This window comes from Methylopila jiangsuensis (assembly GCF_027922305.1).
In the GTDB taxonomy this organism is placed as follows: Bacteria; Pseudomonadota; Alphaproteobacteria; order Rhizobiales; family Methylopilaceae; genus Methylopila; species Methylopila jiangsuensis.
The window spans coordinates 430565-483853 of record NZ_BSFK01000016.1 but is presented as its reverse complement, the minus strand read 5'-3'; the positions used below and the strand labels follow the sequence as shown (position 1 = coordinate 483853).

The window sequence follows — 53289 nt, the reverse complement described above, 5'->3', positions numbered from 1 at the left end:
GAGCCTGATCAACCTCGCCCGGGCGCTGCCGCAGCCCGAGGGCGAGGAGGCCAAGCCCATGACCAGCGTGCCGGGCTTCCTGCGCATGTGCGCGATCTTCGCGCCGGCGGTGGCGTTCGTCTTCGCCATCTCGTGGATCGGCATCTACGTGTCCTCGGCGATCTACATCGCCGCCTTCATGCTCGTGGTCGGCAAGTTCCCGCTGTGGAAGGCGCTCGCGGTGGCGCTCGGCGTGGCCGGGATCAGCTTCGCCATGTTCGAGATCTGGTTCCTGGTGCCGCTGCCCAAGGGGCCGCTGGAGGCCGCCTTCGGCTTCTGAGGGCGGCCCCCCCACGCGCCGTTCAGTACAGCGGCGGCAGGCGGTAGAGGCGGATCGGACCGAGCTCGACCCGCCCCCGGTCCAGCGTGAGGTCGTAGGACGTCGCCGGCTTGTCGTCGATCTTGGCAGGCTTGCCCAGCATCTGCGCGCCGGCGCCCAGCAGCGAGGACAGAAGATCGTTCTTCCGGCCGCCGGCGCCGCCTGCGAACGCGCCGATGATCTCGTCGAGGCCGCGGGCGGTCAGCGTCAGCCGTCCGTCGGGACGGCCGTCCACGTCGAGGCCGAGATCGCCGTCGATCCGCGCCTCCACGTCGCCGCGGATCAGGCGGGCCACGTCGATCCGCACCCGGCCGTCCGCGGCCTGGAAGGCGCGCAGCCGCTCCTCCAGCGGCGCCGGGCGCAGCTCGCCCGCCTGCGTCACGCTCGCCTGCAGCTCCAGCGTCGCGGGCCCCTCGCCCACCGGCAGCAGGCCGAGCCAGGGCGAGGTCGCCGCGTCGAGCGCCAGCGCCACGTCATAGGCGCCCTGCCCGGCGTCCGGCGTCCGGCGCAGATGCGCCTCGAACCGGGCGCCGGCCATCTGCTCGGTCCCGTCGAGGGTCAGGCGCGGATCGGCGATCACGGCGGAGGCCCGTTCCAGCCGGCCGTCCAGCGTGGCGGTCCCGCTCGCCTGGGCGGTCCGGAAGGCGGCCTCGCCCCGCCGGCCGCGGGCGTCCATGAAGGACACCGGCCCGGTCAGGTCCACGATCATGCGCCGCGGGTCGTAGACCTGCGCCACCGCCGCCAGCCGGGGCGCCTCCAGCGTCATGTGGTCCTCGCCGTCGCGGACGCTGACCGAGGGCCGCTCGCAGTTCAGCTCGATGCGGAACGGATAGCCGCGGGTGGTCCGCTCGCCGCAGGCGTAGACCCGGCCCTTGGCCGCTTCGCGCGCCATGAAGGCGTCGGCGGCCTGCTCCGCCCGTCCGGCCGCGTACCACCAGAAGGCGGACCAGCCCGCGGCCGCCAGCAGCAGAGCGAAGGTCGGAGCGTAGATCGGCCAGCGGCGGGGAGCGGTATCGGCGGTCATGGGGGCGTCTCCTGATGCGGCTGGACGGACAGGCGCCTGCGCGGGCGCGCCGCGCCCGTTCGGCCTTGTGGTGTCGCGGCCTCATCGACCACATTGGGCGCGTCCGGTCGAGCGGCTTGAGTCGCGCCGGGCAGGACCGCTGGGAGCCCGTCCGCCGCCGATGATACGCACCGACGTCGATCTCTGGGTGTTCGCCTACGGCTCGCTGATGTGGCGGCCCGGCTTCGAGATCGTCGAGCAGGCTCCGGCCGCGATCGACGGCTACCACCGCTCGCTCTGCATCGCCTCGCATCGCCATCGCGGCACGCCGGAGCGGCCGGGCCTCGTGCTGGGGCTGGACGAGGGCGGCTCCTGCCAGGGGCTCGTCTTCCGCGTGGAGGCCGTGCGGGCGGCGGAGACGCTCGCCTATCTGCGCGAGCGCGAGCTGGTGTCGCATGTCTACCGGGAGCTTCTTCTGCCCGCCCGCCTCGACGACGGCCGGGCGGTCGAGGCGCTGGCCTATGTGGCCGATCGGGATCATCCGCAATATGTGGGGGACCTGCCGCCGGAAGAGACGCTGGAGCGGGTGCGCCGCAGCGTGGGCGCCGCCGGGCCCAACCCGGATTACGTGCTCAACACGGCCCGGGAGCTGGAGCGGCTCGGCGTCACCGACCCGACGCTGGCGTGGCTCGCGGCCGCGCTCGCGGTCAGCACCGAAGAGTAGCTCTGGGTCGCGCTTTCGAGGTCGTCCACGGCCGCGCGACGCCGCGCCGAGCTTGCGGCCAGCAGATGGACATGGGCCTCGATCCGCTGGCCCGCCTCCAGGGCGAGCGCCGGCAGCCCATGTCCGGATTCGCCGGCCCAGATGATGCGGCGGCCGCCATCGGGATCCACCGCCACCACCAGCACCACGGCTTCCTCCACGCGCACCGCCTCGCCGAGCGGCATCACGGTCACGAGGTAGCGCCGTCCCGAGCGGCCGCGCCACACCCGATAGCGCTCGCCGACGCCGGTTTCGCGCGCCACGGCGGCGAGCCCCTGGTCGGCGGGCGCCGGCTCCGGCTCCGCAAGGCTGACGAGGCGGTCGATAAGGACCGCTGAAGGCGTGACCGAATCAGTCATCGCGCGTCCCATGGTGGAGGCTTCATCATACCTCCCAGCTCTTGGAAACTGTCAAGTCGAGCAACGACTTGAGAGCGTAACGCGACGATCGGCCGACAGTTCCGCCTTATTCTCCCGAAAGCGTCCGCGTCGCCGGGCCTGCGCCGATGGCCTCGGCGGCCAAAGCGTTGCTGCGCCCCTCGATGCGCTCCTGCAGCAGCCGCTCGAACTCGGCGCGAGGGAGACCCGGCGGAATCGGCTCCAGGAACTCGATCACGGACACGCCCTGCCGGCGCCGCAGCCCGCCGCGCGGCCAGAACACGCCGGTGTCGATGGCGACCGGCGTCACCGGCAGGCCGAGCTTCACGTAAAGATGCGTGACGCCGTGCTTGTAGGCCGGCTCCACCCCGACCGGGCGGCGGGTGCCTTCGGGGAAGATGATGATCTGACGGCCGTCTCCGGCCGCGACCCGCGCCTGTCTGAGCATCTGCGCCAGCGCGTCGCCGCCGGCGGAGCGGTCGATGGCGATCATCTTCAGCCGCATCAGGAACCAGCCGAAGAACGGAACCCAGGTCAGTTCGCGCTTCAGCACGAACAGCGGGTCGGGCACGAAGGGCACGATGGCGAAGGTCTCGAGCGCCGACTGGTGCTTGGCGGCGATCAGCGCCCCGTCCTGCGGGATGTGCTCCCGGCCGCGGATCTCCACCCCGATGCCGACCACGCGCTTAAGCAGCGCCAGATTGCAGCGGCACCAGAACTTGGCGACGCCCAGCACATGGCGGCGCGGGAAGAACAGCACGATCGGCAGCGACGCCAGCGCGAGGATCACGAGCTGGAGCGAGAACAGCGCATTGTAGACGACCGAGCGCCAGAACACGACGCCGCCGGCGCGGGGAGCGGTATGGGACATCACGCGTGAGGCCGTCCGGCGGGTCAGGAGCGCGGCGCGTCGGCGCCGCGGCCGGCGGTGGCGGTCTCGGCGGAGCTCATGCGGGGCGCAAGACGAACCCGCACCAGCGCCGCGACGTATTTCACATATTCGCCGCCCATCAGCTTCGCCGTCGCCCAGTCGCGCCACCACGGCTCGCCGCGCAGGCGGTCGGTCACGACGGGATGGGGGATCAGGGCGACGTCGGGCATTTCGCGGGCGAGCTCCATCATGGTGCGGGGCATGTGATAGCCCGAAGTGACCACGATGAGCGAGCGGAACTGATGCCGCTCCACCCAGCGCTTCGTCTCCACCGCGTTGCCGGCGGTGTTGAGCGCCCGGCGCCCGAGATCGACGCAGCAGCGCGCCCAGGGCGCATAGTCGGGCTGCGCCCGGGCCAGCTCGTTCTCGGTGGTGGCGGGGTGGACGCCCGAGATCAGCAGCCGCTTGCCGCTCCCCGCCGCCAGCAGGCGCAGCGCGTCCGACAGCCGCTCGGCCCCGCCGGTGAGCGCCACGATCCCGTCCGCCTTCTCGTTCAGATGATCGCCGCCCGAGGGGACCAGACGGAGGAAGCCCACGAAGCCCGCGAGCGCCAGACCGCCGCCGATCAGCGCCGCGAGCGCGAGCGCCCGCACCGCCCGCCAGACGGCGGCGCGTGGGGAGAGCGCGGCGTGACGCGCGTGGAGATCGGAGCCTGCGACCATGGTCAAACCGGTGACGCTTCGCCGGAAAAATGCGTCCTCGCCGACGGTTCGGCAAGTCGCGCGGGAACGGGGCTGCTCAATCGAGCGCCCGCAGGGTGCGGAACACCGTGAGACGCGAGGTGAGCGCCGTCAGTACGGCGATCACCGCGATCAGGATCAGCACGCCGGCGTAGGCGGTGGCGCCCACCTGGAACCGGCCGAACAGGGCGTCCATCTGGTCCACCGCCGCGCTGCCCACGCCCTGCTCGGCGGCGAACTCCGCCACAAGGAAGGTGGCCATGGCCGCGGCGCCGCCGGCGACGCCGCCTTTCAGGCCAAGCCAGAGGAAGCGGCGCTGGAACTGGCCCGCCACATAGCCGTCGCGGGCGCCGACGAAATGCAGCACCTGCACGATGTCCTGGTTGCCGGCCATGGCGCCGCGGGTGGCGAACACCACCGACAGCGCCGTCGCGGCCAGCACGAGAACCAGAACGCCGAGCCCGAGCGCCACCAGCGTCCGCGCCATGGCCACCAGCCGGTCGAGGAAGCGGCGGTGGTCGTCGAGCGTGGCGCCCTCCGCCTCCGCTTCCAGCTTCGCCTTCAGCCCGGCCTGGTCGAACGGCTCGTCCTCGGACAGGCGCACCACGATCAGCCGCGGGATGGGCAGCTCCGCGAGCGACAGGCCCGAGCCGAGCCAGGGCTCCAGCAGCCGGGCGGTCTCCGCGTCGCTGTAGGGCCGCACCTCCACCACGCCGCGGGTCTCGCGCGCGAGCTGGCTCGCCTTCTCGGCCACGGCGTCGAGGTTGCGGCCCTCCGCCGGGCGGATCTGGATCGTGGTCTCCCGCACCACGTCCCGCTCCCATTCGGCTGCGGTGGCGCGCACCAGATCGACCGCGCCGACGGTGAGGCCGGCGAGATAGGTCATGATGGCGATCACCATCACCAGCGTGTGCCCGGACACCGATGAGGCGGGCACGATCGGCCCCGGCCGGCGGGACCGGGCGGGCGCATCCGTGGAGATCTGAGGGCGAGCGGTCATTCGTACACGTGCAGCCGGCCGTCGTGCAGCACGAGGCGGCGGGCGTCATAGAGGTCCATCAGGGCGATGTCGTGGGTGGCGATCACCACCGAGGTGCCGGATTTGTGCAGCTCCACGAACAGCCGGAGGATGCGGCGCGCGAGCTGAGGATCGACGTTGCCGGTGGGCTCGTCGGCGAGCAGCAGCTCGGGCCGGGCCACCAGCGCGCGGGCGATGGCGGCGCGCTGCTTCTCGCCGCCGGACAGCACGGGGGGGAGCGCGTCCAGCCGGTCGCCGAGCCCGACCCAGCCGAGCAGCTCCACCACCTCGGCGCGGTAGGAGGCCTCGTCCCGGCCCGCGACCCTGAGCGGCAGCGCCACGTTGTCGTAGGTCGTCATATGGTCCAGCAGCCGGAAGTCCTGGAACACGACCCCGATGCGGCGGCGCAGCGACGGCAGGTCCCGCTTCGGCAGGGTCGCCATGTCGCGGTCGAACACGGTGATCAGGCCGCGGGTGGGCTTCAGCGCCAGAAACAGCAGGCGCAGCAGCGTGGTCTTGCCGGCGCCCGAGGGGCCGGTGAGAAACTGGAACGAGTTCGGCGCGATCTGGAACGTCAGGTCGCGCAGCACTTCGGGCCCAAGCCCGTAGCGCAGACCGACGTTCTCGAAGCGGAGCATGGCGGCGTGGTCGTCCGTTGGTTCGCGGGGGCGCTGTCTGCGGCTGAGGACCGTTGTCGGGCCGTATCTTTTAACGATCCATTAACGATAAAGTGGCGAGGTCGTGGACGGCGCGTCCGGTTCGCTCGCCTGTTCACGGGCGGCCCATGCGCCGCGAACGATTCGACCGGTCTCATACAGGCTTCGATGCTGATCGTCTGCCCAAACTGCGCCGCGACCTACAGACTGGCGCCCGCCGCGCTCGGCGCGGGGCGGCCGGTGCGGTGCGCCCGCTGCAAGACCGAATGGTACGCCCAAGGGTCGGGAGAGACCGTCGCGGAGGCGCCCGCCGAGGCGATACAGCCGATCGACGACGACGTGATCGACGCCCATGCCGAAGAGCGGAGCCAGGAACGCCGGGACCCGCAGGAGGCGGAGGCGCTCGTCCCCGCCCGCGCGTCGAAGCGCAGGCCGCGCGTGGATCGCGCAGGCTGGCGCCTCTCCCCGGGCACGGCGCTCGCCGCTCTCGGGCTGTGCGCGCTGACGCTGCTGATCGGCGGCCGGAACGACATCACGCGGGCGGCGCCGGGCATGGCCTCGCTCTACGCCCGCATCGGGCTGCCGGTGAACGTGCGCGGACTTGAAATCGCGCGCGTGACCTCGGTGGAGGAAATGGAGAGCGGCGTCCCCATGCTCATGGTCTCCGGCGAGATCGGAAACGTGGCGGGCCGCGCCGTCGAGGTGCCGCGTCTGCGGCTCGCGGTGCTGGCGGGCGACGGCCGGGAGCTTTACGCCTGGACCACGGTCGCCGGGCGCACCCAGCTCGCGAAGGGCGAGACCGCCGCCTTCCGCGCGCGCCTCGCCTCGCCTCCGGCGGAGGGTCGGCGGATCGCGGTGCGCTTTCTGAATTCCTCCGATCTGCCGCATGGCGAAGACGGAGCCTGAAGGAGACGAGATGGAACGCCGTCTGACCGTGCTCTACGACGCCGAGACGATCGCCCGCCGCAACGGCGGGCTCGCGTCCGAGATCGCCGCGAGCGCGCCGGAGCGCCTGCTGGCGATCGTGGTGCTCAAGGGCAGCTTCGTGTTCGCAGCCGACCTGATCCGGGCGCTGCACGAGGCCGGGCTCGCGCCCGAGATCGAGTTCCTGTCGCTGTCGAGCTATCTGGACGGCACGGTCTCCTCGGGGACGGTGCGGATCGTGCACGACATCGAGAGCGAGGTCGCCGGCCGCGACGTCCTCCTGATCGACGACATCCTCGAATCCGGCCGCACGCTCGCCTACGCCAAGGACCTCATGGCGGCGCGCGGCGCCCGGCGGGTGCTGACCTGCGTGCTGCTGGAGAAGCCCGGCAAGCGCGCCGTGTCGGTGACCGCCGATTTCGTCGGCTTCGTCTGTCCGGATCTGTTCGTGGTGGGCTATGGCATGGACGTGGCCCACGCCTACCGCCAGCTTCCCTTCGTGGGCGTCGTCGAGGTCGACGCTCCCGAGGACCGCCCGTGAGGAGGCCCGACGCCCATGGCTCGCATTCTGCTCACCGATGACGAGGAGGCCGTGCGCGGCTTCGTGCAGCGCGCGCTGGAGATGGACGGCCACGCCGTCACCCAGGCCTTCGACGGCGCCGACGCGCTGGACAAGCTCGGGCTGGCGATGGAGCCGTTCGACCTGCTGCTCACCGACATCCGCATGCCGATGATGGACGGCATCGCGCTGGCGCTCGCCGCCGCCCGCGACCATCCGGACACCACCATCCTGCTGATGACCGGCTACGCCGACCAGCGCGAACGCGCCGAAGGGCTGGAGGCGCTGATCCACGACGTGGTGACGAAGCCGTTCTCGCTGGCGCAGATCCGCACGGCGGTGACCGAGGCGCTCGACGCGCGCCAGCCGGCCCCGGCCGCCTGAGCCGCCGCAAGCGCGGCGCCATCGTGTCGCCGTCATCACGGCGTTGTGGTTAGCGCGCCGGCGTTCGGCGCCGCAGCAGAAGGTCGCCCATGAGCATCGCCAAATCCGCAGCCCTGCAGTTCCGCGCGGTCAAGTCGCTGATCATGCGCCGGTTCCGCACGCGGTACCGCGGGTCCCGGGTGGGCTACGCCTGGGCGATCATCGAGCCGCTGGCCTGGGTGTTCATTCTCAAGTTCGGGCTTGCGCACGGCTCGAACCAGCCGCCGATCGGCACCAGCTACGAGGTGTTCTTCACCACCGGCGTGGTTCTGGCCCGCACCTGGCGCTCCACCGCGAACTCGGTGATGACCGCGGTCATCAGGCCGTCCCGGAACGGTTTCCCGCTGTTTGGCCGGATGGATCAGGTGTTCGCGGTCTGGATCATGGATTCGATCACCGGCGCTGTCGTGGCCGTGATCATTCTGAGCATCCTTGGCGTTTTCGGCTTCGACGCCGCTCCCATGGACCTGCTGTCCTGCATCGTCACCTATGCGTGTCTGGCGGTGTTCTCGCTGTCGTTCGGACTGATGTTCGCGCTGGTGGCGACGGTGGCCCCGTTCATGCTGCATTTCCGCAGCATCATCTTCATGGCGATGTTCTTCACGTCCGGCTTCGCCACGGTGCTGGACCGGATGCCTCCCGCCTTCCGCGACTTCATCTCCTGGAACCCCCTCGTCCACTTTATCGAATGGTTCCGCGAAGGCTTCTACCATGGCTACGAATGCATGAACCGCGATCTGGAATACGTCTTCACGCTGACGGTGGCGTTTCTGCTGCTGGGCCTCGCCGGCGAGCGCGCCTTCCGCCGCCGCACGGCTCTGGCGCGCGCCTGACCCCGGTCGAGCGACGCCCATGATTGAGCTTCACGGCGTCTGGAAAAGCTACGGCAAGGGACGCAAGCGCCGCGACGTGCTCGCCGGCGCCACGCTCGACCTGCCGGCGGGCCGAAAGATTGCGCTGCTGGGGGCCGTGGGCGCCGGCAAGTCCACCGCCATCCGGCTGCTGAGCGCGCTGGAGCCGCCGGATCTGGGCGTGGTGCGGGCGGCGGGACAGCGGTGCTGGCCGATGAACTACCCGCAGTTCGTGGAGCGCGCCGCCACCGTGCTCCAGAACGCGCTGATGTTTGAACACCTGTTCGGGGTGTCCGGCCACGAGGTGGCCGAGATCACGGCAGAGCTGAGCGGCGTCAAGATCGGAAAGTTCAAGCCGTTCAAGGGCTATACGCCGCTTGAACGGCGTTATCTGATGCTGGGGTTAACGCTTTCCGTGCAATTCGACTGGTACTTCGTGGACGACCTTCTTCCTCCCGCGCCTCCGGACACCGGCGTGCTGGTGGACGAAACCATTCAGGCGCGGTTCAATCAGGCGTCCGTGATCTGGGCGACACGGGATCCGGCCTTCGTGGCGGGGTACTGTGACGCAGGCCTCGTTCTGCATCGCGGCGCCCTGACGTTTTATGATACCTTCGAGGCGGCGTCGGAGGCGTATTCCAGGCTGGTTCCCAACGGGGGCGCGAAGCGTAGATGACGGAAAATGCGATCAGCGGCGGCTCCGCCGCCCGGCTCGGCGCCCGCGCGCGGACGGTTCTGCAGGCGCTGTCGGACAAGGCCCCGCAGGCTTACCCCGCAGCGGCGGAGCCGAACGTGACGTCGCCTGCGCCGGCCGCCGCGGCGCCCGTCCCGGTCCGGGGCCGCCGCGCGGCCCAGGCTCCCGCTCCCTCCGCCCCGGCGGAGGAGCCGACGCCGAACAAGATCGTGCCGCTGCCGAGGCGCATGCGGCCGACCCCCAAGGGCGATCAGGCCGGCGCGCCAAAGCCCGAGCCGCGGCCCGCCGCCACCAGGGCCAAGAAAAGCCTGGTCAAGGTGTCGGCCATGCTCGCCATCGGCCTGCCGACCGCGCTCGCGTCGCTCTACTACGGCTTCATCGCCGCGCCGCAATATGTGGTCGAGGCCAAGTTCGCCATTCGCGGCGCGGAAGAAGCCTCGTCCAGCACGCTGGGCGGCGTATCCCAGCTCGCCGGCCTGAACTCGCCCATGGCGGTCGTGTCCGACAGCTACATCGTGCAGCAGTTCATCGAAAGCCGGCAGCTGGTGGAGAAGCTGCAGAACTCGGTGGACCTGCGCGCCGCCTACACCCGAGACGGCGCCGACTTCCTGGCGCGCTACCGGCCCTACGAACAGGACACCACCGAGCACCTGACCAAATTCTGGAACGCGGTGTCCTACGTCTATTACGAGCCGATCTCCGGCATCATCAGCTTCAACGTGCGCGCCTTCACCCCCGACGACGCGCTAAAGATCGCCCGCGAGACCGTGCGCGAGAGCGAGAACCTCGTGAACAAGCTGTCCGAGCGCGCGCGCGAGGACGCGATCTTCAACACCAAGCAGGAGCTGTCGCGCACGGAGCTCCGGCTGAAGTTCGCCCGCAAGGCGATTCAGGATTATCGGGATCGCGAGGGCTCTGTCGATCCTTCGAAGAGCGCGGAATCACAGCTCACCATCATCAGCGGCCTCGAGGGCGATCTCGCCAAGCAGGAGGCCGAATACGCATCGACCTCCGCGTTCATGACCAAGGACGCGCCGACGATGCGGCTGCTGAAGAACCGCATCGACGCCCTGCGCAAGCGTATCGACGCCGAAAAAGCGAAAGTCGGTTCGCTCGAGGCGCAGCAGGCCGCGGCGGGCAAGGGACGGCCGCTGCTGTCCTCGTCCTTCGCCGAATATGAGCAACTCGAGACCGAGCGCGACTTCGCCCAGAAGGCCTACGAGGCGGCGCTGACCGCGGTGGAGAACGCCCGCGTGCGCTCGGAACGGCAGGGGCGCTACCTCGCCACCTTCGTGGAGCCGACGGTCCCGCAGGGCTCGCTCTATCCGTCGCGCATCTCCAGCGTGCTGCTGGTGGCGCTCTGCTCGGCCATCGCCTGGGCGATCGGCGTGCTGATCTTCTACGGCATCCGCGACCACAGCGCCTGAGCCGCCGTCGCGGTCAGGCGGCCCCGATCGCCGGGTCGACGATCCCGAAATGCGCCGCCCAGTCCGGCGGCGCATATCGCGCCGCCCGATCGAGCGCGGCGGCGCGGCGGGGGGAGGCCGGCGCGATGCAGTCGAGGACCGCCCGCTCCCAGCCCGGCCCGTCCAGCGGGTCCAGATAGTCCGCGGCCTCGCCCGCCACTTCCCGGAACACGGCGAGGTCGGAGGCGATGGCGGGCGCGCCGACGCCGAGCGCCTCCGCGAGCGGCAGGCCGAAGCCTTCCGAGAAGCTCGGGAACAGCAGCGCGCGGGCGCCCCGCATCAGCGAACTCAGAGCGTCATCCGGCAGATCGTTGACCTCGACCACATGGGCGCGGATCGCCGGCGCCCGCTCCAGCAGGTCGATGACCATCTCGTTCTCCCAGCCCCTGCGGCCGGCGAGAACCAGCGTCGGCGTCTCCGCGCCGAGACGCTCCGCCAGCCGGCGCCACACGTGCAGCAGCGTCAGGTGGTTCTTGCGCGGCTCGATGGTGCCGAGCATCAGGAAATAGGGCGTTCCCGCCTGAAGCGGCGCTGCGGTCCGGTCGAAGCCGGACTCGACCCCGAGCGGGGCCGGGATCACCGGCGGCGCGGCGCGGCCGTTCTCGTCCGCGAACGCCAGAAAATCCCGTGCCGTGTCGGCGGAATTGGCGATCACCGCCGTGGCGTGGTCGAGGATGGTCGTCATGCGCGCCCGGTGGCGCCGGTCCTCGCCGTCGCGGCCATATTCGGGGAAGCGGACCGGGATCAGGTCGTGCACCAGCGTCACGAGGTCCGCGCCCGCCGCACGGAGCGCGGCGAACGGCTCGGGACGGTCGAGCCGGATGTGCGAGACGTGGACATAGATGTCGCCGGCCGCCACGGCGGGGGCGCGCAGGTTCAGCACCGCCCGTCCGCGCAGCCGCAGGGCGAGCCGCGCCGCCTCGTCTTTCGCGGGGGAGGCGGCGCCGGCGGGAAGCTCCGGCGCGCCGAGACGGGCGGCGAGCTTTCCCGCGGCGGCGGCGTTTCCCGCGCCCTTGGACCAGCGCCGCTCCACGGCGCCCACGAAGGCTGCGACCGCGGCGCGCGGCAGCGGCGCGGTCGTCTTGCCGACCACCACCGCGAAGCCCGCCCGCTCCGGGGGCAGCGCCAGCACGCGCCGGGCGTAGGCGAGCTCCACCCGGTCGACCCCGGTCGCGACCGGATGCGCGGCGCGGGTGAGCAGGCGGGTGACGTCGAGCACGGTGCGGGGCATGGGCGGCGGAAAGCCTCGGCGAGCGGGAGCGGTCGAAGAGGAGAGCGAATGCCGGGGTAGCATGGGCGCCTTCCTGCCGGAAGCGCGGCGGGCGAGGTCGCCGCCCGCCGCGCGGGCGTCATATGCTGGCGGTCCCTCCGCCGAAACCGAAGCGCCCAAGGAGCCCCCGAGATGACGAACGCCGCCGACCGCGCCGCCTTCGACTGGGCCGATCCGTTCGATCTGGAGTCCGAGCTGACCGAAGAGGAGCGGCTCGTGCGCGACACGGCGCGGGCCTACGCGCAGGATCGGCTAGCCCCGCGGGTGCGCGACGCCTATCGCGCGGAGCGGTTCGACCGGGAGATCCTGACCGAGATGGGGGCGCTCGGCCTGCTGGGCTCCACGCTGCCCGAGGACTATGGCGGCGCGGGGCTCGGCTATGTGGCCTACGGGCTCGCGGCGCGGGAGATCGAACGGGTGGATTCCGGCTACCGCTCCGCCATGAGCGTGCAGTCGTCGCTGGTGATGCACCCGATCTGGGCCTATGGCGACGAGGAGCAGCGCCGGACCTGGCTGCCGCGGCTGGCGCGGGGCGAGGCGGTGGGCTGCTTCGGCCTCACCGAGCCCGACGCCGGCTCGGACCCGGCCGCCATGCGCACGCGGGCAGAGCGCACCGCCGCCGGCTGGCGGCTGACGGGGGCGAAGACCTGGATCACCAACGCGCCGATCGCGGACGTCTTCGTGGTCTGGGCCAGAAGCGAGGCCCATGACGGCGCCATCCGCGGCTTCCTGCTGGAGAAGGGCATGCCCGGCCTCAGCGCGCCGAAGATCGAGGGCAAGCTGTCGCTGCGGGCCTCCATCACCGGGGAGATCGTGATGGACGGGGTGGCGGCGCCGGAGAGCGCGCTGCTGCCCAACGTCTCCGGATTGAAAGGCCCGTTCGGCTGCCTCAACCGGGCCCGCTACGGCATCGCCTGGGGCGCGATGGGGGCGGCGGAGTTCTGCTGGCATGCGGCGCGGGCCTACACGCTCGACCGGACACAGTTCGGCCGCCCGCTGGCCCAGACCCAGCTCGTGCAGAAGAAGCTCGCCGACATGCAGACCGAGATCGCGCTCGGGCTCCATCTGGCGCTCCGCGCCGGGCGGCTGTTCGACGAGGGCCGGCTCGCCCCGGAGGCCATCTCCCTGATCAAGCGCAACAACTGCGGCAAGGCGCTCGACATCGCCCGCACGGCCCGGGACATGCACGGCGGCAACGGCGTCTCGGACGAGTACCATGTGATGCGCGTCAGCCAGAACCTCGAGGCGGTGAACACCTATGAGGGCGCCCACGACGTCCATGCGCTGATCCTCGGCCGCGCCCAGACCGGACTTCAGGCGTTCTTCTGAGCGGACGGCGCGCTTTGACGTCGCCCCGCCTGCGGCTACCAAAGGGCTTCGCCGCCATGAAGGACGCCGCGCCATGATCTCCGTCGCCGCTGAAACCACGGACCTGCTCCTGAGCCTCGGCGTCGCGCCGGAGCGCCTGACCGGGGGCGATCTGGCGGCGCGGTCGCCGATCACCGGCGAGGTGACGGCGCGGCTCCGGACCGACGACGTCGCGGCGGCGGCCCACGCGGCGGAACGGGCGACCGAGGCGTTCCGGGTCTGGCGCTCGGTCCCGGCGCCGCGCCGGGGCGAACTGGCGCGGCTGTTCGGCGCGGAGCTTCGCGCCCACAAGGAGCGCCTGGGCCGGCTGGTGACGCTGGAAGCCGGCAAGGTCCTGTCCGAGGGCCTCGGCGAGGTTCAGGAGATGATCGACATCTGCGATTTCGCGGTCGGCCTCTCCCGCCAGCTCCATGGCCTCACCATCGCCACCGAGCGGCCCGACCACCGCATGATGGAGACCTGGAAGCCGCTCGGCCCCGTGGGCGTCATCTCGGCCTTCAACTTCCCCGTGGCGGTGTGGGCCTGGAACGCGGCGCTGGCGCTGGTCTGCGGAGATCCGGTGATCTGGAAGCCGTCGGAGAAGACGCCGCTGACCGCCCTCGCCGCGCAGTCCCTGTTCGAGCGGGCGGCGGCGGCGTTCCGGGCGCAGGGCGGCGAGGCGCCGGAGGGCCTCTCCACGGCGCTGATCGGCGGCCGGGCGCTGGGCGAGGCGCTGGCGGACGACCCGCGCCTGCCGCTGGTCTCCGCCACCGGCTCCACCGCCATGGGCCGCGAGGTCGGGCCCCGGCTCGCGCGACGTTTCGCCCGCGGGCTGCTGGAGCTCGGCGGCAACAACGCCGCCGTCGTGCGCGCCTCCGCCGATCTCGATCTCACGGTGCGCGCCGTCGCCTTCGCCGCCATGGGCACGGCGGGGCAGCGCTGCACCACCCTGCGCCGCCTGTTCGTGCAGGACGCGATCTACGCCCCTCTCCTCGACCGGCTGAAGCGGGCCTACGCCTCCGTCACGGTGGGCGATCCGCGGGCGGACGGCGTGCTGGTGGGTCCGCTGATCGACGCCGCGGCCTATGAGGCCATGGTCCGCGCGCTGGACCAAGCCCGCGCCATGGGCGCCCGCGTCACCGGCGGCGAGCGGGTGGAGGTCGCCGGGCCCGAGGCCTTCTATGTGCGGCCGGCGCTGGTGGAGATCGAGGCCCATGCGGGGCCGGTTCTGACCGAGACCTTCGCGCCCATCCTCTACGTGCTGCGGCATGAGCGGCTGGAGGACGCCATCGCGCTGCAGAACGCCGTCAGCCAGGGCCTGTCCTCGGCGATCTTCACCGCCGACCTGCGCGAGGCGGAGCTGTTCCTGTCCGAGCGCGGCTCGGACTGCGGCATCGCCAACGTCAACATCGGCCCCTCGGGCGCGGAGATCGGCGGGGCCTTCGGCGGCGAGAAGGAGACCGGAGGCGGCCGCGAGGCCGGCTCGGACTCCTGGCGCGCCTACATGCGGCGGGCCACCAACACGGTGAATTACGGTTCTGCGCTGCCGCTCGCGCAAGGGGTGCGCTTCGACCTCGGCTGACGCGCCCTTGCGGCGTGGGCGCAGGCTCGTCTATCGCAAGACATGCGGCCCGACCGCCGGCCGGGCTGAGGGCGTTCCGCCGATGAACCAGAGCCGCCTCACCCTGATCGCCGTCGGCGGAGCCGTCGCGGCCTTCGCCCTCGCGGTCGCGGTGGCGCTGGGCTCGCGCAGCTACGCGCCGGCGCCGGAGAAAACGCCGGTGGCGGAGAAGTCGTCCGTCAGCGCTCCCGCCGCGCCGCCGCCCGCGCCCGATCCGCTCGCCGACCTGCTGCCCGAGATGGTGGACGTGCTGACCTCGGCCTACGAGGACGCGCCGGCCCGCTTCATCCTGACGCCGTGGATCACGCCGCGCCTGTTCTGCGACAGCCTCAAGGGCATGGGGCTGACCGGGGCCACGCTGCATCAGGACATGGAGCCCGGCCGCGGCTGGACCTGCGTCACCGATCTGGTGAAGCCGGTTCCGGGGCCGGACGAGACCGCCTCCAGCCTGTTCGTCTCCGCCCGCGGGCTGGAGCCGGGCCGGCTCGACGTGCTGCGGCTGAAGCTCAACCTGCTCGACCCCAAGGGCGGGCGCCGGGTGCGGCGCGTGGCGCTGGACGTGGCCCGGGCGCTGTTCGCGCAGTTCCGCTGGCGGCAGTCCGAGGCGGCGCTTCGGGCGCTCCACGACCTGCGCGACGTGCGGTTCCGGGAGCGCGGCGTCACCTTCGAGCTGAAGCGCGAGTTCGGGAGCGCCCCGCGCTACAACATGATCGTCACCTTCGAGCGCTGGCTGCCGCCGGGCCCCACCGACCGCTTCGCGCCCAATCGCCGCCCTCTGACGGCGCCGGCGCGGGACGTCGACGCGATCGAATAGACGCGCAAGCGGCCGCCGGGGGGAGCCGGCGGCCGCGGGTGGTCCGTCCTGTCCGGCGCGCGGCGGGTGGACGCCGTCGCCTTCGGGCGGACACGCGAGGACGGGTCGGGCGGGCCCTGCCGTCGCCGTCGTCGCGATCTCAGGGAAAGGTGCGTCAGAACGGCAGCAGCACGTCCATCACCTGCTGGCCGTAGCGGGGCTGCTGCACGTCGGTGAGCTGGCCGCGGCCGCCATAGGCGATGCGGGCCTGGGCGATCTTCTCGCTCGCGATGGTGTTGTCGCTGTCGATGTCTTCGGTGCGGACGATGCCGGCGACGATCAGCTCGCGGATCTCGAAGTTGACGCGGATCTCCTGCTTGCCCTCGATCACCAGCGCGCCGTTGGGCAGCACCTGGGTGACCACGGCGGCGACGTTGGTGGTCAGCGTCTCCTTGCGGTCCACCGTGCCTTCGCCCTCGCTCGAGGTGACGGAGCCGGTGCGGACCGCGTTCTCGGGATCGACGCCGCCCGGCAGCACCTTCTTGAGGTAGCCCTCGAAGCCCAACACGTGGTTCAGGCTGGCGGACTCGGTGGAGGTGCGCTCGCGCTTGGTCTTGTTCTCGAACTCCGCCTTGTCGGTGATGTCGACGCGCACCGTGAGCAGGTCGCCCACCTGCCGCGCGCGGGGGTCCTTGAAGAAGCCGCGCGCGCCGGAGCGCCACAGCGAGTTCGGCTGGTAGGACACCGGCACCGCCTCGGGCATGGGCATCTGCACCGGCTTGTAGCCCGCCTGGGTGGTGGGGTTCTCGATCGCCGACAGCGACGGCGGCTTGCCGATGCTCGACAGCCGGTCGGCGGCGCCGCAGCCGGCGAGCGTCAGCGCGGCGCAGGCGAGGCTGGCGAGGCGGAGGGCGTGGGACGCGGACATGGGGACGCTCCTCGGGATCAGCGGCGCGCGACGGCGGTGGGGGCGGCGGAGACGGTCACTTCGGACGGCCCCGTCACCACGCCGGTGACCGTGCGCTTGGACTGGATGTTCTGGACGGCGACGAGGTCGCCCTGCGCGCCGGACTGGAGCGCCTTGGCCTTGAGCGACAGCGACATGCCGCCGAGCCCGTAGACCAGCGTGACGAAACCGCCCCGCTCCACATGCTGCGGGCGGATCAGGTCGGCGGCGCGCAGCGCCTGCCCCTCGCGCATGGGGCGGCGGAGCGCCATGCCTTTGGCGGCGGCGAGATCGACCCCTTCGCCGCTCTGGACCCTGGGGCGGCGCTCGAGAACCACGTCGGCCTCGCGCAGCACGTCGCCGCGGGCCAGCGACCGGGCGGCGACGGCGACCTCCACGGTCTCGATCGCCGAGCCGGTGACCCGTCGCACCGCGCCGTCGCGGCCGGCGGCGAAGCTCGCCTCGAACCGGCCGGAGCGCGGATCGGCCGCGAAGCGGGCGATGACCGGCTGGGGGGCTGCGCTCGGATCGAGATGCAGCGTGGCGGCCTCGTCCAGCGTCACGCGCATGGCCTCGGCCTGCGCGCCGAACTCGGCCGCGGCGCGCTCGGCCACCGCCCGTTCGATGTCGTCGGCGGTGAAGGCGCGGCTGAGGCGGGTGACGGAGACGTTCGCCGACGCGCCGAGATCGAGATCGACGACGCCGGCCCGGCGGGCGGCCTCCGCCACGTCCTGCGCCGGCACCGCGCCGGTGAGGCCGAGATCGGGCGCGCGGAACAGCGCCACGTCGGCGAGCGCCGGGTCGGCGCCCTCGATCAGGTCGCCCACGGTGACGCGGTCGGACGACACCAGCGCGGCGGCGCGCAGGCTCGGGCCGGCGAGCGCGGGGCTGACGGCGAGAAGGACGGCGAGGCTTGCGGCGGCGCGGCGGATCACGGCGCTCACCGCAGCATGCCGGCGGTGGACTGGAGCATCTGGTCCGCCGCCGAGATCACCTTGGAGTTCATCTCATAGGCGCGCTGGGCCGAGATCAGGTCCGAGATCTCGGTGACCGCGTTGACGTTGGACTGCTCCAGATAGGCCTGCAGGGTGGTGCCGAAGCCTTCCGCGCCGGGATTGTCCACCAGCGGGGTTCCGCTGGCGGCGGTCTCCAGGAACAGGTTGTCGCCCATGGCCTCGAGGCCGGACTTGTTGACGAAGCGGGCGAGCTGGAGCTGGCCCAGCACCTGCGGCGCGGTCTGGCCCTGCAGCGTCGCCTCCACCTGGCCGGTGGAGTTGATGGTCACCGACAGCGCGTTGTCCGGCACGGTGACGCCCGGCTGGACCACGTAGCCGTCGGCGGTGACGAGCTGTCCGGTGGCGTCCAGCTCGAACGAGCCGTCGCGGGTGTAGGCGGTGCGGCCGTCCGGCAGGTCGATCTGGAAGAAGCCCTCGCCGCGGACGGCGAGATCGTAGGTCTTCTCGGTCGGGGCCACCGTGCCCTGGCTCATGACGCGTGGCGTGGCCACCAGCTTGACGCCGGAGCCGATGTCGACGCCCGTCGGCAGCAGCGTGCCGGCCTCCGAGGTGGTGGAGCCCACCCGCCGCATGGACTGGTACAGCAGGTCCTGGAACTCCGCCCGCTGGCGCTTGAAGCCGGTGGTGCGCAGGTTGGCGATGTTGTTCGAGATCAGCTCGACATTGGCCTCCTGGGCGGCCATGCCGGAAGAGGCGGTGTAGAGAGCGCGCATCGGTCCTAGATCCTCAAGAGCTTGCGGCGCGTCAGGCCGGCACGTCGGCGAGGCGCTCGATGGCCGAGCGGCGGAGTTCATCCTGCTTGTCGAGCAGCGAGGCGATGCTGGAGTAGGAGCGGCTGACCTCCACGAGGCGGCTCATCTCCAGCACCGGCTTGACGTTGGATTTCTCGACCGCGCCCTGGAGCACGCGGGTCGCTGGGCCGGCCTCCACCGGGGTCCCGGAGGCGCGGAACAGGCTGGTCCCGTCCTTCTCCAGTCCGGCCATGTCCTCGAAGCGGGCGACCCGGATGCGGCCGCGCACGCCTTCGCTGGTGGCGATCATGCCGTCCTTGCCGATGGTGAGCCCGGTCTCCGTGGGCGCGAACTGGATCGGGCCGGACGTGGAGAGCACCCGGCGGCCTTCGCTCGTCACCAGTTCGCCGGCGGCGTTGATCTGGAACGCGCCGTTGCGGGTGTAGCGCTCGCCGCCCGGCGTCTCGATCACGAAGAAGCCGTCGCCGGCGAGCGCCAGATCGGTCTCGCCGCCGGTGGTCTGCACCGCGCCTTCGGAGAAGTCGTGCCAGGTGGCCCGGTCCTCCACGAAGGACAGCCGGCGGTCCGGCCGCGGGAAGGTGTCCGCCCGGGCGGTCGGCATGAGGTATTCGTTGAACACCATCTCCTCGGCCTTGAAGCCGGAGGTGTTCATGTTCGCGACGTTGTTCGCGATGACGTCGAGCTCGCGCCGCAGAGCGATCTGCCGCGACAGCCCGACCAGAGCCGCGTTCTCCACCAAACGCTCCTCGAGTCCGTGTTCCATGTCGTCCGGATCGCTGGACGCCCATCCTCCCCGACGGCCGTCCGATCCGACGTGACCAATGCAGCCGGCGTGCCAAGCGGACTTTCGTTGAGGACTGAGGCGTTCGGTCCGCCAGCGGCGGCGGCGGGCGCCGGGGCGTTCCGCGCAGGCGGCGCAAAATGCCCGGCAGGATTTGCCGGGTTAATGGGGCGTTAACCTTTCCGACCTATCCGTTAACCACGCGGCGGACGGCCGGACGGTTTTGGCGAGAACGCAAGGCTTATGGCGAACACGGACGGCGACGGCGCCCAGGCCGCGGCGAAGGCCAAAAAGAAGAAGCTGATCCTGATCGGCGGCGCGGCCGTGGTCGCGCTGGCGCTCGTCGGCGGCGGAGCGTTCCTGTTTCTGGGCGGCGGGGGCGAGCACGGTGGCGCGGAGGAAGCCGGCCATGGCGAATCGGGCGGCCATGGCGAGGCCGCCGAGGGCGGGCACGGCGCGGCGACGCCGGCCGCGGCCTCGACCACCTTCATCGAGCTTCCGGAGATGACCATCAACCTCGCGACCACCGATCCGGACAAGCAGAACTACGTCCGCATGACGGTGGCGATCGAGGTGGCGGACTCCAAGGTCGGCGACGCCATCAAGCCGCTGATGCCGCGGGTGATCGACAGCTTCCAGACGCATCTGCGCGAGATGCGCCCCGCCGACCTGCGCGGCTCCTCCGGCGTCTACCGGCTGAAGGAGGAGCTGCTGCGGCGGGTCAATCTCGCCATCGCGCCGGCCAAGGCCGACGCGGTGCTGTTCAAGGACATCGTGGTGCAGTGACGGGGAGCGGGGGCGATCTCCATGGCCGGGCCTGACGACGACTTCGACGACCTCGCCGCCGAATGGGGCGCGGCCATGGCCGAGCAGGTGGGCGAGGCCGAAGGCGACGCCGCCGACTGGGCGGCGAAGCTCGCCGACACCAGCGACGTGGCCGACCGCAAGGCGGCCGACCGGGTGCTCACCCAGGACGAGGTCGACGGGCTGCTGGGCTTCAACCCGGACGAGCTCGGCCTGTCCGAGCAGTCCGGCATCCGCGCCATCATCAACTCCGCGCTCGTGTCCTACGAGCGCCTGCCCATGCTGGAGATCGTGTTCGACCGGCTGGTCCGGCTGCTCACGACCTCGTTGCGCAACTTCACCTCCGACAACGTCGAGGTCTCGCTCGACGGCATCAAGTCGGTCCGCTTCGGCGACTACCTGAACTCGATCCCGCTGCCGGCGATCCTCTCGGTGTTCCGCGCCGAGCAGTGGGACGGCTTCGGGCTGATGACGGTGGACAGCGCGCTGACCTACTCGATCATCGACGTGCTGCTGGGCGGACGGCGCGGCGTCACCACCATGAAGGTGGAGGGCCGGCCCTACACCACCATCGAGACCAGCCTCGTCCAGCGCATGATCGAGGTGGTGCTGGCGGACGCCGAGCACGCCTTCCGGCCGATCAGCGAAATCCATTTCAGCCTCGACCGGCTGGAGACCAACCCCCGCTTCGCGGCCATCACCCGCTCCGCCAACGCCGCCATCCTGGTGAACCTGCGGATCGACATGGAGGACCGCGGCGGGCGGATCGAGATGCTGATCCCCTACGCCACGCTGGAGCCGATCCGCGACGTGCTGCTGCAGCAGTTCATGGGCGAGAAGTTCGGCCGCGACGCCACCTGGGAGGGCCATCTCGCCACCGAGATCTGGCAGGCCAAGGCCGACGTCCACGCGGTGCTGTACGAAAAGCGCCTCCCGCTGCGCGAGATCATGAATCTCGACGTGGGCGACACGCTGATGCTGGACGTGAAGCCGGACGACCTGGTGGAGCTGCGCTGCGGCGACCAGGTGCTGACCGAAGGCCGCATGGGCCGGGCCGGCGAGCATGTGGCGGTGCAGGTCATGCGCCCGCTGCGCCGGTCCAACACGACGCTGGCGGCGTTCGAGGCCGCGGGTCAGGTGCGTAAGGAAGCGTCGTGATGGACAACCTGGTCGGACTAGCGATCGAGTCGCTGGTGGCGGTGCTGCTGGTCGCGACGATCGTCTATTGCGCCACGCTCAACCGCCGCCTGTCCCGCCTGCGCGCGGACGAGCAGGCCATGCGGCAGACCGTGACCGAGCTGATGGCCGCCACCGCCGGCGCCGAGCGCGCCATCGCGGCGCTGCGCTCCACCGTCAGCGCGAGCGAGGAGACCCTCGCCGAGCGGCTCGGCCGGGCCGAAGAGATGTCGACCGCGATCGCGGGCCAGCTCGGCGCGAGCGAGACCCTGATCGCCCGCATCGCCGAGACCGCCCGCGCCGCGCGGGAGCAGGCCGCCCGCGAGGCCGAGGACCAGCGGCAGGCGCTGGAGGACATCGCCCGCGCCGCGCAGGAGAGGGACGCCGCCGCCCGCGTCGAGGCCGCGGAGGCCGCGATCCGCGCCGAGATGGAGCTTAAGGCGGAGCGCGAGCGGGCGGTGCGCGCGGCGGAGGCCGCCGCCGAGCGCGCGGCCGAGATCGCCACGGCCCGCGCGGCCGAGCTCGCGGCCGCCTTCGGACAGGCGGAGCGGGAGCAGGCCCTGATCGCCGCCGAAGCCGCCGCGGCGCTCGCGGCGGAACGGGCGGCCGACGCCGCAGCGGCGCGCGCCGCGGAACTGGCCGCCGCCCGCGCCAACGAGCTGGTGGCCGCGCGCGAGATGGAGCTTCTGAACCGCGAGGCCGAGCTGATCGCCATCCGCGAGTCCGCCTTCGCCGCGCGCGAGGCGGAGGAGGCCGCCCGCAACGACGATCGCCTCATGGCGCTGCGGGAGGCGGAGGAGGCGATGTTCGCCCGCGAGGCCGAGCGTCTCCTCCGCCTGCAGGCGGCGGAGGACGAGGTTCGGGCCCGGATCGAGGCCGCGACCGCCCTCGCCGCGCCGTCGACGCTTGCGGCGGAGCCCGTCGCGGCCGTCGCGGAGACGCCCGAGCCGGCCGCCGATCCGGTGGTGGTGCCGCTGGCGCGGTCGTCGTCGGCGGCGGCCGCCGCCGTTGAGGCCGAGGAGATCATGACCCGCCTCAAGGCCCTGCGTGAAGGCGTCGCCGCATGAGCGCCCAGCGCATCCACCTGTTTCCGCTGATGATGACGGCCGCCGCGGCGCTGCTCGGCCTGAAGCTGATCGGCTTCGCCACCGGCGAGAGCTATCTGTTCACGGGCCGCGCCGAGGCCGCGTCCGCCGCCAGGTCCGAGGCTCCCAAGGAGGAGCCCAAGCCGGCGGAGCCCACGCCCGCCGCGACGAAGCCCGCGCCCGAGCCGCCCCCGCCGGACATTTCGGCGTCCGAGCGCGCGCTGCTGGAGGCGCTGCAGAAGCGGCGCGAGATCATCGAGGAGCGCGCCAAGGACGTGGACCTGCGCGAGCAGCTGCTGAAGGCCGCCGAGAAGCGGGTGCAGGAGCGCCTCGACGAGCTCAGGCGGCTGGAGGAGCAGGTGGCCGCCGCCGACGCCCGCCGGGCGGAGGAGGAAAAGGGCAAGCTGAACGAGCTGGTCGCCATGTACGAGGCCATGAAGGTGAAGGAGGCCGCGCGCATCTTCGACGCTCTCGATCCGGCGGTTCTGCTGCAGGTGGCGGCGCGCATGAAGCCGCAGCGCCTGTCGGAGATCATGGGCAAGATGACGCCCGAAGCGGCCCAGCGGCTCACCGTGGCGCTGGCCCGCCGGGAGGGCGTCAACGCGCTGACCCCCAAGGCCGCGGCCGCCGCCCTCACCGACCTGCCGAAGATCGAGGGCCGCCCCGCGACGCCCTGACGCCGCAGGGAGGCTGCTCCCCGCGCGACGCCCCGTGACGATGGGCCGGCGCCTCGCTATATGAGGCGCGACCCATGCCCGCGGGCCGCGTTTCCGCGCCCGGACGGTTCGTTTTCACGGAGGCTCATTCCATGTCCGTCGACGCCGAAAAGACGCCCGTCACCGTGCTCACCGGCTATCTCGGCGCCGGCAAGACCACGCTGCTGAACCGCATCCTGTCCGAGCCGCACGGCAAGAAATACGCCGTCATCGTCAACGAGTTCGGCGAGATCGGCATCGACAACGACCTCGTGGTGGGCGCCGACGAGGAGGTGTTCGAGATGAACAACGGCTGCGTCTGCTGCACGGTGCGCGGCGACCTGATCCGCATTCTCGAAGGCCTGATGAAGCGCAAGGGCAAGTTCGACGCCATCATCGTGGAGACCACCGGCCTCGCGGACCCCGCGCCGGTGGCCCAGACCTTCTTCATGGACGAGGAGGTGGCGCGCAAGGCCCGCCTCGACGCGGTGGTGACGGTGGCGGACGCCAAGTGGCTGACCACCCGCCTCAAGGACGCGCCCGAGGCCAAGAACCAGATCGCCTTCGCCGACGTCATCCTGCTCAACAAGACCGATCTGGTCTCGGGCGAGGAGCTGGAGGAGGTCGAGGCCCGCATCCGCGGCATCAACCCCTACGCCCGCGTCATCCGCACGGTGAAGAGCGCGGTCCCGCTGACCGAGGTGCTGGACAAGGGCGCCTTCGACCTTGACCGCATCCTGGCGCTGGAGCCCGCCTTCCTGGAGGCGGACGACCACGACCATCACCACCATGGCCACGACCACCATCATCACGACCATGGCCCGGACTGCGGCTGCGGCCATGACCACGGGAGCCATGACCACGGCCATCACGACCATGGGCATGACCACAAGGCGCACGGCCACGACGGCCACAAGCACGGCGGCCTGAAGCACTACCACGACGAGACCATGCAGTCGGTGGCGCTGGAGATCCCCGGCGAGGTGGACCCCGAGAAGTTCATGCCCTGGGTCAATGCGCTCGCCCAGTCCGACGGCCAGAACTTCCTGCGCTGGAAGGGCATCCTCGCCTTCAAGGGCGAGCCGCGCCGCTTCGTGTTCCAGGGCGTCCACATGATCCTGGACGGCGACCTGCAGCGGGAATGGACGCCGGACGAGAAGCGCCGCTCCAAGCTGGTGTTCATCGGCAAGGAGCTGGACGAAGCCAAGCTCCGCCAGGGCTTCGAGGCCTGCGCGGCCTGAGGGCGGCGCGGCCGGTTGCGGATCAGCTCCATGTCCCTCACCACGGAAGCGGGCTACCCGTCGCTCACCGACCGCATGACGCCGGTGGACGCCGGCGCCTTTGTGATCGCGGCGACCTTCCTCGGCGGCGCGCCGGCGTTCGCGCTCGGCGACGGCGCCGTGCTGTTCGTCACCGGCGAGGGCGACCTGCGCGTCCCGGCCCATGACGGCGGCCTGCTGGCGGCGGCCGCCGCGCCGGGCGTGCTCGTCACCGGCGGCGACGACGGCCGTATCCTGCGGTTTCAGGGCGCGTCCCCGCCGGAGACCGTGGGCGAGGCCAAGGGCTGGATCGACGCCGTCGCCATCGGGCCGGACGGCGCGGCGGCGTGGTCGTCGGGCAAGCGCGTCTTCGCCCGCGACGGCAAGGGCGTGGTGAAGAGCTTCGAGGCGCCGTCCAGCGCCCGCGGCCTCGCCTTCGCGCCCAAGGGCTACCAGATCGCCGTCGCCCATTACGGCGGCGTGTCGCTGTGGTTCCCGCGGGTGGAGAGCCCCGCCAAGACGCTGCCGTGGAAGGGCAGCCACATCGACGTCACCTTCGCGCCGGACGGCCGCTTCGTGGTCACGACCATGCAGGAAAGCGCGCTGCACGGCTGGCGCCTGTCCGACGGCGGACACATGCGCATGTCCGGCTATCCGGGCAAGGTGAAGTCGCTGGACTGGACCGCGGACGGCAAGTGGCTCGCCAGCTCCGGCGCGGACGCCGCCATCCTGTGGCCGTTCCAGAGCAAGGACGGCCCCATGGGCAAGGCCCCGAAGGAGCTCGGCATCCGCCCGTCCCGCGTCGCCCGCGTCGCCGCCCATCCCAAGGCCGCGGTGGTGGCGCTCGCCTATGAGGACGGCTGCATCCTGCTCGCCCGCCTCACCGACGGCGCGGAGCTGCTGGCCCGGCCCGCGAGCCGGGGCGGGACCGTGACCGCGCTCGCCTGGGACCCCTCCGGCGCCCGGCTCGCCTTCGGAACCGAGGACGGCGCCGCCGGCGTCCTCGCGCTGCCGGAAGGCTGACGGCCGGCTTGAGCATGGCTCGACGGCGAGAACCAAGCCGCCGTCATGGCGGTGGTTCGCCTGTCGCGACGGGCCGGTCTCAGCCGCCGATGGCGGCGGTGAGCTGGCGCAGGTTCCACCGCATCATGTCGAGATAGGTCGCGGCCGGGCCGTCGGCGGGCGAGAGCGAATCCGAATACAGCGCGCCGCCGACGCGGGCGCCGGTCTCCCTGGCGATGCGCTCCGCCAGCCGGGGGTCCGAAATGGTCTCCACGAACACGGCGGGGATCTTCTCCGCCCGGATCTGGCGGATGATGCGTGCGACGTCCCTGGCGGAGGCCTCCGTCTCGGTGGAGACGCCCTGCGGCGCGATCATCTCGACCCCATAGGCCGCGGCGTAATAGCCGAAGGCGTCGTGGGAGGTGATGACCTTGCGGCGCCCCGCCGGCACCGCGGCCCAGCCGTCGCGGATGTCCTTCTCCAGCGCGTCGAGCTTGGCCTCATAGGCCGCGGCGTTGGCCTCGTAGGTCGCCTTTCCGTCCGGGTCGGCGGCGACCAGCGCGTCGCGGATGTTGCCCACGTAAAGCTTGGCGTTCGCCACCGACTGCCAGGCGTGCGGGTCGGTCCCGCCATGGTCGTGGCCGTGATCATGCCCATGGTCATGGCCCTTGGAGTCGTGGTCGTGATCGCCCTCCTCCGCCATGGCGCGGGGCGCGACGCCCCTGGACGCCGTCACCGCCGTCGCCTTGGAGCCGGAGGCGGCCACGAGGCGGCTGATCCAGCCTTCGAAGCCGAGGCCGTTCTCGAACAGCAGCTTCGCCTCCGCCACCTTCTTCGCGTCCGCGGGCGCGGGGGAGAACACATGGGCGTCGCCGCCCGGCCCCACGAGGGTCTCCACGGTCACGCGGTCGCCGCCGACCTGACGGACCAGATCGCCGAGGATCGAGAAGGTGGCCACCGTCTTCAACGGCTCGGCCGAGGCCGGGGCGATGGCGAGCAGGCCCGCGGCCGCCGCGGCGAGAAAGGCGCGGAAGGACATCGAACGTCTCCGAAGTTCGGGAGGATGAAGGGGAGGTCAGGCCGTCCTGTGGCGCGGCGCGGGGGCGAGGCGCCACAGGACGCCGCCGCGGAGCCCAAGCGCCAGCGACAACAGGTAGAGGCAGCCGGCGGCCAGGATGATGGCCGGGCCGGCGGGGACGCCGAAATGGTAGGAGCCCAGCAGCCCCGCGACCGACGACAGGGTTCCGACCGTGATCGAGGCGACGAACATGCCCGCCAGACTGTCGGTCCAGAACCGGGCGGCCGCCGCCGGCAGCATCATCACGCCGACCGCGAGCAGGGTGCCGAGCGCCTGGAAGCCGGCCACGAGGCACAGCACCACCAGCCCGAGGAACACCAGATGGGCCGCCCCGCCCGACCGGCTGACCGAGCCGAGGAAGCCAGGATCGACGCATTCGAGCGCCAGCGGGCGGTAGATCAGCGCCAGCGCGAACAGCGTGACCGTGGACACGCCGCACAGCAGCAGCAGCGCGTCGTCGTCCAGCGCCAGCACCGAGCCGAACAGCACATGCAGCAGGTCGACGTTCGAGCCCTTGAGCGACACCAGCGTGACGCCGAGCGCGAGCGACAGCAGGTAGAAGGCGGCGAGCGCCGCGTCTTCGCGCAGCGCCGTGGCGCGGGCCACCAGCCCCGTGAGCAGCGCCACCGAGACGCCCGCCACCAGCCCGCCCAGCGTCATGGCCGGCAGCGACAGCCCTGCGATCAGGAAGCCGACCGCCGCGCCCGGCAGGATGGCGTGGGCCATGGCGTCGCCGGTCAGGCTCATGCGGCGCAGCATCAGGAACACGCCGATGGGCCCGGCGCCCACCGACAGCGCCACGGCGCCCACCAGCGCCCGGCGCATGAAGGCGAAATCGGCGAAGGGCGCCACCAGCGCGGCGTAGAGATCGGGGATCATGGATGAGCCTCGATCTCTACGCCGCGTGGACGCCGCAGAGCGGAGCCCGGTCGTCGAAGGCCTCGGGCATGGCGCGCGCCTCCAGCAGCCGCTCCGGCTTCAGCGCCTCGGCGGTCGGGCCCCAGGCCACGGGCCGGCGGGCGAGCAGCAGCGTCTCGGGAAAGGCCCGGCGCACCAGCTCCATGTCGTGCAGCACGGCGATCACCGTCCGGCGCTCGTCGTGCCAGCGCGCCACGATCTGCAGCAGATCCGCGACGGTCCGGGCGTCGATGGCGGCGAAGGGCTCGTCCAGCAGGATCACCGGCGCGTCCTGCAGCAGCAGCCGCGCGAACAGCGCCCGCTGGAGCTGGCCGCCCGACAGCGTGCCGATGGCGCGGCGGCCGAAGCCTTCGAGCCCCACCGCCGACAGCGCCTCCGCCACCCGCTCTCGATCGGCGCGGCGCAAGCCGCCGAACAGGCCCACGCGCCGCCACAGGCCCATGGCCACCAGATCGAACACCTCGATGGGGAAGCTGCGGTCGAGCTCCGCCGCCTGCGGCAGATAGGCGATGTCGCGCCGGCCGAGCGCGCCGCGGTCGATGCGCCCGCCGAGCGGCTTCAGCGCGCCCATCAGCCCCTTCAGCAGCGTGGACTTGCCCGCGCCGTTCGGCCCCACCACCGCCAGCAGCGCGCCCTCGGCGATCTCGCCGTCGATGTGGTGCACCGCCGGATGCCGGTCATAGCCCAGCGTGACGTCGTGCAGCTTCAGCACGGCGCTCACGCCATGGCCCAGACGGCTGCGGCCCAGATCAGCGCCGACAGCGCCGCGGCGCCCGCAAGGCGCGCGACGACCGAACAGGTCAGCAGCGATCCGGCCGAGAGCGCGGCCCGCTGCGGCGCGGCATGAGCATGATGATGGTGGTGATGGACGTGGGACATGGGACGCCGCCGGAAGAGGACGGCGTCACGTTATAGAGTTACATATTGCGCCGCAAGCCTCAGAACGAGACCTTGGGCGCGGCGGCGTTCTCGGGCGCGGACTCGAACGTCGCCATGGGCTTGGCGTCGGGATAGAACCAGCCGGCGATCCAGCGGCCGGGAATGGTGCGCAGCTCGGTGTTGTAGGCCTGCACCGACTGGATGTAGTCGCGCCGGGCGACCGCGATCCGGTTCTCGGTGCCCTCGAGCTGGGACTGCAGCGCGAGGAAGTTCTGGTTCGACTTCAGGTCCGGATAGTTCTCGGACACCGCCAGCAGCCGGCCGAGCGCGCTGGACAGCGCCCCTTGCGCCTCCTGGAAGCGCTTCACCGCCTCCGGGTCGCTGAGCTGGTCGGCGTTGATGGTGACCTGGGTCGCCTTGGCGCGGGCCTCGATCACCCGGGTCAGGGTCTCCTGCTCCTGCCGGGCGAAGCCCTTCACCGTCTCCACCAGATTGGGGATCAGGTCGGCCCGGCGCTGGTACTGGTTCTGCACCTCGCTCCAGCGCGCCTTGGCCTGCTCCTCCAGCGTCGGAACGTTGTTGACGCCGCAGCCCGCGAGCGAAACCGACAGCGCGATCATGGCGGCGAGCGCCGCGATCCGACCGAAGAACGTGTTCATCGCAGGCGCCATGGTCGCGATCCCTCCCCCAAAACAGCCTCAAGCGTCGCGTGTGAAGGTCGAAGCGTGAAGGCGAAAGTCAAGGCCTTGCGCCGGTCGGGAGCTTGCGGGCAGCCTGCCGCCCCTCATGCGATCAGGAGATTCGGCCATGCGGCCCGCCACGATGATGAGAACGATGCTCGCGGCGCTCGCCGCCTTGGCTCTGACCGTTTCGGCGCAGGCGGCGCCGCGGGTGCTGGAGGGCCAGGCGATCTGGCGCGAGCGCATCGCGCTGCCGCCCGGCGCGGAACTCTCCGTGCGGCTCACCGAGCGCGGACGTCCCGGCGCCGAGCCGCGCGTGATCGCGCGCACGCGCCAGCCGGTCCGGGGCCAGGGCGCGGCGCGCTATCGCCTCGCCTATGACGACCGCGCGCTCCGGCCCGGCCGCGCCTATGAGCTGGAGGCGAGCGTCAGCCTGCGCGGCGACGTGTGGTTCGAAGGCCGCGCGCCGTTCACGCGGGGAAGCGACGGCGTGGTGCTCGTCCGCCGATCGGGAGGAGCCGAGCGCCCCTCCGCCGCCGGGCCGCAGGGCGAATGGCTGGCGGAGGACATCCGCGGCCGCGGGGTTCTGGACCGCGTGCGCTCCACGCTCCGGATCGCGCCGGACGGCGCCGTCTCCGGCCGCGGCGGCTGCAACGGCATGGGCGGCCGCGCCGAGATCCGCGGCGAGCGCATCCGCTTCGGCCAGCTCATCAGCACCCAGATGGCCTGCCCGCCGGCGGTGATGCGGCAGGAGCAGGCGTTCTTCGCGGCGCTCGGCGACGCGCGCTCCTGGCGCGTGGACCGGCCGCGCCGCAAGCTGATCCTGCTCGACGGCGCGGGCCGCCCGGTGGCGACGCTCGCCGCTACGAACTGAGCGCCGCCACCAGCGCGTCGAGCCCGTCGGTCAGCGCAGCCGGGCCCGGCTGAAGGATGAGCGGCGACTTGATCTCCACGATCCGGCCGGTCCGGACGGCGGGGATCGCCTCGAAGCCCGGCCGGGCGCGGATGCGCTCGGCCGAGACCTTCTTACCGCACCAGGAGGCGAGGATCACGTCCGGCGCCGCATCGATCACGGCCTCCGGCGTCACGATGCGGTCCTTCGCCGCCGCATGGCGGGAAAGCGGCGCGAACACGTCCTCGCCGCCCGCGATCCCCACCAGCTCCGACACCCAGCCGACGCCGGAGATCAGCGGCCCGTCCCACTCCTCGAAATAGACCCGCGGCCGGGAACCGCCGGCGGTCGCGGCGCCGACCTGCGCCACGCGCGCCTCAAGCGAGACGGCGAGCGCCTCCGCCTTTTCGCCAGCCCCCACCAGCGCGCCGACGCAGCGGATCATGGCGAAGACGCCGGCGAGGTCGCGATGGTTGAAGGCGTGCACCGCGACCCCGGCCCGGATCAGGTCGGCGACCACGTCCGCCTGCATGTCGGAGAAGGCGAGCGCCAGATCCGGCTCCAGCGCCAGGATCTTGGCCGTGTCGGCGCTGGTGAAGGCGGAGACCCGCGGCTTCTCCCGCCGCACCTGCGGCGGGCGCACCGCATAGCCCGAAACGCCCACGATGCGGCGGTCCTCGCCGAGCAGATACAGCGTCTCCACCGTCTCCTCGGTCAGGCAGACGATGCGTTCCGGCGGGAAACGGCGCATGGGCGGACAGCCTTGCCTTGAGATGCGGGAACGCGCCGGCCGGACCGACGGCCGGCGGACGCGCGGCTGGACAACCTGCGTCAGGAGCGCCCGATGGCCAAGCCCGGCCGCGACGGGCGAAGAGACGTCTCGACGCCATGTGGACCTCCCGCCTCGGTTGACCCCCCGCGCGGTTCGGGCGAATGTCCGCGCGCGCCGTGGGTTTGATTTCCGCCCGCTGCGTCCTGTCCTTCCTTTTTTCTGGCGTGCACATCTCCATGACGACCGAGCGCTACGACGCGCGAGAGGCCGAGCCTCGCTGGCAGCGGATCTGGGACGAGCGCAAGCTGTTCCGCACCGAGGCGGACGACCCGCGTCCGAACTACTACGTGCTCGAGATGTTCCCCTATCCATCGGGGCGCATCCACATGGGCCATGTGCGCAACTACGCCATGGGCGACGTGGTGGCGCGGCACAAGCGCGCCAAGGGCTTCGCCGTGATGCATCCCATGGGCTGGGACGCCTTCGGCCTGCCGGCCGAGAACGCCGCGATCGAGAAGAAGGTCCACCCCAAGGCCTGGACCTACGACAACATCGCCGCCATGCGGACCCAGCTGAAGTCCATCGGCCTGTCGCTGGACTGGAGCCGGGAGATCGCCACCTGCGACCCCGAATACTACGCCCAGCAGCAGAAGCTGTTCCTGGACTTCCTGAAGGCGGGCCTCGCCTATCGCCGCAAGTCCAAGGTGAACTGGGACCCGGTGGACAACACCGTGCTCGCCAACGAGCAGGTGGTGGACGGCCGCGGCTGGCGCTCCGGCGCGCTGGTGGAGCAGCGCGAGCTGACCCAGTGGTTCCTCAAGATCACCGACTTCTCCGACGACCTGCTGACCGCGCTCGACGGCCTGACCCGCTGGCCGGAAAAGGTCCGGACCATGCAGAAGAACTGGATCGGCCGCTCGGAAGGGCTGCTGGTGCGGTTCGCGCTTGGCGACGGCGCGCCCGCCCCCGAGGTCGAGGTCTACACCACCCGGCCCGACACCCTGTTCGGCGCGAGCTTCGTGGCGGTCTCCGCCGACCATCCGCTGGCGCAGGCGAAGGCGGAGGGCGACCCCGCGCTCGCGGCCTTCATCGAGGAGTGCCGCCGCGCCGGCACCAGCCTGGCCGCGCTCGAAACCGCGGAGAAGAAGGGCTACGACACCGGCCTGAAGACCCGCCATCCGTTCGATCCCGCCTGGGAGCTGCCGGTCTATGTGGCGAACTTCGTGCTGATGGACTACGGCGCGGGCGCCGTCTTCGGCTGCCCGGCCCACGACCAGCGCGATCTGGACTTCGCCCGCAAGTACGGACTGCCGGTGACGCCGGTGGTGGCGCCCGCGGACGCGGACCCCGCCGCGTTCACGGTCGGGACCGTCGCCTATGACGGCGACGGCGTGATGATCAACTCGCGCTTCCTTGACGGGAAGAGCCCGGCGGACGCCTTCCAGGAGGTGGCGACCCGTCTGGAGACCACGGAGCTTCACGGCCGCCCGGTCGGCCAGCGCAAGGTGAACTGGCGTCTGCGCGACTGGGGCCTGTCGCGCCAGCGCTACTGGGGCTGCCCGATCCCGATCATCCACTGCGACGCCTGCGGTCCGGTGCCGGTGCCCGACGACCAGTTGCCGGTGCGCCTGCCCGACGACGTGAGCTTCGACCAGCCGGGCAATCCGCTCGACCGCCACGCGGCCTGGCGCGACGTGCCCTGCCCGAAATGCGGCGCGCCGGCGCGCCGCGAGACCGACACCATGGACACCTTCGTGGACTCGTCCTGGTACTACGCCCGCTTCATCGACCCGCAGGCGAAAACCCCGACCGTGAAGGCGGACGCGGACCGCTGGCTGCCGGTGGACCAGTACATCGGCGGCATCGAGCACGCGATCCTGCACCTGCTCTACGCCCGCTTCTTCACCCGCGCCATGAAGGCCACCGGCCATGTGAGCGTGGACGAGCCCTTCGCCGGCCTGTTCACGCAAGGCATGGTGGTCCACGAGACCTACAAGGACGCGGACGGGCGCTGGGTCGCCCCGGCGGAGATCGCGATCGCCGGCGAGGGCGGGGCGCGCGCGGCCACCCGGCTCAGCGACGGCGCGCCGGTTTCGATCGGCCCGATCGAGAAGATGTCGAAGTCCAAGAAGAACGTGGTCGATCCCGACGACATCCTGGGCTCCTACGGCGCCGACACCGCCCGCTGGTTCATGCTGTCCGACAGCCCGCCCGAGCGCGACGTGATCTGGACCGAGGCCGGCGTCGAGGGCGCGGGCCGCTTCGTGCAGCGCGTCTGGCGTCTGGTGAACGAGGCCGCCGCCAAGGGCGCGCCCGTGGGCGCCGCCGCGCCGGCCGTCGTCGGCCCGGCGGCGGAGGCCCTGCGCCGCGCCGCCCATGGCGCGCTCGCCCGGGTGGACGAGGACATCGAGAAGCTGCGCTTCAACCGCTGCGTCGCCGCGGCCTACGAGCTCGCCAACGCGCTCGGCTCGGCGCTCGCCGCCGAGGCCGCCCCCGCGGACGACATGGCCTTCGCCCTGCGCGAGGCGGCGGAGATCCTGGCCCAGATCATCGCGCCCTTCATGCCGCATCTGGCGGAGGAGTCGTGGTCCGCGCTCGGACATGCCATTCTGGCGGCCGAGACGCCGTGGCCCAAGGCCGACCCCGCGCTGCTCGCCTCCGACGTCGTGACCCTGCCGGTGCAGGTGAACGGCAAGAAGCGGGACGAGATCACCGTGGCGCGGGACGCCGACGCCGCGGCGGTCGAGACAGCCGTGCGGGAGCTCGACGTCATCCAGAAGGCGATCGGCGACAAGCCCATCCGCAAGATCATCGTGGTGCCGCAGAGGATCGTGAATGTCGTCGTCTGATGCGCAAATCCGGCCCGCGCGCCGCGCCCTCGTCCGCTTCGGCCTCGCGGCCGGCCTGTCGCTCGCGCTGGCGGGCTGCTTCCGCCCGGCCTACGGCGATCTCGGCTCGCCCTCCCACGGCGGCGGAGGCGGGCCGGTGGCGGCCAACCTCGCCGCGGTGGACATCAAGCCCATCGAGGGCCGGGTCGGCGGCAAGCTGCGCAACGAGCTGATCTTCCTGCTCCGGGGCGGCGGCGCGCTGCAGGGGCCGTCCTACCGGCTCGACATCGGCGTGACGCAGCGCGGACAGTCGCCGATCGTGGACCCCTACACCGGCCAGCCGGAGACCCGCACGGTGTCGCTGCTGGTGAACTACGAGCTGAAGCCCTACGGCAAGCTGGACACGATCCTGAAAGGCCAGGAGTTCGCCACGGTGTCCTACTCCTTCACGCTGCAGCGCTTCGCCAACATCCGCGCCCAGCGCGACGCCGAAGACCGCGCCGCGACCCAGATCGCCGAAAAGATCCGCACCCGCCTCCAGGCCCATTTCGCCACCGGCGGGTGAGCGACGACGTCATAGGAACGTGAGCGTTCAGCATTGCGCGGCAGATGGACGCTCACCTCCAATCTCCTGAACGGGTTTTTTGTATCCTCTGCGATTGTTGCTGCTGTCCTTTACATCGGCGAGACGTCGGTCTGCCGGTCCGCCTCCTGCATGAGGCAGCAGTACGAAATCGGAGAGAAGCTGTGTTATTTTACGGATAATTCCTTGTATCTTGTTGGAGCCCAAAATGGCTGGGTAGCCATGACCTATTTTCGCCTCCGGAACGGATTTTTCCCCGAGCAGCAGACCATCGTCAGAAACGAGCATAGAAAAATCCTCGCTATAATGGACGAAGGCGACTTATTCCCACTCAAGAAGGATGTGTCTTTTTTAAGCGACGGATGCTTCATCGTCGAATGAAGAAGAATTATTTTGATATATAAATCATCCTACTGTTGGTCACTTTCCCTCGCGCCTTCGGGTTAATGGCTGTTTTAGCCTTCGCCTTCCGATTTTGTTTACCCTGTTCGCCGATCCTCGCGCCTGAGCCGGCCCATGCCGGCCTGACGCGAGGAGATCGGCCTTGACCGACCGCAGCCTCATTCTGGCCCTGACGCTCGCCGCCGCCTGCGCGGTCGGGACGGCGCGCGCCCAGACGGCGGAGGCCGAGCCCCACGACGCCATCGGCGCGCTGCTGGGCGAACCGGAAACCACCGGCAGCGTCGATCCCGCGCCCCGGGGCGTCGCGCCTCCGGCGTCTCCCGTGCGGCCCGCGCCGTCTGTCACGGCCCCCGCGCGGCCGGCGCCCACGCGCGCGGCGAAGGACGCCTATCCGGTCGACCTGCTGATCTCGCTCGCCAACGACGCGGTCTATTCGCCGGACCCCTACCCCAAGGGCCAGCAGTCCGATCCGCGCATGATCAAGCTGCAGGTGCTGCTCGACCGCGCCAACGCCTCGCCGGGCGTGATCGACGGCATCAACGGCGGCAACGTGTCCAAGGCCATCGCCGCCTTCGAGATGATGGTGGGCCACGAGGTGGACGGCCGGCTCGACGCCGAGCTCTGGGCCAAGCTGGAGGCCACCTCGTCCGAGCCCGTTCTGGCGCCCTACGAAATCACCGAGAAGGACGTGGCCGGCCCGTTCGTGCCCGTGATGCCGGCGGACTACGCCGAGCAGGCGCAGCTTCCCGCCGCGGCCTATCGCGATCCGGTGGAGATGCTGGCCGAGCGCTTCCACATGGACGAGGCCTTCCTGCGCCGGCTGAACCCGGACGTGGACTTCACCGTTCCGGGCACAGTGATCACGGTGGCCAATCCCGGCCCGCCGCTGAAGGCCAAGGTCGCCAGCGTCATCGCCGACAAGGGCAAGAAGCAGGTGTTCGCCTATGACGCCGCGGGCCGGCTGGTGGCGTCCTATCCGGCCACCATCGGCAGCGCCGACCTGCCCTCCCCCACCGGCGTCCATGCGGTGAAGGCCATCGCCATCAACCCGGAGTACTGGTACCGGCCCAAGGTGAACTTCCAGCAGGGCGAGAACACCAAGGCGCTGCGTCTGCCGCCGGGGCCGAACACGCCGGTGGGTTCGGTCTGGATCGGGCTCGACAAGCCCACCTACGGCCTGCACGGCACGCCCGAGCCGTCCAAGATCGACAAGACCAACAGCCATGGCTGCGTGCGCCTGACCAACTGGGACGCGAACGAGCTGGCCCACATGGTCGGCCCCGGCGTGCCGGTGGACTTCCGCGAGCCCGAGGTGGTCTCGGCCCGGAACGAGACGGATCTCGCGCCGCCCGCAGCCCCGCTGGGGACGCCCGCGCCGCATTGACGGCGCGCCTTCCGCCCGCGACAACCGCGGCATGGTCGCGATCAAAGCCTCAGGCGTCGACGCCTTTCTCGCCAGGCCCCCGGCGGAGGTCTGCGCCGTCCTGATCTACGGGCCGGACGCGGGCCTGGTGGCCGAGCGCGCCGAGCGTCTCGCCGCCCGCGCGCTGGAGGGCTCCGACGACCCGTTCGCGCTGGTGCGGCTCGAAGGCGACGACGTCGCCTCCGATCCCGGCCGGCTGGCGGACGAGGCCCGCACCATCGCCCTGTTCGGCGGCAAGCGGCTGATCCGGGTCAAGGTGGGCGGCCGGGCGCTGAACCTCGCGCTCGAGGGCCTGCTGGGCGGGCCGCAGCCGGACGCGCTGACGCTGCTGGAGGCGGGCGACCTCAAGAAGACCAACCCGCTCCGGACCCTGTGCGAGAAGAGCCCGCGCGCCGCCGCCCTGCCCTGCTACCCGGACGAGGCCGGCGCCCGCGAGCGCCTGATCGACGAGGAGCTGCGCGCGGCCGGGCTCGGCATCGCGCCCGAGGCCCGGGCGCTGCTTTCCGCCTCGCTCGGACCGGACCGTCTCGCCGCGCGGGGCGAGGTGCGCAAGCTCTGCCTCTACGCCATGGGCCAGAGCCGGATCGAGGCCGACGACGTGGCGGCCGTCATCCCCGAGGCCGGCGACGTGGGCCAGGACGCGGCGGTGGACGCCGCCTTCGCCGGCCGCGCGGGCGATCTGGTCGCGGCGCTGAAGACGCTCAGGGCCAACGGGACGCCGCCCTCGGTGGTGGTGGGCGCGGCGCTGCGCCACGCGCTGACCCTGCACCGTCTGCGCGCCGACGTGGAGGCGGGCCGCGGCGCGCGGCAGGTGATGGAGGCGAACGGCTTCCTGTTTCACTTCCGCCGCAAGGACGCCGCCGAGAAGGCGCTGGGCGCCTGGACCGGCGAGCGGCTGGAGCAGACGATCGTGCGGCTGGGCGACGCGGTGGCCGCCGGGCGCAGGACCGCGGGCCTCGGCGAGGCGGTGGCCGAACGCGTCCTGCTCGGCCTCGCGATCGAAGCCGCGCGCCGGCCGCGCTGAACCGCCCGGACGGCGCCCGCCGGCGATGGGGCGACCTTCGCGCGGGGACGTGGGTTCGTCGACGTCCCGCGAGCGGCGCCCGCCGACCGCCTCGGCTCGCGGCGCGCGCGATCCCGACCGAAACGTCCCGACCCAACGCCCGAGCGACGCGATCGTCTGAACCGAGACGAAAAAAATCATGGTAAAAACAATTGACAGCGAAATGATGACGCGAAACCAATTGTGGAGTGCGCCCCTTAAGGCGGACAGCGTGACGGCCAGCAATTGACCGGACAGCCGGGCTTTCGAGGGATGAAAGCCCATGGCCCGACACCGCACTCACAGCATCGAGTTCAAGCGTCAGGTGGCGCAGGATTATCAGGCGGGCGAGACGCTTCACAGCCTCGCCCGACGACATGATCTGTCGCGCAACCTGATCCGCATCTGGATCCAGAAGTTCGAGGCCGGCGCCTTCGACGACGTGGCGGCCGCGGCCGATACGGTCGAGGCCTACGAGGCGCGCATCGCCGCGCTGGGGCGGCTCGTTGGCAGACAAGCTCTGGAGATCGAGTTCCTAAAGGGGGCTCTGAAGCACGGACCACGGCCGAGAAGCGCGACGACATCCGTCGTCACCGGCCCCGCGGCGTCTCCGTCGCAGAAGGATGCCGGCTGATGGGGCTCGCGCGCTTGACCTATTATGACAAGCCGGCCACCAGCATCGACGACACGGCGCTCGTCGAGACGATGGCGGCGGTCTCCGACAGCTTCGAGGCCTATGGCTACCGTCGGATGCAGGCATCGCTGCGGCACCGCGGCTTTGTCGTGAACCACAAAAAGATCCGGCGCCTGATGCGCGAGCATGGTCTTCAACCACGTCGGCGCCGGCGCTATGTCGCCACCACTGATGGCGATCATGAACTGCCGATCTTCCCGAACCTGGCGAAGGATATCGTGCCGGATGCGCCGAACCAGCTCTGGGTGGCCGACATCACCTACGTGGCGATCACCGCTGGCTTCGTCTACGTTGCCGTCATCCTCGATGCTTGGTCGCGCAAGGTCGTCGGCTACGCGCAAGAGCGCGGGCCCGGCCCAACACCCCGCTGCGCTCGATGCGGAGGGCGGCGTTCAGCTTCGGCCGCCGGGTCTACCGCCAGCGCAACCTCGCGAACGCGTCTTCAACCGCATCGAGCGGATGAGCGGCAGCCGGCGTCCGGACCTTCCGCGCGGCCGCCGTGACGTGACGGCGGGCGGGGCCGTCTGAGCCGCAGGCTCATGCTGCCCTCGCGATAAAGCCCGCGCCGCCGCTTGTGGATCACCCGTTCGCGGCGAAGGGGTGCTTCGCGGTCGAGGCCTGGGCCACGACGTCCCTGGCCTTCGGCTCGCCGGCGACGGCGCGCTTGAGGGCTTCCTTGGTCGCTTCGTAGTTGTACTGCTGGATCTTGGCGTCGTCCGCCGCCTCCCAGTGGATGAACACGCCGACCGAGATGAACAGGTCTTCGGCCTCGTCCTCGGGGATCACGCCTTCGGCGACCGAGTCCACGACCGCCTTGGCGACGCCGTACTGGGCCGGGCCGAACAGCTGAACCGCCTGACGGGCGTCCTTGATGGTGACCTTGTTGAACAGGATCGTGTTCGGCTTCGCGAGAAGGTTCGGCGTCACGACCGCGAGCAGCGAGGTGAAGCCGTCTTTGTTGTTGGTCAGCGAGTTTACGAACGCCGTTTCGGCGGAAGACCCGCGCGGGCCGATGATGAGGTCGATGTGGGCGACTTCGTTGCCGTCGCCGACCAGCGACTCGCCGATCAAGGTCTTCGTAATCTTGGCCATGATGGTCCCTTGAGATGCTGCGGGTTCCGGGCGGCGGACGCCGCGCCGGCGCCTCGCACGATGCGCGAGGAGAGCCCGATGCTCCGCGAAGCCCCTCGGGTCGTCAACATAATTATATATATTTGATAGATTAACTTGATTTTATATGCGGCATTGGACAGGCTGCGTCGTCGGGAGGCCGCTCTTGAGCGCTTCCCGATCGGACCATGGGGCCGCGCGTGACCGACCGTTCGGCGGCCCGGCCCCACATCGACGGAGCGCCTGCGCATGAGCTTTCGACCGTTGCACGACCGCGTGCTGATCCGTCGCCTCGAGGGCGAAGAGAAGACAAAGGGCGGAATCATCATTCCCGACACGGCGAAGGAAAAGCCGCAGGAGGGCGAGGTCGTCGCCGTCGGGCCGGGCGCGCGCGACGAGAGCGGGAAGCTGGTGGCGCTGGACGTCAAGGCGGGAGACCGCGTCCTGTTCGGCAAGTGGTCCGGCGTCGAGGTCAAGATCGACGGCGCCGAAGTCCTGATCGTCAAGGAAGCCGACATTCTCGGCGTCGTCGGCTGACGCCATCCGTCTCCAGGGTCATGGCCCACGCGGCCTCAAAAGGAACTGCCCATGCCTGCCAAAGACGTGAAATTCAGCGCCGACGCCCGCGAACGCCTGTTGCGCGGCGTCGACATTCTCGCCAACGCCGTGAAGGTGACGCTCGGCCCGAAGGGCCGCAACGTCGTGATCGAGAGGTCCTTCGGCGCGCCCCGCATCACGAAGGACGGCGTGACGGTCGCCAAGGAGATCGAGCTCGAGGACAAGTTCGAAAACCTCGGCGCGCAGCTCGTCCGCGAAGTGGCGTCCAAGACCAACGACCTCGCCGGCGACGGCACCACCACCGCCACCGTGCTCGCCCAGGCGATCGTCCGGGAAGGCGCCAAGGCGGTGGCCGCGAGCCTCAACCCGCAGGATCTGAAGCGCGGCATCGACCTTGCGGTCGGGGTCGCGATCAAGGACATCGTCGAACGCTCCGCCAAGGTTTCGTCCCCCGACGAGATCGCGCAGGTCGGCACCATTTCGGCCAACGGCGAGAAGGAGATCGGCGACATCATCGCGGACGCCGTGCGGCGGGTGGGCAATGAAGGCGTCATCACGGTGGAGGAGGCGAAAAGCCTCGAAACGGAGCTCGACGTGGTCGAGGGCCTCCAGTTCGACCGAGGCTATCTCTCGCCGTACTTCATCACCAACGCCGAGAAGCTGATCGTTGATTTCGAAGACGTCTACATCCTGATTCATGAGAAGAAGCTCGCCAGCCTTCAGCCCCTGCTGCCGGTGCTCGAAGCGGTGGTGCAGACGGCGAAGCCGCTTCTGATCATCGCGGAGGACGTGGAGGGCGAGGCGCTTGCGACCCTCGTGGTCAACAAGCTGCGTGGCGGTCTCAAGGTCGCTGCGGTCAAGGCGCCTGGCTTCGGCGATCGGCGCAAGGCGCAGCTTGAAGACATCGCCATCCTCACCAACGGCCAGGTCATTTCCGAGGACGTCGGCATCAAGCTCGAAAACGTCACGATCGACCAGCTCGGCCGCGCCCGGAAGGTCCGGATCGAGAAGGAGAACACCACGATCGTGGATGGGGCGGGCGAGCCGGAGGCCATCAAGGGGCGCGCGGCGCAGATCAAGGCGCAGATCGAGGAGGCCACTTCCGACTATGACCGCGAGAAGCTGCAGGAGCGTCTCGCGAAAATCGCCGGCGGCGTCGCCGTGATCCGCGTCGGAGGCGCGACCGAGATCGAGGTGAAGGAGAAGAAGGATCGGGTCGACGACGCCCTGAACGCCACCCGCGCCGCGATCGAGGAAGGCGTCGTGCCCGGTGGCGGCGTCGCGCTTCTGCGCGCCCGCAAAGCGGTCGCCGATATCCAGCACGACAATCCGGACGTGCGGGCCGGCGTCCACATCGTGCTGAAGGCGCTTGAGGCGCCTGTCCGTCAGATCTCGGAGAACGCCGGCGTCGAAGGCTCGATCGTGGTCGGCAAGATCCTCGACAACCCGTCGCCGACCTTCGGCTTCAACGCCCAGTCGGAGACCTACGTCGACCTCATCGAGGCTGGCATTCTCGACCCCGTGAAGGTGGTCCGGACGGCGCTGCAGGACGCCGCTTCGGTCGCCGGCCTGCTCGTGACGACCGAGGCGCTGGTGGCGGAGCTGCCGAAGGAAAGGGGCGCAGCTCCTGGCCCGGCCGCGGGTCTCGACTACTGAGCCTGAGCCTCCGGCGGTCCGGCGTCATCGCCGGGCCGCCGGAGGCGCGCCATCCGCGGAGCAGCGCCATGAACGTCAAACCCGCCTGGCCCGAAAGCCGCTTCATCTCGATTGGAGGGGCGCGCCATCACTACGTCGCGTCGGGAGACGCGGGTCCGACGGTCGTGTTCCTTCATGGCTACGGCGACAGCTGGCGCAGCTTCGAACCTCTGCTTCCGGCTTTCGGAGACGGATTCCGGATCCTCGTGCTCGATCAGCGCGGTCATGGGCGCACGGCCGAGACCGAAAGCTATGCGATCGCGGATTTCACCGGCGACGCGATCGCCTTCATCGGCGCGATCGCGTCCGGACCCGTTCATCTCGTCGGGCATTCGCTGGGCGCGATCGTGGCGTTGCGCCTCGCGGAGCGTCGGCCGGATCTGCTGCGCAGCCTGACCGTGATTGGCGGCGCGCCCACCGCCGCGGGCAACGCGACGCTGACGGCGGTGCGCGCCGAGCTCGCGGAACTGGGCGACGACATCACGGACGACTTCATAGCCGCTTTCCAGACGTCCGGGTTCGCGGCGCCGGTGCGCCTGCGCCGTCGGGCGCTCGTCGCCGACAGCCGGCGGCTGACGGCGCGCACCTGGCGCGGCGCGCTCGATGGCCTTCTGACCGAACCCTACCCGGACGAGCGCGCGCCGGCCGGATTGCCTGCGCTCTCGCTCTGGGGCGCGCGGGACGGCATCTTCAATCGCGGCGCCCAGGTGGCGCTGATGAGGGCCGCGCCTCACATCGAGGCGATCCATTACGCGGGCGTCGGTCATTCGCCGCACTGGGAGATCGCCGACCAGGTCGCGAGCGACCTCGTGCGCTTCATCCAATCCGTCGAAGGGGACGTGGGCCGCGCCGAGACGGCGTTCTATGGCGGCGCCTCCGGCTGACGGCTGCGCGGTCATGGGGAGCGGGACGCCGGAACGGCTCCCGCAACCGCGGCCTCGAACCGCCCCGCAAGACCGCGCAGGGTCGCATCCTTTGTCGCCCGCGCAAGAAAGCATACCGAGGAGGGCAGCCCGTCCGAGCGGCCATTTCCGGGCGCGGCGACGGCGCAGAGATCGAGCGGGTTGGCGAAGTAGGTGTAGCTGCCCATGATCGTGTTCCGGCTCAGAGGCTCTTCGAGCAGGTCGTCGATCGTGAAGATGGTCGGCACGGTTGGGACCACGAGCGCGTCGGCGCCGGCGAGCGCGGCCTGCGCCCGCCGCTTCAGCGCCGCCAGGGCGTAGATCGCCTCGAAGGCGTCCTTTGCGGTGTGGCCGGCGCCCGGCTCGATGGCGGACCGGACTGCAGGATGCACGGCCGCAGGATCGCGTTCGAGAACCGCGCCGTATTCGACCAGCCGCTCGGCCACGAAGGCCGAACCGAACACCAGCCGTCCCGCCTCCTGAAACGGCGAGAAGTCGATCTCCTTCAGCCGGAACCCGGCGGTCCGCAGCGCGGCGAGATCCGCCTCGTAGGCGGCCGCGGCCGCGCGGTCGCCGAAGAACCGGAGCTGGTCCGGGAGGATCGTGGCGAGCACCCCGGTCCCGTCGCCGGACGGCGTGAGATCGATGGCGTCGGCGTCCTCCCGGCTGAAGGGATCGTCGGGATCGTGTCCGGCCATCGTCTCCAGCGCTTCGTAAGCCTCGGCCGACGACGCCGCGAACACCGACAGCGTGTCGAACAGGCGGCTGTTGTAGAGCAGTCCCCGGCCGCTCACGAGGCCAAGCGTCGGCTTCACGCCGACGACGCCGTTGCAGGCCGCGGGCACGCGGCCCGAGCCGCCGGTGTCGGTGCCGATCGCGAACGACACCAGCCCGCGCGCGACCGCGACCGCCGATCCCGAGCTTGATCCCCCCGGGATGTAGGCCGGATTCACGGCGTTGCGGCACAGGGGTTCGCGGCTGCGGGTTCCGTTCAGGCCGGTCGCGAACTGGTCCAGCGTGTTCTTCGCCACCACCACGGCGCCGGCGGCTTCGAGCTTCGCGACGGCGTGGGCGCTGTGCTCGGGGCGCAGGTCGATCGCCGAGCAGTTGCTGGTGGTGGGCAGGCCCGCCACATGGATGTTGTCCTTCACCGAGACGGCGAGGCCCGCCAGCGGCTGAGCCGCCCCGCTCGCCCGACGGTCCTCCACCGCCCGGGCCGCGGATCGCACCGCCGCCTCGTCCGCGATGGCGAGGAACACGCCGTCACCGGCCGCCGAACGCACGCGACGCAGGCTCTCGCTCACGAGCTGCTCCACGGAGGCGCCGTCGCGAAGAGCCCGGCGGACCGAGGCGAAGTCCAGCGCCAGGCCCGCGAGCGCGCTCACGCCTCGGCCTCATGGCCCAGCAGGTCGAGGACGGTCAGCGCCAGGATCCTGGTGGCCGCCACCGCCTTGTCGATGTGGATGTACTCGTTCACCGGCGGCCAGCCGTCCTCGCCGGGGCCGAAGGTGACGGCCGGGAAGCCGCGCTCGGAAAACCGGATCGTGTCGTTGAAGGCGTTCTTGCGGTAGAGCCGCGGCCGCTCGCTCAGCACGCGCTCATAGGCGCGCGACAGGGCGGCGACCGGCTCGGCCGTCTCGTCCTGCTCGATCGTCGCCGAAACGAACAGCGATCCGGGCGCCAGCCGCGCCTCGACGATCAGGTCGGGGTCCTCGGAACGGGCGGCGTCGAGCGTCCGCTCGATGTCGGCGAGCACGCCCTCGGCGGTCTGTCCCGGCACGAGCCCGACCACGCCGAAGATGGCCCGGGCGCGGTCCGGCGTGAACTGCAGCTCCCGCGGCTCGCCCGCGGCGACCCGGAGAACGGAAGCCAGCGGAGGCGTGCCGCCGGCGCGCTTCGCCGGCGCGTGAGCGAACGCCGTCGCCTCCACGCGCGGGATCAGCTTCGCCAGCTTCGATCCGGCGTTCACGCCGGTGTCGGGCCGCCACAGATGCGTCTTGACCCCACGGACGGCGACCTCCACCAGCGCGTGGCCGCCGTTCGCCACCGCGACGCCCATGCCCCACCGACCTTCCGGTTCGGTCCAGCCGGTGGGCTCGCAGACGATGACATGGTCGGCGGCCAGCCCGGTCTCCTCGAGCAGGAAGATCGACCCGTCCGGGCCGTTGCGCTCCTCATCCACGGTGAAGACGAGCTTGAGTTCGCCCTTCAGCGTCACGCCGGCCTCGCGGATGGCGCGAACGGCCAGCAGGATCGCGGCGAGGTTGCCGCGGGTGTCGGAGGTTCCGCGCGCATAGAGCCGGTCGCCGCGCCGCGTCGGCCGGAACGGATGGCCGCCGGTCTCGGTCCAGGCGCTCCAGTCGCCGGCGGGATAGGTGTCGAGGTGGTCGTTTAGGATCAGCGACGGGCCGGAGGTCGCCGCGCCCGGGAGCACGCCGATCACGTTCGGCCGCCCTTCCCGCCGGGCGACCAGCTCGACTTCGAAGCCATAGGATTTCAGCAGCGCGGCGACATAGAGCGCGGCGGCTTCCTCCCGCGCCGGAGGCTCGTCGGGATCGAGCGGGTTCTCGGCCTCGGGCTGGCCGGCGGGAATGAGCGCTGCGGCGAGCTCGAGCCAGGCCTGTTCGGTGATGCGGTCGAGCACGGCGGCTTCGCGCCCGCCGGGGGCGGAGTTGGTCATGGACAGTGATCCGAAGGGGAGGGCGATCAGGCGCCGGGCGCGCCGCGAAGCGAGGACGTCATGGGGCGGCGATCGTCCGCGCGCGCCGGGCGGCCGCCGGTCTCGCGGGCGGCGTACCAGGGAAACAGCAGGCGGACGGCGCGTTCGAAAACGAGATCGGCGGCGAAGCCCATCAGCCCGAGCGCGGCGAGTCCGACGAACATCAGGTCGACGCGGAACACCTGCTGCGACACCTGGATGAGATAGCCGACGCCATGCAGCGCGCCGGCGAGTTCGGCCGCGACCAGCAGCACCATGGCGATGGACAGGCTGACCCGGAGCCCGGCGAGGATCATCGGCAGCGCGGCCGGCAGGACCACGAAGATGAGCATGCGCCAGCCGGAGGCGCCGAGGCTTTCGCCAGCGCGCACGAACAGCTGGCTGACGTCGCGCACGCCGATGAACGCGTTCACCCAGACCGGGAAAAACACCCCCCAGGCGATGAGGAAGATCTTGGACGTCTCGCCGATGCCGAACCAGAAGATCGCGAGCGGCACGAAGGCGAGCGACGGGATGGCCCGGAACACCTGAACCAGCGGATTGAACAGTCCGTAGAGGAGGTCCGAGCGCGCGAAGGCCACGCCTGACGCGACGCCAAGGGTGGCCCCGATGGCGAAGCCCAGCGCCGCGCGCCAGAGGCTGGCGGCGAGGTGCGCGCCCAGCTCCCCGGTTTCGGCGAGCGCCGCGCCGGAGCGCAGCACCACGCTCGGCGCGGGCAGCATCACCGGGCTGACGAGGCCGCTGCGGCTCAGCGCCTCCCAGGCGATCAGGAAGCCGCCCGTCCCCGCGAGCCCCAGCGCCGCGGAGCGGCTGAAGAACGCCTTCGCCATCGTCCTACTCCGTTGTCTCGGCGCCGATCGCGTCGGCGAGATGGGCGTAGAGCGCGTTGAAGCCCGGCGCCGTGCGCCGCCGCGGGCGCGGCAGGTCGACGGTGACATCCGCCGCCACCCGGCCCGGATGGGGCGACAGCACCACGACGCGGTCGCCGAGCGTGATCGCCTCGGCGATGTTGTGGGTCACGAACAGGACGGTCTTCGAACGGGCCTCATGGATCGCGAGCAGCTGGCGCTGCAGCGCGGCGCGCGTCATGGCGTCGAGCGCCGCGAACGGTTCGTCCATCAGAAGCACGGCGGGATCGGTGGCGAGCGCGCGCGCGATGGCGACCCGCTGCTTCATGCCGCCGGACAGTTCCGCGGGATAGCGGTCCGCCGCGTCCGGCAGGCCAACGAGAGCGAGCAGCTCCCTGGCGGTCTGCCGCCGCGCGGCGGGCCCCTGACCCGCCATGCGCGGCCCGAAGGCCACGTTCTGGCCAGCCGTCAGCCACGGGAACAGCGAATAGTCCTGGAACACGACGCCGCGGCTCGGGCTCGGGCCCCGGACCGTCTCGCCGTCGACCGTGATGCGGCCCGACGATGGCGTGACGAAGCCCGCGATCATGTTGAGCAGCGTCGTCTTTCCGCACCCGCTCGGGCCGAGCAGGCAGACGAACTCCCCACGCGCGACCGACAGCGAGACTCCGTCGAGCGCGGTGGTCTCCGTCCCGAGCGCCGACCGATAGACATGGGAGACGCCGTCGATCTCGAGCAGAGGCCGGATCGAGACGCCCGCCGTCACGGGCCCCTCGAGGATCGCGGCGGCGGTCATTCGCCCTGCGCCGCCCGGAGCGGGGCGTCCACCACCACCTTGTCGAAATCAGGGATGGCCGCGTCCGGACGCACGAGCTTGTTGTCGATCGCCCACTGAGCCTGCGTCTTCAGATCCGCGACGAGCTGAGGCTTGTCGAGCGCGACCTGGAAGTTGAAGCGGTCCCAGAAGCCCTTGGTCGTCTCCGGGGACAGCTTGATCTTCTCGGACACGATCGCGATCGCGGCCTCCGGATCGGTCTTGACGACCTTGTCGGCCTCGATCAGCGCCTTCAGCGCCTTCGTCACCAGTTCCGGCTTCTCGTCGATGGTCGACTGCAGGGTGATGATCGCCGAGTAGCCGAAATAGAGGCCCGGGGTCTTCAGCGCGTGGAACCGGCCCCCGCCGACGCTGAGCGCCTTGGAGATGTGCGGCTCGGTCCAGACGAAGGCGTCGAGCGCGCCATTGTCGAGGCTGGTGACGAAGTCGGACGGCGTCAGGCTGACGGCGGTCACGTCGGAGAGCTTCAGGCCGGCGGATTCCAGCGCCTTGAGCAGGTAGTAGTGGGCGTTGGTGCCCTGCGAATAGCCGACCTTCTTGCCCTTCAGCCCGGCGATCGAGGTGATGTCCTTCGACGTCACCACGTCGAACGGCTCGTGGCGGTTCAGCGTGCCGATGATGCGGACCGGCAGCCCGTTCAGAGCGGCGAACACCACCGGCGTCTCCGCCGCGGTGCCGATCGCGACGCCGCCGCCCACCAGAGCGTCGAGCACGAGGCGCCCGGAGGGGAAGGTCACGGCCTTCGGGTTCAACCCCTGCTTTTCCCAGAGCTTCTGGCTGTCGGCCACATAGAACTGGCCCCAGGAGGCGCTCTGGCCCTCGCCGATGACGATGTCCTGGGCCGCCGCGGGCGCCGCCGCGGCCAGGGCGAGAACGGTTGCGGCGAAGAAGCTGCGGAGCGGGCGGAAGGAGAAGGACGTCATGGCCGTTTGACTCGGTGTGAGAAGGGAGGAAGGGACAAGGGAAGCGCGCGCGTCACGCGGGATCGGGAACGCGGGCGAAGGGGCGCGCGGCCTCGAACGCCGTGGCGGCGGTCAGAACCCGCGCCTCGGCGTATTTGGGCCCCACGATCTGGAGGCCGACCGGAAGGCCGGCGCGGGTCAGACCGGCGGGAACGCTGGCCGCCGGCTGCTGCGTGAGATTGAACGGATAGGCGAAGGGCGACGGCGTGACGCCGCGGGAGCCGCTGGTGGTGGCGAAGTCCGCCGGCAGAGCCGGGACGGCCGTCGTCGGCGTCAGCAGCAGGTGGAAGCGTTCGTGCAGCAGGCCGAACCGGCGCCCCAGCGCCTCCCGCGCCTCGGCCGCGCCGAGATAGGTCACCGCGTCGATCGCCCGGCCCCGCTCGGCCACCGCCCGGAAGTCCGGGTCGGCGAGCGCGGCGCGCCCCTCGGGCAGATTGGCGAACAGCCGCGCCACCGCGGCGTCGGCCAGCGTGCGGTAGACCGGCAGCGGGTCGTCGAGGCCGAGATCGACCGGCTCCACATGGGCGCCGAGCTCCTCGAACGCCTGCGCCGCCCGCGCCACGATCTCCGCCACCTCCGGATCGACCTCGGCGTAGCCGAGGTCCGGGCTGAATCCGATCTTCAGCCCCGCGACGCCCGCATCCAGACCGTCGAGCCAGTCGTCCGGCGCTTTCGGCAGGGCGCGCCAGTCGCGCGGATCGGGTCGGGCGATGGCGTGGAGCAGCAGCGCGGCGTCGGCGACGGTGCGGGTCAGCGGCGTCACGTGGAACAGGGTGTGGGTGTGCGCCGACGGATAGCCCGCGACGCGGCCGAAGGTGGGCTTCAGTCCGAACGCGCCGGAATTCGCGGCCGGCAGCCGTGTCGAGCCGCCGCCGTCGGTCGCCACATTGAGCGGGGCGAGATTGAGCGCCGCGCTCGCCGCCGCGCCGCCGCTGCTTCCACCGGCGGTGCGGGACAGGTCCCAGGGGTTGCGGGTGAGGCCGGTCAGCGGGCTGTCGGCGAGCGCCGTCCAGCCGAATTCCGAAGTGGTGGTCTTGCCGAGCAGCACCGCGCCGGCCTCCCGCAGCCTCGCGGTCACAGGGGAATCCTCGTCCCAGGCCTGCTCCGGGTCGACCACATGGCTGCCTCGCAGGGTCGGCCAGCCTTTCGCGGCGATCAGGTCCTTCAGCGTGGCGGGCGCGCCGTCGATGGGGCTGAGCGGCGCGCCGCGCCTCCAGCGCTCCTCGGACGCCGCGGCGTCCCGGCGCGCCGCCTCGGGATCGAGCAGCGCGAAGGCGTTGACCACGGGATCAAGGCGGGCGATGCGTTCAAGCGTCTGGTCGAGAACCTCGACGGGGGAGGCTTTCCCCGCGCGGTAGAGAGCCCCGAGCTCCGCCGCTGAAAGGCGGGCGAGGTCGTCGTTCGCAGGCGCAGGAGCCACGGGGCGGGCCAGGTCGGTCTGTGCGGTCATCGCGTGATCCTCGTCGGGGTCGGGGCGTCGCCGGCCGAAGCCCCGGGAACCAGGGCGATCGCCTCGATCTCGACCGCCGCGCCCTGCTCGATGGCGGTGACGCCGACGCCGGTCGTCGCCGGCGGGTCGACCGGGAACAGCTCCCGGCGGATGCGGTCGAGCACCGGCCACTGGGTCGGACGGTCGGTGAAGTACATCGTGAGCCTGACAACGTGCTCCAGCCCGGAACCGTGCGCGGTCAGGATCAGGTCGAGCTCCTCGAAGATGCGGCGGATCTGGGCCTCGACGCCCTCCACCACCCTGCCCGTCACCGGATCGGCCCCGATGACGCCTGCGGTGAAGACGAAACCGCCCGCCCGCACGCCGGGCGAGACCCAGCCTTCGAAGATCGGCCCGAGGCCGGGAACGGGATTGACGACGCGGCTCATGAACGGCCCTCCCAGTGCACGTAGCGGCGACCGAGCCAGGCCAGGCCGCGGTCGGCGAGGAAGCCGATCGCGCCGATCAGGATGATGCCGACGAACACGTCGTTGGTTTTGAAGAAGGTGCTGGCGTCGCTGATGACGAAGCCGAGCCCCCGGTCGCCCCCGAGCAGTTCCGCCGCGACCAGGATCGACAGGGCGGTGGCGAGCGCGACGCGCAGGCCGACCATGGTCTGCGGCAGCGCAGCCGGCAGGATGACCCGCCAGAACGCCTGCCACCGCGAAGCCCCAAGCGAGCGCGCGGCGCGGATCTTGTCCTGCGGGCAGGCCGCGACGCCCGCCTGCGCGTTCAGCGCCACGATCAGCATCGCGGAGTAGAAGATGATGAGGATCTTCGAGACCTCGCCGATCCCGAACCACAGGATGAACAGCGAGATGAAGGCGAGCGGCGGAATCGGCCGCACGACCTCGAACGGGATCAGGAAGGCCGCGTCCACCTTCGAATGCACGCCGCGCATCAGGCCGATCGTCACGCCGACCACGACCGCCGCCAGAAAGGCCGCCGCCACGCGGTAGAGGCTCACGCCCATATGGGTCAGCACGCCGACGCCGGCGTAGCCGTCCACGATCACGTCCCGCAACGCGGCCGCGATCGCCCCGGGGGGAGGCAGCAGCAGCGGATCGACCAGCCCGAACCGGCTGAGAGCGTCCCACAGCAGCACGAGCGCCGCGGGCGAGGCCAGGGCGACGAGCCAATAGGCGGCGTCCCGGTCACGCGGCCGCATGGCGGCTCTCCGCGGCGGGACGGAGCCCGTCCTTCATGGTGAGATAGATCTCCTCCCGCAGGCGGAGAAACTCGGGGCGCAGACGGTTGAGCGCGTTCCAGCGCGGCGCCGGCAGGTCGACGCGGAACTCGGCCGCGACGCCCCCGCCGCCGCGGGACAGCACGAGAACGCGGTCGGCCACGAACACCGCTTCCTCGATGTCATGGGTCACGAACACGATGGCGCAACGGGTCGCGGCGTTGATCCGCAGCACCTCCTCCTGCAGCGTCTCCCGGGTCTGGACGTCGACCGCCGCGAAAGGCTCGTCCATGAGCATCACCCGCGGCTCGGCGGCGAGCACCCGGGCGACGCCGACGCGCTGCCGCATACCGCCCGACATTTCATACGGAAAACGGTCCGCCACATCCGCAAGCCCGACCAGAGCGAGCAGCCTGTCGCTGGCCCTGCGCCGCTCCGCCTTCGCAACGCCGCGGCAGCTCAGCGCGAATTCGACGTTCGCCCGCGCCGTCAGCCAGTCGAACAGCGCCCCGCCCTGGAACACCACCGCCCGGTCCGACCCCGGCCCCGCGATCGGAGCGCCCTCGAGGGTGAGGCGCCCCGACCCGGGGAGGTTGAAGCCCGCGATCAGGTTGAGCAGGGTGGTCTTGCCGCAGCCCGATGGCCCAAGCAGCGCCAGAACCTCGCCGCGGCTAAGCGCGAACGACACCCGGTCCAGCACGGTCTCCGCGTCGTATCGGAACGACAGATCGACGGCTTCGAGAAGAGGGGGAGCGGCGCTCACGGTCGGCCCGTCAGCTCTTCTTCGACTTCAGGTAGTCGATCAGCGGCTGCTGGTCGATGATCGCGGTCCAGTCCGCCGGCTGCTCCTTGATGCGCTCAAGCGAGACGAGAAACGTCCCGATCTCCCGGGCCTGCTCGACGAACTTCGCGCTCGCCTTGTCGCCGGGCGCGCCGAGCCAGGCCGGCGACAGCTGCTGTTCGAAGCTCGGGCGCTCCACCTTCTGGCGCTCGACGAGCGCCTTGATCTCGTCGGGGCTCTTGTCGAGACGCCTGGCCTCGTATTTCAGGACCTCGTCCGGGTCGGACCTGAGCTTCGCCACCGCCCTGTCCCAGACCGCCAGGAACTTCTGGATGTCCTCGGCGTCGTTCTTCAGCGTCTCGTTGCGGCCGACCCACAGGCCATAGGCGAAGGCGCCGATGCTTGCGGTGGTCGCGATCCGCGCGCCGCCCGCCTCCTCGAGCTTGGCGATGTTCGGCTCCCAGGTGAAGGCGGCGTCGATCTGGCCCGCGGCGTAGGCGGGCGGAATCTGCGCCGGCGCGAGGTTGACCAGCGTGACCTCGGAGGCGGCGAGTCCCGCCGACTTCAGCGCGATCAGAATGTGGTTGTGGCCGGTGGAGCCGAAGGTGACGCCGATCCTCTTTCCCTTCAGATCCTTGATCTCCTTCACGCCGGATTTCGGGTTCGCGACGAGGCGCACCGATTCCGTGAAGGATTGGTCGACGAGGAACAGCGAGAACGGAATCTTGTTGGCGAAGCCGGTCACCACCGGGAACTCGCCGAGCCAGGCGATGTCGACCTCCTTGCCGGCGAGCGGCGACAGGATCGCGGGGCCGGCGGGGAAGGCGTGCAGCGAGTAGTCGAGGCCGGCCTCCTTAAACAGGCCCGCGCCCTCGGCGTACTGCAGGATCACCTGCACGTCGCCGGTCTGCCAGGCGATGCGGAGCTTCGCGGACGCGTCTCCGGTGGCTGCGAACAGCAGGGCGACCGCGGCGAGCGCGGCTTTGGCGCGATGGAACGGCATAAAAAATCCCCGAGAACACTTTCTACTGAATATATAGAATGCATGATGTCACGGGACGCGCTGTCAATTAATTGCAAACCGCAGCGACGGCGCGCGGCCCGGACCCTGGGACGGGCGCTGACCGCTCAGGCCACGGGCGCGATGGTCGCGACCGCGCGGCGCTCCCGGAGAGCGACCACCTTCGGCGCGGCGGAAGCGCTCTTCGCACGGGACGCACGAAGGGAGGCGACAAGCGCCGAACCATATTGCTATAAAATCTATAAATTGAATTTTATTATGGGTCGGCGAAACGATCGCCTCGGCTCGAGGGATAAGGCGCGGGTTCGCGATGCTGGATGCGCTTCGAGAGACAGACGTTCAAACGCATCACGTCGGCCGCGAGCGCCCGGAGCGACGCCGCGTCGGGCGCCTGCCGGGCGAAACGGCGCTGTTTCTCAGCGAGACCGCGCACGACCTCAACGTCGGCGCGCATTTCCTCGACCAGCTGACGGACGGCGAGCGCAAGCTCGTGGCGACGCGCGGCCGCTCCTACGGGGTGGGCGCCGGAGAGGCTGTGTTCACGCAGGGCGAACGGCACGGCGGCATTTTCATCATCGAGCAGGGGCGCGTGCGCGTGTTCTACACCGCGCCGTCCGGCCGAGAGATCACGCTCGCCTACTGGACGCCGGGGCATTTCATCGGCGGCCCCGAGATCGCGGGCGGCGGCGTCCATGTGTGGTCGGGCGAAGCGGTGGAGGACTGCCGCATTCTGCGCCTCGACAGCGCGGCCCTCCGCGATCTGGTGGCGACCGTCCCGAACTTCGCCCTGGCCCTCATCCAGGGGCTGGCGTCAAAGGGCAGATGCTATTCCTCGATGGCGCAAATGCTCGGCACGCGTTCGGTCATCGAACGGCTGGCGCAGTTCATCCTGAACCTCGGCGATCTTTATGGCGAGACCGACGGGAACGCCGTCAATATCCGGCGCCGGATCACCCATGATCAGATCGCCGCCATGGTGGGATCGACGCGGCAATGGGTGACGATGATGCTGAAGAGATTTCAGCGTGAAGGCCTCGTGACGGTCGACGCGCAGGGGATACGCATCGTCCAGATGGAACGATTGCAGGACATGGCCTCGGGCGACACGGGCTGAAACGCCGTACGCCCCCGGAGCGGGCGGTGATCCCGAATGATCCGCCCCCCTGAACTCCCCCGGATTTGCGTCCGGTCTGAGTGTGGGGCTCCGGACCTCGTTGGGCGTCAGCTGGCCCATAGGCGTGTGAGGCCGGCTCGTTGCGCCCCCGCCGCACGCCTCGACCCTTGCCCGGGCGTCGTCGAGCGACAGGAACCAATGGGCGTCGAGGCGCTCCGCCCTGAACTTGCCGTTGAAGCTTTCGACGAAGGCGCAGTCGGTCGGCTTGCCCGGCCGAGAGACGCCGAGCGTGACGCCGTTCTCATAGGCCCAGCGGTCCAGAGCCTTCGAGACGAACCCGGGACCGTTGTCGACCCGGATGGTCTTCGGGGCCCAGCCCTCTCGGCGCAGCAGGATGTCGATCCGAAAATGGCCGTACCGCACCCGGACCTGCGCGAGATCGCGGGCGCGCTTGGCGGCGTCATCGCCGACGGCGACCTGAAGGCGCACGAGGCGTTCCGCTCGCTGGTGGAGAGCGTGACGATCGCGCGGAGCGTCGTGGGCGAACCCGTGGCCGTCGACGTGCAGGGCCGCCTGTCCGCGCTGCTGGAGCGCGACCTGTATCCCACGTCTCGTTTCGTCGGGGGGG

The 53289-nt window shown here is 70.9% G+C and carries 58 protein-coding genes and 1 pseudogene (1 of these 59 running past the window's edge); 29 read left to right on the top strand and 30 right to left on the bottom strand.

Annotated features, from left to right (window positions below):
- Positions 1 to 319 carry the 3' portion of a tripartite tricarboxylate transporter TctB family protein gene (locus PKE85_RS15140; protein WP_271205597.1) on the top strand. The gene continues 215 nt to the left of window position 1, outside the view, so 319 of the gene's 534 nt are visible here — the last part of the coding sequence; its start codon lies beyond the left edge, outside the window; it ends in the stop codon at positions 317 to 319.
- Positions 320 to 341: 22 nt separating this feature from the next.
- On the opposite strand, the gene PKE85_RS15135 is transcribed toward PKE85_RS15140, so the two are convergent.
- The gene (locus tag PKE85_RS15135; protein ID WP_271205596.1) at positions 342 to 1382 is read right to left on the bottom strand and encodes a DUF2125 domain-containing protein; all 1041 of its coding nucleotides are present in this window, start codon (positions 1380 to 1382) and stop codon (positions 342 to 344) included.
- Between the two features lie 160 nt (positions 1383 to 1542).
- On the opposite strand from PKE85_RS15135, the gene PKE85_RS15130 reads away from it, so the two are divergent.
- Complete coding sequence (locus PKE85_RS15130; protein ID WP_271205594.1) at positions 1543 to 2085, top strand: gamma-glutamylcyclotransferase; 543 nt, start codon at positions 1543 to 1545, stop codon at positions 2083 to 2085.
- Here PKE85_RS15130 and PKE85_RS15125 read toward each other — a convergent pair.
- The 5 genes from PKE85_RS15125 to ftsE all read right to left on the bottom strand — a co-directional run bounded on the left by PKE85_RS15125 (position 1986) and on the right by ftsE (position 5768).
- On the bottom strand, positions 1986 to 2483 hold the full coding sequence (locus tag PKE85_RS15125; protein ID WP_271205593.1) for a hypothetical protein: 498 nt from the start codon (positions 2481 to 2483) through the stop codon (positions 1986 to 1988). The two genes, PKE85_RS15130 and PKE85_RS15125, sit on opposite strands and share 100 nt — an antisense overlap.
- Before the next feature lie 106 nt (positions 2484 to 2589).
- Positions 2590 to 3372 (bottom strand): lysophospholipid acyltransferase family protein, encoded by a 783-nt coding sequence (locus PKE85_RS15120; RefSeq protein WP_271205592.1) that lies wholly within the window; start codon positions 3370 to 3372, stop codon positions 2590 to 2592.
- Positions 3373 to 3395: 23 nt separating this feature from the next.
- A complete protein-coding gene (locus PKE85_RS15115) occupies positions 3396 to 4094 on the bottom strand; it encodes a YdcF family protein (RefSeq protein WP_271206075.1) in 699 nt (232 codons plus the stop codon).
- Positions 4095 to 4170: 76 nt separating this feature from the next.
- Complete coding sequence (locus tag PKE85_RS15110) at positions 4171 to 5112, bottom strand: cell division protein FtsX (RefSeq protein ID WP_271205591.1); 942 nt, start codon at positions 5110 to 5112, stop codon at positions 4171 to 4173.
- Positions 5109 to 5768 carry a cell division ATP-binding protein FtsE gene (ftsE, locus tag PKE85_RS15105; protein ID WP_271205590.1) on the bottom strand — a complete coding sequence of 220 codons (660 nt, stop codon included), beginning with the start codon at positions 5766 to 5768 and terminating at the stop codon, positions 5109 to 5111. The genes PKE85_RS15110 and ftsE overlap by 4 nt, the downstream gene beginning before the upstream one ends.
- Before the next feature lie 186 nt (positions 5769 to 5954).
- Between ftsE and PKE85_RS15100 the strand changes: the two genes are divergently transcribed.
- The 6 genes from PKE85_RS15100 (at position 5955) to PKE85_RS15075 (ending at position 10664) form a co-directional block, all read left to right on the top strand.
- Complete coding sequence (locus PKE85_RS15100; protein WP_271205589.1) at positions 5955 to 6692, top strand: MJ0042-type zinc finger domain-containing protein; 738 nt, start codon at positions 5955 to 5957, stop codon at positions 6690 to 6692.
- Between the two features lie 10 nt (positions 6693 to 6702).
- Positions 6703 to 7251, top strand: coding sequence for a hypoxanthine phosphoribosyltransferase (hpt, locus tag PKE85_RS15095; protein WP_271205588.1), 549 nt, complete (start codon positions 6703 to 6705; stop codon positions 7249 to 7251).
- 15 nt (positions 7252 to 7266) lie between these two features.
- The gene (locus tag PKE85_RS15090; RefSeq protein ID WP_271205587.1) at positions 7267 to 7653 is read left to right on the top strand and encodes a response regulator; all 387 of its coding nucleotides are present in this window, start codon (positions 7267 to 7269) and stop codon (positions 7651 to 7653) included.
- Between the two features lie 89 nt (positions 7654 to 7742).
- Positions 7743 to 8525 carry an ABC transporter permease gene (locus tag PKE85_RS15085; protein ID WP_271205586.1) on the top strand — a complete coding sequence of 261 codons (783 nt, stop codon included), beginning with the start codon at positions 7743 to 7745 and terminating at the stop codon, positions 8523 to 8525.
- A 19-nt stretch (positions 8526 to 8544) separates the two neighbouring features.
- Positions 8545 to 9219 (top strand): ATP-binding cassette domain-containing protein, encoded by a 675-nt coding sequence (locus tag PKE85_RS15080; protein ID WP_271205585.1) that lies wholly within the window; start codon positions 8545 to 8547, stop codon positions 9217 to 9219.
- Positions 9216 to 10664: a KpsE/RkpR family capsule polysaccharide export protein gene (locus PKE85_RS15075; protein WP_271205584.1), complete on the top strand. Its 1449-nt coding sequence runs from the start codon at positions 9216 to 9218 to the stop codon at positions 10662 to 10664. The genes PKE85_RS15080 and PKE85_RS15075 overlap by 4 nt, the downstream gene beginning before the upstream one ends.
- 13 nt (positions 10665 to 10677) lie before the next feature.
- Here PKE85_RS15075 and PKE85_RS15070 read toward each other — a convergent pair whose 3' ends face one another.
- Complete coding sequence (locus tag PKE85_RS15070) at positions 10678 to 11934, bottom strand: glycosyltransferase family 4 protein (protein ID WP_271205583.1); 1257 nt, start codon at positions 11932 to 11934, stop codon at positions 10678 to 10680.
- Positions 11935 to 12105: 171 nt separating this feature from the next.
- Here PKE85_RS15070 and PKE85_RS15065 point away from each other — a divergent pair, with 171 nt between their 5' ends.
- The 3 genes from PKE85_RS15065 (at position 12106) to PKE85_RS15055 (ending at position 15755) form a co-directional block, all read left to right on the top strand.
- Positions 12106 to 13302 (top strand): acyl-CoA dehydrogenase, encoded by a 1197-nt coding sequence (locus tag PKE85_RS15065; RefSeq protein WP_271205582.1) that lies wholly within the window; start codon positions 12106 to 12108, stop codon positions 13300 to 13302.
- Between the two features lie 73 nt (positions 13303 to 13375).
- Positions 13376 to 14902, top strand: a complete 1527-nt coding sequence (gene amaB, locus PKE85_RS15060) for an L-piperidine-6-carboxylate dehydrogenase (RefSeq protein WP_271205581.1) — start codon at positions 13376 to 13378, stop codon at positions 14900 to 14902.
- Between the two features lie 82 nt (positions 14903 to 14984).
- Positions 14985 to 15755: a DUF6030 family protein gene (locus PKE85_RS15055; protein WP_271205580.1), complete on the top strand. Its 771-nt coding sequence runs from the start codon at positions 14985 to 14987 to the stop codon at positions 15753 to 15755.
- A 154-nt stretch (positions 15756 to 15909) separates the two neighbouring features.
- Here the strand turns inward: PKE85_RS15055 and flgH are convergent, their stop codons facing one another.
- The 4 genes from flgH to flgF are packed head-to-tail and all read right to left on the bottom strand — an operon-like array spanning position 15910 to position 19184.
- Positions 15910 to 16662 (bottom strand): flagellar basal body L-ring protein FlgH, encoded by a 753-nt coding sequence (gene flgH / locus PKE85_RS15050; RefSeq protein WP_271205579.1) that lies wholly within the window; start codon positions 16660 to 16662, stop codon positions 15910 to 15912.
- A 17-nt stretch (positions 16663 to 16679) separates the two neighbouring features.
- On the bottom strand, positions 16680 to 17615 hold the full coding sequence (flgA, locus tag PKE85_RS15045) for a flagellar basal body P-ring formation chaperone FlgA (protein ID WP_271205578.1): 936 nt from the start codon (positions 17613 to 17615) through the stop codon (positions 16680 to 16682).
- Positions 17616 to 17620: 5 nt separating this feature from the next.
- Positions 17621 to 18409: a flagellar basal-body rod protein FlgG gene (gene flgG, locus PKE85_RS15040; RefSeq protein ID WP_271205577.1), complete on the bottom strand. Its 789-nt coding sequence runs from the start codon at positions 18407 to 18409 to the stop codon at positions 17621 to 17623.
- A 31-nt stretch (positions 18410 to 18440) separates the two neighbouring features.
- Positions 18441 to 19184 (bottom strand): flagellar basal-body rod protein FlgF, encoded by a 744-nt coding sequence (gene flgF, locus PKE85_RS15035; RefSeq protein WP_271206074.1) that lies wholly within the window; start codon positions 19182 to 19184, stop codon positions 18441 to 18443.
- Between the two features lie 288 nt (positions 19185 to 19472).
- Here flgF and PKE85_RS15030 point away from each other — a divergent pair, with 288 nt between their 5' ends.
- The 6 genes from PKE85_RS15030 to PKE85_RS15005 all read left to right on the top strand — a co-directional run bounded on the left by PKE85_RS15030 (position 19473) and on the right by PKE85_RS15005 (position 25271).
- A complete protein-coding gene (locus PKE85_RS15030) occupies positions 19473 to 20015 on the top strand; it encodes a flagellar basal body-associated FliL family protein (RefSeq protein ID WP_271205576.1) in 543 nt (180 codons plus the stop codon).
- 21 nt (positions 20016 to 20036) lie between these two features.
- Complete coding sequence (gene fliM, locus PKE85_RS15025; RefSeq protein WP_271205575.1) at positions 20037 to 21191, top strand: flagellar motor switch protein FliM; 1155 nt, start codon at positions 20037 to 20039, stop codon at positions 21189 to 21191.
- Positions 21191 to 22276, top strand: a complete 1086-nt coding sequence (locus PKE85_RS15020) for a DUF6468 domain-containing protein (RefSeq protein WP_271205574.1) — start codon at positions 21191 to 21193, stop codon at positions 22274 to 22276. The genes fliM and PKE85_RS15020 overlap by 1 nt, the downstream gene beginning before the upstream one ends.
- Positions 22273 to 22971, top strand: coding sequence for a MotE family protein (locus PKE85_RS15015; protein ID WP_271205573.1), 699 nt, complete (start codon positions 22273 to 22275; stop codon positions 22969 to 22971). The genes PKE85_RS15020 and PKE85_RS15015 overlap by 4 nt, the downstream gene beginning before the upstream one ends.
- Positions 22972 to 23102: 131 nt before the next feature.
- Complete coding sequence (locus PKE85_RS15010) at positions 23103 to 24230, top strand: CobW family GTP-binding protein (protein WP_271205572.1); 1128 nt, start codon at positions 23103 to 23105, stop codon at positions 24228 to 24230.
- A gap of 30 nt (positions 24231 to 24260) precedes the next feature.
- On the top strand, positions 24261 to 25271 hold the full coding sequence (locus PKE85_RS15005) for a WD40 repeat domain-containing protein (RefSeq protein ID WP_271205571.1): 1011 nt from the start codon (positions 24261 to 24263) through the stop codon (positions 25269 to 25271).
- A gap of 79 nt (positions 25272 to 25350) precedes the next feature.
- On the opposite strand, the gene PKE85_RS15000 is transcribed toward PKE85_RS15005, so the two are convergent.
- Genes PKE85_RS15000 through PKE85_RS14980 form a run of 5 tightly spaced genes read right to left on the bottom strand, consistent with a single transcriptional unit; the run spans position 25351 to position 28796 of the window.
- Positions 25351 to 26289 (bottom strand): metal ABC transporter substrate-binding protein, encoded by a 939-nt coding sequence (locus tag PKE85_RS15000; protein ID WP_271205570.1) that lies wholly within the window; start codon positions 26287 to 26289, stop codon positions 25351 to 25353.
- Between the two features lie 36 nt (positions 26290 to 26325).
- Entirely contained in the window at positions 26326 to 27207 is an 882-nt protein-coding gene (locus PKE85_RS14995; protein WP_271205569.1) for a metal ABC transporter permease, read from the bottom strand.
- Between the two features lie 16 nt (positions 27208 to 27223).
- Positions 27224 to 27967 (bottom strand): zinc ABC transporter ATP-binding protein AztA, encoded by a 744-nt coding sequence (gene aztA / locus PKE85_RS14990; RefSeq protein WP_271205568.1) that lies wholly within the window; start codon positions 27965 to 27967, stop codon positions 27224 to 27226.
- Entirely contained in the window at positions 27964 to 28125 is a 162-nt protein-coding gene (locus tag PKE85_RS14985; protein WP_271205567.1) for a hypothetical protein, read from the bottom strand. Before PKE85_RS14985 ends, aztA begins: the two co-directional genes overlap by 4 nt.
- A gap of 59 nt (positions 28126 to 28184) precedes the next feature.
- A complete protein-coding gene (locus PKE85_RS14980) occupies positions 28185 to 28796 on the bottom strand; it encodes a LemA family protein (RefSeq protein ID WP_271205566.1) in 612 nt (203 codons plus the stop codon).
- 136 nt (positions 28797 to 28932) lie between these two features.
- On the opposite strand from PKE85_RS14980, the gene PKE85_RS14975 reads away from it, so the two are divergent.
- On the top strand, positions 28933 to 29679 hold the full coding sequence (locus PKE85_RS14975; RefSeq protein ID WP_271205565.1) for an META domain-containing protein: 747 nt from the start codon (positions 28933 to 28935) through the stop codon (positions 29677 to 29679).
- On the opposite strand, the gene PKE85_RS14970 is transcribed toward PKE85_RS14975, so the two are convergent.
- Entirely contained in the window at positions 29669 to 30448 is a 780-nt protein-coding gene (locus PKE85_RS14970; RefSeq protein WP_271205564.1) for a cobalamin-binding protein, read from the bottom strand. The two genes, PKE85_RS14975 and PKE85_RS14970, sit on opposite strands and share 11 nt — an antisense overlap.
- A gap of 257 nt (positions 30449 to 30705) precedes the next feature.
- On the opposite strand from PKE85_RS14970, the gene leuS reads away from it, so the two are divergent.
- Entirely contained in the window at positions 30706 to 33318 is a 2613-nt protein-coding gene (gene leuS / locus PKE85_RS14965) for a leucine--tRNA ligase (RefSeq protein WP_271205563.1), read from the top strand.
- Positions 33305 to 33862, top strand: coding sequence for an LPS assembly lipoprotein LptE (gene lptE, locus PKE85_RS14960; RefSeq protein ID WP_271205562.1), 558 nt, complete (start codon positions 33305 to 33307; stop codon positions 33860 to 33862). The genes leuS and lptE overlap by 14 nt, the downstream gene beginning before the upstream one ends.
- Before the next feature lie 27 nt (positions 33863 to 33889).
- On the opposite strand, the gene PKE85_RS14955 is transcribed toward lptE, so the two are convergent.
- Positions 33890 to 34168 (bottom strand): hypothetical protein, encoded by a 279-nt coding sequence (locus PKE85_RS14955; RefSeq protein WP_271205561.1) that lies wholly within the window; start codon positions 34166 to 34168, stop codon positions 33890 to 33892.
- A gap of 256 nt (positions 34169 to 34424) precedes the next feature.
- On the opposite strand from PKE85_RS14955, the gene PKE85_RS14950 reads away from it, so the two are divergent.
- The 4 genes from PKE85_RS14950 to PKE85_RS14935 all read left to right on the top strand — a co-directional run bounded on the left by PKE85_RS14950 (position 34425) and on the right by PKE85_RS14935 (position 37944).
- On the top strand, positions 34425 to 35666 hold the full coding sequence (locus tag PKE85_RS14950) for a L,D-transpeptidase family protein (RefSeq protein WP_271205560.1): 1242 nt from the start codon (positions 34425 to 34427) through the stop codon (positions 35664 to 35666).
- Positions 35667 to 35697: 31 nt separating this feature from the next.
- Positions 35698 to 36729, top strand: a complete 1032-nt coding sequence (gene holA / locus PKE85_RS14945) for a DNA polymerase III subunit delta (protein ID WP_271205559.1) — start codon at positions 35698 to 35700, stop codon at positions 36727 to 36729.
- 301 nt (positions 36730 to 37030) lie between these two features.
- The gene (locus PKE85_RS14940) at positions 37031 to 37381 is read left to right on the top strand and encodes a transposase (protein ID WP_271205558.1); all 351 of its coding nucleotides are present in this window, start codon (positions 37031 to 37033) and stop codon (positions 37379 to 37381) included.
- Positions 37381 to 37944, top strand: coding sequence for an IS3 family transposase (locus tag PKE85_RS14935; RefSeq protein ID WP_271205557.1), 564 nt, complete (start codon positions 37381 to 37383; stop codon positions 37942 to 37944). The genes PKE85_RS14940 and PKE85_RS14935 overlap by 1 nt, the downstream gene beginning before the upstream one ends.
- 76 nt (positions 37945 to 38020) lie before the next feature.
- Here PKE85_RS14935 and fae read toward each other — a convergent pair whose 3' ends face one another.
- Positions 38021 to 38533, bottom strand: a complete 513-nt coding sequence (fae, locus tag PKE85_RS14930) for a formaldehyde-activating enzyme (RefSeq protein WP_271205556.1) — start codon at positions 38531 to 38533, stop codon at positions 38021 to 38023.
- Between the two features lie 267 nt (positions 38534 to 38800).
- Here fae and PKE85_RS14925 point away from each other — a divergent pair, with 267 nt between their 5' ends.
- The 3 genes from PKE85_RS14925 (at position 38801) to PKE85_RS14915 (ending at position 41688) form a co-directional block, all read left to right on the top strand.
- Entirely contained in the window at positions 38801 to 39088 is a 288-nt protein-coding gene (locus PKE85_RS14925) for a co-chaperone GroES (protein WP_271205555.1), read from the top strand.
- A gap of 51 nt (positions 39089 to 39139) precedes the next feature.
- The gene (gene groL, locus PKE85_RS14920; protein ID WP_271205554.1) at positions 39140 to 40765 is read left to right on the top strand and encodes a chaperonin GroEL; all 1626 of its coding nucleotides are present in this window, start codon (positions 39140 to 39142) and stop codon (positions 40763 to 40765) included.
- A 68-nt stretch (positions 40766 to 40833) separates the two neighbouring features.
- A complete protein-coding gene (locus PKE85_RS14915; RefSeq protein ID WP_271205553.1) occupies positions 40834 to 41688 on the top strand; it encodes an alpha/beta fold hydrolase in 855 nt (284 codons plus the stop codon).
- A gap of 11 nt (positions 41689 to 41699) precedes the next feature.
- On the opposite strand, the gene PKE85_RS14910 is transcribed toward PKE85_RS14915, so the two are convergent.
- From PKE85_RS14910 to PKE85_RS14865, 10 genes are read right to left on the bottom strand one after another with little or no spacing between them, the layout of a single operon-like run.
- A complete protein-coding gene (locus PKE85_RS14910; RefSeq protein ID WP_271205552.1) occupies positions 41700 to 43091 on the bottom strand; it encodes an amidase family protein in 1392 nt (463 codons plus the stop codon).
- Positions 43088 to 44386 carry a M20 family metallopeptidase gene (locus tag PKE85_RS14905; protein WP_271205551.1) on the bottom strand — a complete coding sequence of 433 codons (1299 nt, stop codon included), beginning with the start codon at positions 44384 to 44386 and terminating at the stop codon, positions 43088 to 43090. The genes PKE85_RS14910 and PKE85_RS14905 overlap by 4 nt, the downstream gene beginning before the upstream one ends.
- 26 nt (positions 44387 to 44412) lie before the next feature.
- Positions 44413 to 45255 carry an ABC transporter permease gene (locus PKE85_RS14900; protein ID WP_271205550.1) on the bottom strand — a complete coding sequence of 281 codons (843 nt, stop codon included), beginning with the start codon at positions 45253 to 45255 and terminating at the stop codon, positions 44413 to 44415.
- A gap of 4 nt (positions 45256 to 45259) precedes the next feature.
- Entirely contained in the window at positions 45260 to 46069 is an 810-nt protein-coding gene (locus PKE85_RS14895) for an ABC transporter ATP-binding protein (RefSeq protein WP_271205549.1), read from the bottom strand.
- A complete protein-coding gene (locus PKE85_RS14890) occupies positions 46066 to 47031 on the bottom strand; it encodes an ABC transporter substrate-binding protein (RefSeq protein ID WP_271205548.1) in 966 nt (321 codons plus the stop codon). Before PKE85_RS14890 ends, PKE85_RS14895 begins: the two co-directional genes overlap by 4 nt.
- Positions 47032 to 47083: 52 nt before the next feature.
- On the bottom strand, positions 47084 to 48520 hold the full coding sequence (locus tag PKE85_RS14885; protein WP_271205547.1) for an amidase: 1437 nt from the start codon (positions 48518 to 48520) through the stop codon (positions 47084 to 47086).
- Positions 48517 to 48948 (bottom strand): RidA family protein, encoded by a 432-nt coding sequence (locus PKE85_RS14880; protein WP_271205546.1) that lies wholly within the window; start codon positions 48946 to 48948, stop codon positions 48517 to 48519. The genes PKE85_RS14885 and PKE85_RS14880 overlap by 4 nt, the downstream gene beginning before the upstream one ends.
- Entirely contained in the window at positions 48945 to 49727 is a 783-nt protein-coding gene (locus tag PKE85_RS14875; protein ID WP_271205545.1) for an ABC transporter permease, read from the bottom strand. The genes PKE85_RS14880 and PKE85_RS14875 overlap by 4 nt, the downstream gene beginning before the upstream one ends.
- On the bottom strand, positions 49714 to 50508 hold the full coding sequence (locus PKE85_RS14870; RefSeq protein WP_271205544.1) for an ABC transporter ATP-binding protein: 795 nt from the start codon (positions 50506 to 50508) through the stop codon (positions 49714 to 49716). The genes PKE85_RS14875 and PKE85_RS14870 overlap by 14 nt, the downstream gene beginning before the upstream one ends.
- A 10-nt stretch (positions 50509 to 50518) precedes the next feature.
- Positions 50519 to 51529 carry a taurine ABC transporter substrate-binding protein gene (locus PKE85_RS14865; protein ID WP_271205543.1) on the bottom strand — a complete coding sequence of 337 codons (1011 nt, stop codon included), beginning with the start codon at positions 51527 to 51529 and terminating at the stop codon, positions 50519 to 50521.
- Between the two features lie 328 nt (positions 51530 to 51857).
- On the opposite strand from PKE85_RS14865, the gene PKE85_RS14860 reads away from it, so the two are divergent.
- Entirely contained in the window at positions 51858 to 52661 is an 804-nt protein-coding gene (locus PKE85_RS14860) for a Crp/Fnr family transcriptional regulator (RefSeq protein ID WP_271205542.1), read from the top strand.
- A 102-nt stretch (positions 52662 to 52763) separates the two neighbouring features.
- On the opposite strand, the pseudogene PKE85_RS14855 reads toward PKE85_RS14860, so the two are convergent.
- Positions 52764 to 53030 (bottom strand): annotated as a pseudogene (locus PKE85_RS14855) (integrase core domain-containing protein); the annotation flags it as partial.
- A gap of 39 nt (positions 53031 to 53069) precedes the next feature.
- On the opposite strand from PKE85_RS14855, the gene PKE85_RS14850 reads away from it, so the two are divergent.
- On the top strand, positions 53070 to 53289 hold a 220-nt coding region (locus PKE85_RS14850; RefSeq protein ID WP_271205541.1), incomplete at its 3' end, for a hypothetical protein.

What these genes read in the sequence shown, in the direction of transcription:
- fliM (WP_271205575.1), top strand. Translation starts at nt 20,037, where the DNA reads ATGGCCGGGCCTGACGACGACTTCGACGACCTCGCCGCCGAATGGGGC.
- PKE85_RS14970 (WP_271205564.1), bottom strand. Translation starts at nt 30,448, where the DNA reads ATGCGCCGTTTCCCGCCGGAACGCATCGTCTGCCTGACCGAGGAGACG.
- PKE85_RS15055 (WP_271205580.1), top strand. Translation starts at nt 14,985, where the DNA reads ATGAACCAGAGCCGCCTCACCCTGATCGCCGTCGGCGGAGCCGTCGCG.
- PKE85_RS14995 (WP_271205569.1), bottom strand. Translation starts at nt 27,207, where the DNA reads ATGATCCCCGATCTCTACGCCGCGCTGGTGGCGCCCTTCGCCGATTTC.
- PKE85_RS15130 (WP_271205594.1), top strand. Translation starts at nt 1,543, where the DNA reads ATGATACGCACCGACGTCGATCTCTGGGTGTTCGCCTACGGCTCGCTG.
- PKE85_RS15065 (WP_271205582.1), top strand. Translation starts at nt 12,106, where the DNA reads ATGACGAACGCCGCCGACCGCGCCGCCTTCGACTGGGCCGATCCGTTC.
- PKE85_RS15100 (WP_271205589.1), top strand. Translation starts at nt 5,955, where the DNA reads ATGCTGATCGTCTGCCCAAACTGCGCCGCGACCTACAGACTGGCGCCC.
- PKE85_RS14915 (WP_271205553.1), top strand. Translation starts at nt 40,834, where the DNA reads ATGAACGTCAAACCCGCCTGGCCCGAAAGCCGCTTCATCTCGATTGGA.
- PKE85_RS14900 (WP_271205550.1), bottom strand. Translation starts at nt 45,255, where the DNA reads ATGGCGAAGGCGTTCTTCAGCCGCTCCGCGGCGCTGGGGCTCGCGGGG.
- PKE85_RS15070 (WP_271205583.1), bottom strand. Translation starts at nt 11,934, where the DNA reads ATGCCCCGCACCGTGCTCGACGTCACCCGCCTGCTCACCCGCGCCGCG.
- PKE85_RS15115 (WP_271206075.1), bottom strand. Translation starts at nt 4,094, where the DNA reads ATGGTCGCAGGCTCCGATCTCCACGCGCGTCACGCCGCGCTCTCCCCA.
- PKE85_RS14875 (WP_271205545.1), bottom strand. Translation starts at nt 49,727, where the DNA reads ATGCGGCCGCGTGACCGGGACGCCGCCTATTGGCTCGTCGCCCTGGCC.
- holA (WP_271205559.1), top strand. Translation starts at nt 35,698, where the DNA reads ATGGTCGCGATCAAAGCCTCAGGCGTCGACGCCTTTCTCGCCAGGCCC.
- PKE85_RS14880 (WP_271205546.1), bottom strand. Translation starts at nt 48,948, where the DNA reads ATGAGCCGCGTCGTCAATCCCGTTCCCGGCCTCGGGCCGATCTTCGAA.
- PKE85_RS14865 (WP_271205543.1), bottom strand. Translation starts at nt 51,529, where the DNA reads ATGCCGTTCCATCGCGCCAAAGCCGCGCTCGCCGCGGTCGCCCTGCTG.
- PKE85_RS14955 (WP_271205561.1), bottom strand. Translation starts at nt 34,168, where the DNA reads ATGCTCGTTTCTGACGATGGTCTGCTGCTCGGGGAAAAATCCGTTCCG.
- hpt (WP_271205588.1), top strand. Translation starts at nt 6,703, where the DNA reads ATGGAACGCCGTCTGACCGTGCTCTACGACGCCGAGACGATCGCCCGC.
- PKE85_RS15075 (WP_271205584.1), top strand. Translation starts at nt 9,216, where the DNA reads ATGACGGAAAATGCGATCAGCGGCGGCTCCGCCGCCCGGCTCGGCGCC.
- PKE85_RS15010 (WP_271205572.1), top strand. Translation starts at nt 23,103, where the DNA reads ATGTCCGTCGACGCCGAAAAGACGCCCGTCACCGTGCTCACCGGCTAT.
- flgG (WP_271205577.1), bottom strand. Translation starts at nt 18,409, where the DNA reads ATGCGCGCTCTCTACACCGCCTCTTCCGGCATGGCCGCCCAGGAGGCC.
- PKE85_RS14985 (WP_271205567.1), bottom strand. Translation starts at nt 28,125, where the DNA reads ATGTCCCACGTCCATCACCACCATCATCATGCTCATGCCGCGCCGCAG.
- PKE85_RS14975 (WP_271205565.1), top strand. Translation starts at nt 28,933, where the DNA reads ATGCGGCCCGCCACGATGATGAGAACGATGCTCGCGGCGCTCGCCGCC.
- ftsE (WP_271205590.1), bottom strand. Translation starts at nt 5,768, where the DNA reads ATGCTCCGCTTCGAGAACGTCGGTCTGCGCTACGGGCTTGGGCCCGAA.
- PKE85_RS14940 (WP_271205558.1), top strand. Translation starts at nt 37,031, where the DNA reads ATGGCCCGACACCGCACTCACAGCATCGAGTTCAAGCGTCAGGTGGCG.
- PKE85_RS15000 (WP_271205570.1), bottom strand. Translation starts at nt 26,289, where the DNA reads ATGTCCTTCCGCGCCTTTCTCGCCGCGGCGGCCGCGGGCCTGCTCGCC.
- PKE85_RS14925 (WP_271205555.1), top strand. Translation starts at nt 38,801, where the DNA reads ATGAGCTTTCGACCGTTGCACGACCGCGTGCTGATCCGTCGCCTCGAG.
- PKE85_RS15125 (WP_271205593.1), bottom strand. Translation starts at nt 2,483, where the DNA reads ATGACTGATTCGGTCACGCCTTCAGCGGTCCTTATCGACCGCCTCGTC.
- PKE85_RS14905 (WP_271205551.1), bottom strand. Translation starts at nt 44,386, where the DNA reads ATGACCAACTCCGCCCCCGGCGGGCGCGAAGCCGCCGTGCTCGACCGC.
- PKE85_RS15005 (WP_271205571.1), top strand. Translation starts at nt 24,261, where the DNA reads ATGTCCCTCACCACGGAAGCGGGCTACCCGTCGCTCACCGACCGCATG.
- amaB (WP_271205581.1), top strand. Translation starts at nt 13,376, where the DNA reads ATGATCTCCGTCGCCGCTGAAACCACGGACCTGCTCCTGAGCCTCGGC.
- PKE85_RS15090 (WP_271205587.1), top strand. Translation starts at nt 7,267, where the DNA reads ATGGCTCGCATTCTGCTCACCGATGACGAGGAGGCCGTGCGCGGCTTC.
- PKE85_RS14890 (WP_271205548.1), bottom strand. Translation starts at nt 47,031, where the DNA reads ATGACGTCCTTCTCCTTCCGCCCGCTCCGCAGCTTCTTCGCCGCAACC.
- PKE85_RS14935 (WP_271205557.1), top strand. Translation starts at nt 37,381, where the DNA reads ATGGGGCTCGCGCGCTTGACCTATTATGACAAGCCGGCCACCAGCATC.
- PKE85_RS14860 (WP_271205542.1), top strand. Translation starts at nt 51,858, where the DNA reads ATGCTGGATGCGCTTCGAGAGACAGACGTTCAAACGCATCACGTCGGC.
- PKE85_RS15080 (WP_271205585.1), top strand. Translation starts at nt 8,545, where the DNA reads ATGATTGAGCTTCACGGCGTCTGGAAAAGCTACGGCAAGGGACGCAAG.
- PKE85_RS15110 (WP_271205591.1), bottom strand. Translation starts at nt 5,112, where the DNA reads ATGACCGCTCGCCCTCAGATCTCCACGGATGCGCCCGCCCGGTCCCGC.
- PKE85_RS15135 (WP_271205596.1), bottom strand. Translation starts at nt 1,382, where the DNA reads ATGACCGCCGATACCGCTCCCCGCCGCTGGCCGATCTACGCTCCGACC.
- PKE85_RS15085 (WP_271205586.1), top strand. Translation starts at nt 7,743, where the DNA reads ATGAGCATCGCCAAATCCGCAGCCCTGCAGTTCCGCGCGGTCAAGTCG.
- fae (WP_271205556.1), bottom strand. Translation starts at nt 38,533, where the DNA reads ATGGCCAAGATTACGAAGACCTTGATCGGCGAGTCGCTGGTCGGCGAC.
- PKE85_RS14980 (WP_271205566.1), bottom strand. Translation starts at nt 28,796, where the DNA reads ATGGCGCCTGCGATGAACACGTTCTTCGGTCGGATCGCGGCGCTCGCC.
- PKE85_RS15020 (WP_271205574.1), top strand. Translation starts at nt 21,191, where the DNA reads ATGGACAACCTGGTCGGACTAGCGATCGAGTCGCTGGTGGCGGTGCTG.
- groL (WP_271205554.1), top strand. Translation starts at nt 39,140, where the DNA reads ATGCCTGCCAAAGACGTGAAATTCAGCGCCGACGCCCGCGAACGCCTG.
- PKE85_RS15120 (WP_271205592.1), bottom strand. Translation starts at nt 3,372, where the DNA reads ATGTCCCATACCGCTCCCCGCGCCGGCGGCGTCGTGTTCTGGCGCTCG.
- flgH (WP_271205579.1), bottom strand. Translation starts at nt 16,662, where the DNA reads ATGTCCGCGTCCCACGCCCTCCGCCTCGCCAGCCTCGCCTGCGCCGCG.
- lptE (WP_271205562.1), top strand. Translation starts at nt 33,305, where the DNA reads ATGTCGTCGTCTGATGCGCAAATCCGGCCCGCGCGCCGCGCCCTCGTC.
- leuS (WP_271205563.1), top strand. Translation starts at nt 30,706, where the DNA reads ATGACGACCGAGCGCTACGACGCGCGAGAGGCCGAGCCTCGCTGGCAG.
- PKE85_RS14885 (WP_271205547.1), bottom strand. Translation starts at nt 48,520, where the DNA reads ATGACCGCACAGACCGACCTGGCCCGCCCCGTGGCTCCTGCGCCTGCG.
- PKE85_RS15030 (WP_271205576.1), top strand. Translation starts at nt 19,473, where the DNA reads ATGGCGAACACGGACGGCGACGGCGCCCAGGCCGCGGCGAAGGCCAAA.
- PKE85_RS15015 (WP_271205573.1), top strand. Translation starts at nt 22,273, where the DNA reads ATGAGCGCCCAGCGCATCCACCTGTTTCCGCTGATGATGACGGCCGCC.
- PKE85_RS14895 (WP_271205549.1), bottom strand. Translation starts at nt 46,069, where the DNA reads ATGACCGCCGCCGCGATCCTCGAGGGGCCCGTGACGGCGGGCGTCTCG.